The sequence below is a fragment of the Streptomyces sp. NPDC021012 genome (assembly GCF_044333355.1).
Taxonomy (GTDB): domain Bacteria; phylum Actinomycetota; class Actinomycetes; order Streptomycetales; family Streptomycetaceae; genus Streptomyces.
The window spans coordinates 501,447-556,976 of the sequence record NZ_JBIRQU010000004.1; the positions used below are offsets into that span (position 1 = coordinate 501,447).

The 55,530-nt window shown below is 72.5% G+C and carries 51 protein-coding genes (2 of these 51 running past the window's edge); 28 read left to right on the plus strand and 23 right to left on the minus strand.

Annotation, left to right across the window (positions count from 1 at the left end; all coding sequences use genetic code 11):
• The 3 genes from ACH4TP_RS16520 to ACH4TP_RS16530 all read left to right on the plus strand — a co-directional run.
• Positions 1-367: the 3' portion of a VOC family protein gene (locus ACH4TP_RS16520; protein ID WP_398438306.1), read on the plus strand. It extends 95 nt beyond the left edge of the window; 367 of the gene's 462 nt are visible here — the last part of the coding sequence; its start codon lies off the left edge, out of view; the stop codon is at positions 365-367.
• Between the two features lie 148 nt (positions 368-515).
• A complete protein-coding gene (locus ACH4TP_RS16525; RefSeq protein ID WP_398438307.1) occupies positions 516-1,511 on the plus strand; it encodes an excalibur calcium-binding domain-containing protein in 996 nt (331 codons plus the stop codon).
• A gap of 68 nt (positions 1,512-1,579) precedes the next feature.
• Positions 1,580-1,903 carry a nuclear transport factor 2 family protein gene (locus ACH4TP_RS16530; protein ID WP_398177953.1) on the plus strand — a complete coding sequence of 108 codons (324 nt, stop codon included), beginning with the start codon at positions 1,580-1,582 and terminating at the stop codon, positions 1,901-1,903.
• Positions 1,904-1,928: 25 nt separating this feature from the next.
• Here ACH4TP_RS16530 and ACH4TP_RS16535 read toward each other — a convergent pair whose 3' ends face one another.
• Entirely contained in the window at positions 1,929-2,672 is a 744-nt protein-coding gene (locus ACH4TP_RS16535) for an SDR family oxidoreductase (RefSeq protein WP_398438309.1), read from the minus strand.
• A 135-nt stretch (positions 2,673-2,807) separates the two neighbouring features.
• Here ACH4TP_RS16535 and ACH4TP_RS16540 point away from each other — a divergent pair, with 135 nt between their 5' ends.
• The gene (locus ACH4TP_RS16540; RefSeq protein WP_398438310.1) at positions 2,808-4,439 is read left to right on the plus strand and encodes an alkaline phosphatase D family protein; all 1,632 of its coding nucleotides are present in this window, start codon (positions 2,808-2,810) and stop codon (positions 4,437-4,439) included.
• Here the strand turns inward: ACH4TP_RS16540 and ACH4TP_RS16545 are convergent.
• Positions 4,426-5,421: a Gfo/Idh/MocA family protein gene (locus tag ACH4TP_RS16545; protein WP_398438312.1), complete on the minus strand. Its 996-nt coding sequence runs from the start codon at positions 5,419-5,421 to the stop codon at positions 4,426-4,428. The two genes, ACH4TP_RS16540 and ACH4TP_RS16545, sit on opposite strands and share 14 nt — an antisense overlap.
• A 92-nt stretch (positions 5,422-5,513) precedes the next feature.
• Here ACH4TP_RS16545 and ACH4TP_RS16550 point away from each other — a divergent pair, with 92 nt between their 5' ends.
• Together ACH4TP_RS16550 and ACH4TP_RS16555 are read left to right on the plus strand one after the other, a co-directional pair.
• Positions 5,514-6,797, plus strand: a complete 1,284-nt coding sequence (locus tag ACH4TP_RS16550) for a Bcr/CflA family multidrug efflux MFS transporter (protein WP_398438456.1) — start codon at positions 5,514-5,516, stop codon at positions 6,795-6,797.
• Positions 6,798-6,806: 9 nt separating this feature from the next.
• Positions 6,807-7,832, plus strand: a complete 1,026-nt coding sequence (locus ACH4TP_RS16555; RefSeq protein ID WP_398177940.1) for a small ribosomal subunit Rsm22 family protein — start codon at positions 6,807-6,809, stop codon at positions 7,830-7,832.
• Between the two features lie 7 nt (positions 7,833-7,839).
• On the opposite strand, the gene ddaH is transcribed toward ACH4TP_RS16555, so the two are convergent.
• Complete coding sequence (gene ddaH, locus ACH4TP_RS16560) at positions 7,840-8,670, minus strand: dimethylargininase (RefSeq protein ID WP_398438314.1); 831 nt, start codon at positions 8,668-8,670, stop codon at positions 7,840-7,842.
• A gap of 142 nt (positions 8,671-8,812) precedes the next feature.
• Here ddaH and ACH4TP_RS16565 point away from each other — a divergent pair, with 142 nt between their 5' ends.
• Both ACH4TP_RS16565 and ACH4TP_RS16570 read left to right on the plus strand, forming a co-directional pair.
• Positions 8,813-9,445 (plus strand): TetR/AcrR family transcriptional regulator, encoded by a 633-nt coding sequence (locus tag ACH4TP_RS16565; RefSeq protein WP_398438316.1) that lies wholly within the window; start codon positions 8,813-8,815, stop codon positions 9,443-9,445.
• Between the two features lie 115 nt (positions 9,446-9,560).
• On the plus strand, positions 9,561-10,328 hold the full coding sequence (locus ACH4TP_RS16570; protein ID WP_389230017.1) for a bifunctional DNA primase/polymerase: 768 nt from the start codon (positions 9,561-9,563) through the stop codon (positions 10,326-10,328).
• A 17-nt stretch (positions 10,329-10,345) separates the two neighbouring features.
• Here ACH4TP_RS16570 and ACH4TP_RS16575 read toward each other — a convergent pair whose 3' ends face one another.
• Genes ACH4TP_RS16575 through efeO form a run of 4 tightly spaced genes read right to left on the minus strand, consistent with a single transcriptional unit; the run spans position 10,346 to position 14,665 of the window.
• Positions 10,346-11,371, minus strand: a complete 1,026-nt coding sequence (locus ACH4TP_RS16575; protein ID WP_398438317.1) for a hypothetical protein — start codon at positions 11,369-11,371, stop codon at positions 10,346-10,348.
• Entirely contained in the window at positions 11,340-12,209 is an 870-nt protein-coding gene (gene efeU, locus ACH4TP_RS16580; RefSeq protein ID WP_398177932.1) for an iron uptake transporter permease EfeU, read from the minus strand. Before efeU ends, ACH4TP_RS16575 begins: the two co-directional genes overlap by 32 nt.
• Before the next feature lie 18 nt (positions 12,210-12,227).
• A complete protein-coding gene (gene efeB, locus ACH4TP_RS16585; protein ID WP_398438319.1) occupies positions 12,228-13,490 on the minus strand; it encodes an iron uptake transporter deferrochelatase/peroxidase subunit in 1,263 nt (420 codons plus the stop codon).
• A 20-nt stretch (positions 13,491-13,510) separates the two neighbouring features.
• Positions 13,511-14,665 (minus strand): iron uptake system protein EfeO, encoded by a 1,155-nt coding sequence (gene efeO, locus ACH4TP_RS16590; RefSeq protein ID WP_398438321.1) that lies wholly within the window; start codon positions 14,663-14,665, stop codon positions 13,511-13,513.
• Positions 14,666-14,959: 294 nt separating this feature from the next.
• On the opposite strand from efeO, the gene ACH4TP_RS16595 reads away from it, so the two are divergent.
• Positions 14,960-15,628 carry a PhzF family phenazine biosynthesis protein gene (locus ACH4TP_RS16595; RefSeq protein WP_398177925.1) on the plus strand — a complete coding sequence of 223 codons (669 nt, stop codon included), beginning with the start codon at positions 14,960-14,962 and terminating at the stop codon, positions 15,626-15,628.
• 24 nt (positions 15,629-15,652) lie between these two features.
• Here the strand turns inward: ACH4TP_RS16595 and ACH4TP_RS16600 are convergent, their stop codons facing one another.
• Complete coding sequence (locus ACH4TP_RS16600) at positions 15,653-16,303, minus strand: heme oxygenase (biliverdin-producing) (RefSeq protein WP_389230000.1); 651 nt, start codon at positions 16,301-16,303, stop codon at positions 15,653-15,655.
• Positions 16,304-16,417: 114 nt separating this feature from the next.
• Positions 16,418-17,275 (minus strand): type I methionyl aminopeptidase, encoded by an 858-nt coding sequence (map, locus tag ACH4TP_RS16605; protein WP_389229997.1) that lies wholly within the window; start codon positions 17,273-17,275, stop codon positions 16,418-16,420.
• Positions 17,276-17,336: 61 nt separating this feature from the next.
• Between map and ACH4TP_RS16610 the strand changes: the two genes are divergently transcribed.
• Positions 17,337-17,570, plus strand: a complete 234-nt coding sequence (locus tag ACH4TP_RS16610) for a hypothetical protein (RefSeq protein WP_389229994.1) — start codon at positions 17,337-17,339, stop codon at positions 17,568-17,570.
• A gap of 109 nt (positions 17,571-17,679) precedes the next feature.
• Here the strand turns inward: ACH4TP_RS16610 and ACH4TP_RS16615 are convergent, their stop codons facing one another.
• The gene (locus ACH4TP_RS16615) at positions 17,680-18,984 is read right to left on the minus strand and encodes an MFS transporter (RefSeq protein WP_398438324.1); all 1,305 of its coding nucleotides are present in this window, start codon (positions 18,982-18,984) and stop codon (positions 17,680-17,682) included.
• Between the two features lie 128 nt (positions 18,985-19,112).
• Between ACH4TP_RS16615 and ACH4TP_RS16620 the strand changes: the two genes are divergently transcribed.
• The 3 genes from ACH4TP_RS16620 (at position 19,113) to ACH4TP_RS16630 (ending at position 20,734) form a co-directional block, all read left to right on the plus strand.
• Positions 19,113-19,715 (plus strand): hypothetical protein, encoded by a 603-nt coding sequence (locus ACH4TP_RS16620; RefSeq protein ID WP_389229988.1) that lies wholly within the window; start codon positions 19,113-19,115, stop codon positions 19,713-19,715.
• A gap of 46 nt (positions 19,716-19,761) precedes the next feature.
• On the plus strand, positions 19,762-20,460 hold the full coding sequence (npdG, locus tag ACH4TP_RS16625) for an NADPH-dependent F420 reductase (protein ID WP_389229985.1): 699 nt from the start codon (positions 19,762-19,764) through the stop codon (positions 20,458-20,460).
• Between the two features lie 91 nt (positions 20,461-20,551).
• Positions 20,552-20,734, plus strand: a complete 183-nt coding sequence (locus tag ACH4TP_RS16630) for a hypothetical protein (protein ID WP_398177917.1) — start codon at positions 20,552-20,554, stop codon at positions 20,732-20,734.
• Here ACH4TP_RS16630 and ACH4TP_RS16635 read toward each other — a convergent pair.
• Complete coding sequence (locus ACH4TP_RS16635) at positions 20,731-21,525, minus strand: site-2 protease family protein (RefSeq protein ID WP_389229979.1); 795 nt, start codon at positions 21,523-21,525, stop codon at positions 20,731-20,733. The two genes, ACH4TP_RS16630 and ACH4TP_RS16635, sit on opposite strands and share 4 nt — an antisense overlap.
• 475 nt (positions 21,526-22,000) lie before the next feature.
• Between ACH4TP_RS16635 and ACH4TP_RS16640 the strand changes: the two genes are divergently transcribed.
• Positions 22,001-25,285 (plus strand): BTAD domain-containing putative transcriptional regulator, encoded by a 3,285-nt coding sequence (locus ACH4TP_RS16640; protein WP_398438326.1) that lies wholly within the window; start codon positions 22,001-22,003, stop codon positions 25,283-25,285.
• A 15-nt stretch (positions 25,286-25,300) separates the two neighbouring features.
• On the opposite strand, the gene ACH4TP_RS16645 is transcribed toward ACH4TP_RS16640, so the two are convergent.
• From ACH4TP_RS16645 to panB, 3 genes are all read right to left on the minus strand, one after another.
• On the minus strand, positions 25,301-26,161 hold the full coding sequence (locus ACH4TP_RS16645) for an ABC transporter permease (protein ID WP_398438328.1): 861 nt from the start codon (positions 26,159-26,161) through the stop codon (positions 25,301-25,303).
• Positions 26,158-27,168: an ATP-binding cassette domain-containing protein gene (locus ACH4TP_RS16650; protein ID WP_389229970.1), complete on the minus strand. Its 1,011-nt coding sequence runs from the start codon at positions 27,166-27,168 to the stop codon at positions 26,158-26,160. The genes ACH4TP_RS16645 and ACH4TP_RS16650 overlap by 4 nt, the downstream gene beginning before the upstream one ends.
• Positions 27,169-27,267: 99 nt before the next feature.
• Positions 27,268-28,131, minus strand: coding sequence for a 3-methyl-2-oxobutanoate hydroxymethyltransferase (gene panB, locus ACH4TP_RS16655; RefSeq protein ID WP_388860999.1), 864 nt, complete (start codon positions 28,129-28,131; stop codon positions 27,268-27,270).
• 232 nt (positions 28,132-28,363) lie between these two features.
• Between panB and ACH4TP_RS16660 the strand changes: the two genes are divergently transcribed.
• From ACH4TP_RS16660 to ACH4TP_RS16670, 3 genes are all read left to right on the plus strand, one after another.
• Positions 28,364-29,941, plus strand: a complete 1,578-nt coding sequence (locus ACH4TP_RS16660; protein ID WP_398438330.1) for an MFS transporter — start codon at positions 28,364-28,366, stop codon at positions 29,939-29,941.
• 507 nt (positions 29,942-30,448) lie between these two features.
• Entirely contained in the window at positions 30,449-31,084 is a 636-nt protein-coding gene (locus tag ACH4TP_RS16665; protein WP_389230531.1) for a TetR/AcrR family transcriptional regulator, read from the plus strand.
• 229 nt (positions 31,085-31,313) lie between these two features.
• Positions 31,314-32,321: an endonuclease/exonuclease/phosphatase family protein gene (locus ACH4TP_RS16670; protein ID WP_389229965.1), complete on the plus strand. Its 1,008-nt coding sequence runs from the start codon at positions 31,314-31,316 to the stop codon at positions 32,319-32,321.
• A 9-nt stretch (positions 32,322-32,330) separates the two neighbouring features.
• Here ACH4TP_RS16670 and ACH4TP_RS16675 read toward each other — a convergent pair whose 3' ends face one another.
• On the minus strand, positions 32,331-34,085 hold the full coding sequence (locus ACH4TP_RS16675) for an NAD+ synthase (RefSeq protein WP_398438332.1): 1,755 nt from the start codon (positions 34,083-34,085) through the stop codon (positions 32,331-32,333).
• A 103-nt stretch (positions 34,086-34,188) separates the two neighbouring features.
• Here ACH4TP_RS16675 and ACH4TP_RS16680 point away from each other — a divergent pair, with 103 nt between their 5' ends.
• On the plus strand, positions 34,189-35,667 hold the full coding sequence (locus ACH4TP_RS16680; protein ID WP_398438334.1) for an APC family permease: 1,479 nt from the start codon (positions 34,189-34,191) through the stop codon (positions 35,665-35,667).
• Positions 35,668-35,723: 56 nt separating this feature from the next.
• On the opposite strand, the gene ACH4TP_RS16685 is transcribed toward ACH4TP_RS16680, so the two are convergent.
• From ACH4TP_RS16685 to ACH4TP_RS16700, 4 genes are all read right to left on the minus strand, one after another.
• Positions 35,724-36,143, minus strand: a complete 420-nt coding sequence (locus ACH4TP_RS16685) for a CBS domain-containing protein (RefSeq protein ID WP_398177900.1) — start codon at positions 36,141-36,143, stop codon at positions 35,724-35,726.
• Between the two features lie 115 nt (positions 36,144-36,258).
• A complete protein-coding gene (locus ACH4TP_RS16690) occupies positions 36,259-36,882 on the minus strand; it encodes a DUF305 domain-containing protein (protein WP_398438457.1) in 624 nt (207 codons plus the stop codon).
• Between the two features lie 2 nt (positions 36,883-36,884).
• Complete coding sequence (locus ACH4TP_RS16695) at positions 36,885-37,562, minus strand: DUF3105 domain-containing protein (protein ID WP_389229950.1); 678 nt, start codon at positions 37,560-37,562, stop codon at positions 36,885-36,887.
• Between the two features lie 68 nt (positions 37,563-37,630).
• On the minus strand, positions 37,631-37,993 hold the full coding sequence (locus tag ACH4TP_RS16700; RefSeq protein ID WP_389229947.1) for a hypothetical protein: 363 nt from the start codon (positions 37,991-37,993) through the stop codon (positions 37,631-37,633).
• Positions 37,994-38,298: 305 nt separating this feature from the next.
• On the opposite strand from ACH4TP_RS16700, the gene ACH4TP_RS16705 reads away from it, so the two are divergent.
• Together ACH4TP_RS16705 and ACH4TP_RS16710 are read left to right on the plus strand one after the other, a co-directional pair.
• Positions 38,299-39,660, plus strand: coding sequence for a glutamine synthetase family protein (locus ACH4TP_RS16705; protein WP_015033133.1), 1,362 nt, complete (start codon positions 38,299-38,301; stop codon positions 39,658-39,660).
• A gap of 130 nt (positions 39,661-39,790) precedes the next feature.
• Complete coding sequence (locus ACH4TP_RS16710; RefSeq protein ID WP_398438337.1) at positions 39,791-40,279, plus strand: GNAT family N-acetyltransferase; 489 nt, start codon at positions 39,791-39,793, stop codon at positions 40,277-40,279.
• Between the two features lie 25 nt (positions 40,280-40,304).
• Here ACH4TP_RS16710 and ACH4TP_RS16715 read toward each other — a convergent pair whose 3' ends face one another.
• A complete protein-coding gene (locus ACH4TP_RS16715; protein ID WP_398438339.1) occupies positions 40,305-42,395 on the minus strand; it encodes a PIG-L family deacetylase in 2,091 nt (696 codons plus the stop codon).
• Positions 42,396-42,657: 262 nt separating this feature from the next.
• Between ACH4TP_RS16715 and ACH4TP_RS16720 the strand changes: the two genes are divergently transcribed.
• Complete coding sequence (locus ACH4TP_RS16720; RefSeq protein WP_398438341.1) at positions 42,658-45,645, plus strand: bifunctional [glutamine synthetase] adenylyltransferase/[glutamine synthetase]-adenylyl-L-tyrosine phosphorylase; 2,988 nt, start codon at positions 42,658-42,660, stop codon at positions 45,643-45,645.
• 115 nt (positions 45,646-45,760) lie between these two features.
• Positions 45,761-46,171, plus strand: coding sequence for a VOC family protein (locus tag ACH4TP_RS16725; protein WP_398438343.1), 411 nt, complete (start codon positions 45,761-45,763; stop codon positions 46,169-46,171).
• Here ACH4TP_RS16725 and ACH4TP_RS16730 read toward each other — a convergent pair.
• Positions 46,162-46,779: a TetR/AcrR family transcriptional regulator gene (locus tag ACH4TP_RS16730; protein WP_389229932.1), complete on the minus strand. Its 618-nt coding sequence runs from the start codon at positions 46,777-46,779 to the stop codon at positions 46,162-46,164. The two genes, ACH4TP_RS16725 and ACH4TP_RS16730, sit on opposite strands and share 10 nt — an antisense overlap.
• A gap of 117 nt (positions 46,780-46,896) precedes the next feature.
• Between ACH4TP_RS16730 and ACH4TP_RS16735 the strand changes: the two genes are divergently transcribed.
• Both ACH4TP_RS16735 and ACH4TP_RS16740 read left to right on the plus strand, forming a co-directional pair.
• Positions 46,897-48,444: an APC family permease gene (locus ACH4TP_RS16735; RefSeq protein ID WP_398438345.1), complete on the plus strand. Its 1,548-nt coding sequence runs from the start codon at positions 46,897-46,899 to the stop codon at positions 48,442-48,444.
• A complete protein-coding gene (locus ACH4TP_RS16740) occupies positions 48,354-49,922 on the plus strand; it encodes an amidohydrolase (RefSeq protein WP_398438347.1) in 1,569 nt (522 codons plus the stop codon). The genes ACH4TP_RS16735 and ACH4TP_RS16740 overlap by 91 nt, the downstream gene beginning before the upstream one ends.
• Here ACH4TP_RS16740 and ACH4TP_RS16745 read toward each other — a convergent pair.
• Positions 49,906-50,820, minus strand: coding sequence for a phosphatase PAP2 family protein (locus ACH4TP_RS16745; RefSeq protein WP_398438348.1), 915 nt, complete (start codon positions 50,818-50,820; stop codon positions 49,906-49,908). The two genes, ACH4TP_RS16740 and ACH4TP_RS16745, sit on opposite strands and share 17 nt — an antisense overlap.
• Positions 50,821-50,894: 74 nt before the next feature.
• A complete protein-coding gene (locus tag ACH4TP_RS16750; RefSeq protein WP_389229920.1) occupies positions 50,895-51,929 on the minus strand; it encodes a LacI family DNA-binding transcriptional regulator in 1,035 nt (344 codons plus the stop codon).
• 336 nt (positions 51,930-52,265) lie between these two features.
• Here ACH4TP_RS16750 and ACH4TP_RS16755 point away from each other — a divergent pair, with 336 nt between their 5' ends.
• The 4 genes in view from ACH4TP_RS16755 to ACH4TP_RS16770 are tightly spaced (at most 50 nt apart) and all read left to right on the plus strand, a layout consistent with a single transcriptional unit that may run on beyond the window.
• Positions 52,266-53,543, plus strand: a complete 1,278-nt coding sequence (locus tag ACH4TP_RS16755) for an extracellular solute-binding protein (protein ID WP_398177875.1) — start codon at positions 52,266-52,268, stop codon at positions 53,541-53,543.
• Positions 53,544-53,563: 20 nt separating this feature from the next.
• Positions 53,564-54,577 carry a carbohydrate ABC transporter permease gene (locus ACH4TP_RS16760; protein WP_389229914.1) on the plus strand — a complete coding sequence of 338 codons (1,014 nt, stop codon included), beginning with the start codon at positions 53,564-53,566 and terminating at the stop codon, positions 54,575-54,577.
• 29 nt (positions 54,578-54,606) lie between these two features.
• Complete coding sequence (locus ACH4TP_RS16765; RefSeq protein ID WP_389230528.1) at positions 54,607-55,446, plus strand: sugar ABC transporter permease; 840 nt, start codon at positions 54,607-54,609, stop codon at positions 55,444-55,446.
• A gap of 50 nt (positions 55,447-55,496) precedes the next feature.
• Positions 55,497-55,530 carry the 5' portion of a glycoside hydrolase family 13 protein gene (locus tag ACH4TP_RS16770; protein ID WP_398438351.1) on the plus strand. It continues 1,640 nt past the right edge of the window, so the window shows 34 of its 1,674 coding nt (coding positions 1-34); its start codon is at positions 55,497-55,499; the stop codon falls past the right edge of the window.

Below are 55,530 nucleotides of genomic sequence, written 5' to 3' on the forward strand. Positions count from 1 at the left end.
GCCCGGGGTCGAACTGCCCGAGGGCGCCGACCCGCTGGCCGCCTGGGACGAGTTCCTCGCGCGGATCGGCGTGCCGGAGGAGCAGCGCAACACGCGGTCGGCCATCGAGGACCCGGAGGGGCAGGGGCCCCGGGTGTTCTTCCAGCGGGTCCCCGAGGACAAGGTCGCCAAGAACCGCGTCCACCTCGACGTCCGGGCCGCCCCCGGGCTCCAGGGGGACGAGCGGATGGCGGCCCTGGAGGCCGAGTGCGACCGGCTCGTGGGACTCGGGGCGAAGCGGGTGCGCCGCTTCGAGCCCGCTCCGCCGATGAGCGGCGGCCACATCGTGATGACCGACCCCGAAGGCAACGAATTCTGCCTCGACTGACCGGGCCCACCCTGGCGACGTCCGGCGAAAGCGCAGGTCATACCCTGTGTGGCGCTGAGATGTCGTCAGGGAGGGGCGGGGCCGGGTGGGCGTGTCGCTGGACAAGGGACAGACGCGGGGACAGGGGCGAGATCCGGGACGAGAGCCCGTGCGGGAGTCGCGGTGGCGGCGACCCGGGGTCGTCGTCCTCTGCCTGGTCCTCCTGCCGCCCCTGGGCATCGTCCTCGCCTGGCGGAGCCGCTGGTCGCCGGGGCGGAAGGTGCTCGCGACCGTGCTGTCCGCCGTCTGGTTCGTGGCCGTGGGCACGAGCGAACCGCCGGCGGACGAGCCGGCGGTGGCCGATGCCGAGCCGCGGATCGGCACGTTCCCGTCCTCCACCCCGTACACCCCGTACAGCCCCACGCCGACCCCCCTCGTGCGCCGGGTCGTCGCCGACTACACCGGCCGGAACCTGGAGGCCGCCTCGCGCGCCGCGTACGAGGCCGGGTTCCGGGCGCGGTCGCACGACGCGACCGAGGGCGACAGGGCGCAGCTCGTCGACGGCAACTGGAAGGTCTGCTTCCAGGAGCCGGCCGCCGGGGAGACCGCCACGACCGAGGAAGGGCGGCGGAGCCGGATCGAGTTCGCCGTCGTCGAGAAGACCAGCCCCTGCCCCGCGCGGGACGGCGAGGCCGTCGTCTTCCCGAAGGTCCCGAACGTCGTCGGCAAGACCTTCACGGCCGGCTCCGCGGTGCTCCGGAAGGCGGGCCTGACCGACATCCGGGGCGCGAGCGCGTACACGGACGTCGACCTGTCGGCCCGTCACGACGACTGGCGGATCTGCTTCCAGGACCCCGGAGCCGGCAAGGACGTCGAGCGCCCGCGGTACATGTCCGTACGCCTCTCCCTCACCCGCCCCGGCCTCCCCTGCCCCTCCGAGGACTACTCCCGACTGAACCCGGATCCGCACCCCGACCCGGACCGCCACGGCAGCGGCAGCGGAGGCTCCGGGTCCGACGGTTCCAGCGGTGGTGGCGGCTCCGCCTACTACAAGAACTGCGACGCCGTCCGCGCCGCCGGCAGGGCCCCCATCTACGCCGGCCAGCCCGGCTACCGCTCCGGCCTCGACCGCGACGGCGACGGCAAGGCCTGCGACTGGTCCTGACCGCTGTCAGGGGGACCCCACGGCCGGGGCATACCGGCCCAGCGGTCCCGGCCATGTACGGGTGGGACATGACCATCCCCGTGAACCAGCTCAGCGACCCGGCCGTGCGTGCCTTCGTCACGGCCCTCAACGCCAACGACAAGTCGGCCCTCTTCGAGGTCATGACGCCCGGTGTGACCATGTCCGACGACGGTTCCGACCGTGACGTGCGGGACTGGCTCGACCGGGAGGTGTTCTCCTCGAACGGGCACATGGACGTCGAGAGCGAGGCGGACGGGGGGCGCGAGCTCGTCGCCGACTACCGCAATGACACCTGGGGCGCGATGCGTACCAAGTGGGCCTTCACCGTCGACGGGGGGAAGGTGTCGCGGTTCGAGACCGGGCAGGCCTGACGTCCGGGCCGTCGGCCGGGGGGGGCTAGCCCCGGCCGATGTACGGCATCGTCGTCGCCATCACCGTCGCGAACTGGACGTTCGCCTCCAGGGGGAGTCCCGCCATGTGCACCACGGTGGCCGCCACGTCCGAGGCGGCCATCACCGGCTCCACGGCGGTCTCGCCGTTGGCCTGGAGGATGCCGGTCTGCATGCGGGCGGTCATGTCCGTGGCGGCGTTGCCGATGTCGAGCTGGCCGCAGGCGATCCGGTAGGGGCGGCCGTCCAGGGAGAGGGACTTCGTCAGGCCCGTCATCGCGTGCTTCGTGGCGGTGTACGCGATGGAGTGGGGGCGCGGTACGTGTGCCGAGATGGAGCCGTTGTTGATGATCCGGCCGCCCTGCGGGTCCTGCTCCTTCATGGTCCGGAACGCCGCCTGGGCGCAGAGGAAGGCACCCGTCAGGTTGACGTCGACGACCGAGCGCCAGACGGCCGGGGCGAGGTCCTCGACGGGGACGCCGCCGCCCGCGAACGTGCCGGCGTTGTTGAAGAGCAGGTCGACGCGGCCCCAGTGGTCCCGTACCGCGGTGAAGAGGGCCGTGACCGCGTCCTCGGAGGTGACGTCCGTCGGGACGCACAGGAAGTCGCCGGCCGGGAGGGCCGCGGCCGTCTCCTCCAGGGCCTCGGCCCTGCGGCCCGCCAGGGCCACCGACCAGCCGACCGCCGCGAGGGCCAGCGCCACGCTCCGGCCGATGCCCGAACCGGCTCCCGTCACCACTGCGATGCTCATGGGCGCGCAGCGTACGCGAGACGCGTGCCCCGTGAACTCATCCGTCCGACACGTGGATGTTCTGTACTCGACAAGGAGGAGTCGTCCCGCCCCCCTCGAATGAGGGACGGACAGCATCCGTCTGGGGAGGGGCACATGAACCACGTACAGGACCACTCCGAGGAACTCCGCGCCGCCGCACGCCGCTTGGGACGCCGCAGGTTCCTGACCGTCACCGGCGCGGCCGCCGCGCTCGCCTTCGCCACCCAGCTGCCCGCGGCCGGCGCCGCGGCCGCCGCCGAGCTCGACGCCCGGCGTGTCACCGAGGACCCGTTCACCCTGGGCGTCGCCTCGGGCGACCCCCTGCCCGGCTCCGTACTGCTCTGGACGCGGCTCGCGCCCCGCCCCTTCGAGCCCGGGGGCGGGCTGCCGGCCGCGCGGGTCCCCGTGCACTGGGAGCTCGCCCGCGACGAGCGGTTCACCCGGTCCGTCCGGCGCGGCCTGGCCGTCGCGCACCCGGAGTTCCGGCACACCGTCCACGTCGAGGTCGGGCACCTCGATCCCGACCGGGTGTTCTTCTACCGCTTCCGGGTCGGCGGCTGGATCAGCCCGGTGGGGCGGACCCGCACCGCCCCCGCGCCCGGCGCGCACAACAGTCGGCTCAAACTCGCCGCCGTGTCCTGCCAGGCCTACCAGGACGGGTACTTCACGGCCTACCGCCACCTCGCGGACGAGGACCTCGACGTCGTCTTCCACCTCGGCGACTACCTGTACGAGTACGCCGTCGACGCCACCGGCGGCGCCCGCGCCTACACCGACCGGACCCTCCCGGACGTCTTCGACCGGGAGACCCTGACCCTGGAGGACTACCGGCTCCGCTACGCGCTCTACAAGTCCGACCCCGACCTGCGCGCCGCGCACGCCGCCCACCCCTTCGTCGTCACCTGGGACGACCACGAGACCGAGAACAACTACGCGGGCGACACCTCCGAGGACGACGTCCCGCCGGAGGAGTTCCTGCTCCGCCGCGCCGCCGCCTACCGCGCCTACTGGGAGCACCAGCCGCTGCGCCGCCCCCAGCTGCCCGAGGGCCCGGACATGAAGCTGTACCGGCGGCTGCGCTTCGGGCGGCTCGCCCAGTTCGACATCCTCGACACCCGCCAGTACCGCTCCGACCAGGCGTACGGGGACGGCTGGCAGGTCCCCGGGCCCGAGTCCGAGGACCCGGCGCGCACCCTGACCGGCGCCGCCCAGGAGCGCTGGCTGCTCGACGGCTGGCGGGCCTCCGGCGCCCGCTGGAACGTGCTGCCGCAGCAGGTCGTCTTCTCCGAGCGCCGTGACCGCGCCACCGCCGGCTTCAAGCTCTCCATGGACTCCTGGGACGGCTATCCGGCCTCCCGGCAGCGGATCCTGGCGGGGGCGGAGGCCGCCGGCGTCGAGAACCTGCTGGTGCTCACGGGGGACGTCCACGTCGGCTACGGCCTGGACGTCAAGGCCGACTTCCGCGACCCGGCCTCCCGGACCGTCGGCACCGAGATCGTCGCCACCTCGATCTCCAGCGGCAAGGACGGCGCCGACCGGCCCTCGAACCACGACAAGCTCATGCGGGCCAACCCGCACCTGCGGTTCCTCAACGGGCGGCGCGGCTATGTGACGGTCGCCCTCGGCGAGGAGAGCGCCCGCGCCGACTTCCGTACGGTGCCGTACGTGACGCGGCCGGGCGCTCCCGTCGCCACCGCCGCCTCCTACGTGACGGAGGCGGGCGACCCGGGGCTCAAGCCGGTGTGACCTCCTGCGGGTAGCGGACGCCGACGCGGTCCCGGACCGCGTCGAGCGTCCGCATCACCGCGAGCGAGCCGTCGAGGGGGACGAGCGGGGACTCCGTCTCGCCCGCGCGGAGGGCGCGCATGACCTCGGCGGCCTCGTGCCGGAAGGAGAGCGGGTCGTCCGTCGACACGTACTCCTCCGGCTCGTGGCCGTGGCGGTGCAGGGTGAACCGCTCGGGGAAGAAGAAGCCGCGCGGGACGTCGATCCGGCCGAGCGAACCCGTCACCGAGGCCGTCAGGGGCGTGTCCCCGTCCAGGGAGCAGGACAGCAGCGCCGAGGCGCCCGAGTCCCAGCCCAGCAGCACCCCCGTGTTCAGGTCGACGCCCTCGGGCGAGAGCAGCGCGTGCGCGTGGACCGAGGACGGTTCGCCGAGCAGCAGGTGCGCGAACGACACCGGGTAGACGCCCAGGTCGAGCAGTGCCCCGCCGCCCACGGCCGGGTCCCTCAGCCGGTGGCCGGCGTCGAAGGGGCCTTGGAGCCCGAAGTCCGCCTGGACCGTCCGGACCTCGCCGATCGCCCCGTCGCGGACCAGTTCCGCGATCCGGCGGATCAGCGGATGGCAGTACATCCACATGGCCTCCATGAGGAAGAGGCCCCGGTCCCGGGCGAGGGCGACCAGTTCCTCCGCCTCGCGGGCGTTCAGTGTGAGAGCCTTCTCGCAGAGCACCGCCTTGCCCGCCTCCAGGGCGAGGCCGGCCGCCGCGCGGTGCGCGTGGTGCGGAGTCGCCACGTACACCACGTCGACGTCCTCGTCGGCGAAGAGCCCGGCCCACTCCCCGTACGCTCGGGGGATCCCGAACCGGTCCGCGAAGGCGCTCGCCGACGCCTCCGTACGGGACGCCACCGCGACGACCTCGGCGCCGTCCAGCGTCAGCAGATCCGTGGTGAACCGCTGTGCGATGCCGCCCGTCGCCAGGATTCCCCAGCGCACCTTGTCACTCATCTTCCCGCCCGCCCCCATCCGTCCCGCAGAGGTCTCGACCACGCCGGTCGAACTGAGAGCATAGGTAAAGATTCAACGAAATGGAGCAGTCGATGCCGGAGAGCGGCCAGAAGACGATTCAAGGACGGACGGCCGAACCCGTCCCGGCCGCCGCCACCCGGCGGGCGGGACTCCTCGTCACCCTCGTCCTGGGCGGGCTCACCGCCCTCCCCCCGCTCTCCATGGACATGTACCTCCCGGCCCTCCCGGAGGTCACCGGCGCCCTGCGGGCCCCCGCCGCCACCGTGCAGCTCACCCTCACCGCCTGCCTCGCCGGCATGGCCCTCGGCCAGCTCGTCGTCGGCCCCATGAGCGACAAGTGGGGACGCCGGCGCCCGCTCCTCGTCGGCATGGTCGTGTACGTCCTCGCCACCGCCGTCTGCGCCCTCGCCCCCACCGCCGGGCTCCTCATCGGCTTCCGGCTGCTCCAGGGCCTCGCCGGCGCCGCCGGCATCGTCATCGCCCGCGCCGTCGTCCGCGACCTGTACGACGGCGTCGAGATGGCCCGCTTCTTCTCCACCCTGATGCTGATCTCCGGGGCCGCCCCGATCATCGCCCCCCTCATCGGCGGCCAGATCCTGCGGCTCACCGACTGGCGGGGCGTCTTCCACGTCCTCACCGCGATCGGCCTCCTGCTCACCCTCGTCGTCTGGCGCTTCCTCGACGAGACGCTGCCCCCCGAGCGCCGCCACGAGGGCGGCGTCGGCCAGGCCCTGCGCACCATGCGGGGGCTCCTCGCCGACCGGGTCTTCACCGGCTACATGCTGACCGGCGGGCTCGCCTTCGCCGCCCTCTTCGCGTACATATCGGCCTCCCCGTTCGTGATCCAGGAGATCTACGGCGCCTCCCCGCAGACCTTCAGCCTGCTCTTCGGCCTCAACTCCGTCGGCCTCGTCGCCGTCGGCCAGATCAACGGCAAGCTCCTCGTCGGCCGCGTCAGCCTCGACAAGGCGCTCGGGTTCGGCCTCGGCCTCCTCCTGCTCGCCGCGCTCGCGCTCACCCTCATGACCACCGGCGTCCTCGGCGACGTCGGGCTCGTCCCCGTCGCCGCCGGACTCTTCGTCCTCATGTCCGCGATGGGCCTGGCCACGCCCAACACCAACGCCCAGGCCCTCATGCGCACCCCGCACGCCGCCGGCTCCGCCTCCGCCCTCCTCGGCACCTCCTCCTTCCTCATCGGCGCCGTCGCCTCCCCGCTCGTCGGCATCGCGGGCGAGCACACCGCCGTCCCCATGGCGGTCGTCCAGCTCGGCTGCGCCGTCCTCGCCGTCGCCTGCTTCCTGCTCCTGTGCCGCCCCGGCACACGCGGGAAGCCCGGGTCCGGCGCGCCCGCCTAGACTGTCTCGGTGAACGCCCTCTCCTCCGCCTCCGCCGACTCCCTGCGCGCCGCGCTCGCCGCGGTCCTCGACGGGCTGCCGCCCAACCGGGCGGCGCAGGCCGTCGAGCGGCTGATCGCCAACTACCGGGGCACCACCCCGACCGACGCCCCCGTGCTGCGCGACCGCTCCGACGTCGCCGCGTACGCCGCGTACCGGATGCCGGCGACCTTCGAGGCGGTACGGGGCGCCCTGTACGCCCTGCGGGAGGCGGCGCCCGACTGGGAGCCGCGCGGCCACACCGACGTCGGCGGCGGCACGGGCGCGGCGGGCTGGGCCGTCGCCGAGGCCTGGGCCGAGGAGCCGCCCCGCACCACCGTCCTGGACTGGGCGGAGCCCGCCCTCGCGCTCGGCCGCGAGCTGGCCGCCGGGGTCTTCGACGCCGAGTGGCGGCGCGAGCGGATCGGCGCCGCGCTGCGCCTCGACGACAGCGACCTCGTCACCGTCTCGTACGTCCTCAAGGAGCTGACCGAGGCGGACAGGACCGCGCTCGTCGCCGAGGCGGCCCGCGCCGCGCAGGCCGTCGTGATCGTCGAGCCCGGCACCCCCGACGGCTACGAGCGGATCATCGCGGCCCGCACCCAGCTGATCGACGCCGGGTTCACGGTCGCCGCGCCCTGCCCGCACAGCGGGGCCTGCCCGATCGTGCCCGGCACGGACTGGTGCCACTTCTCCGCCCGGGTCAGCCGCTCCTCGCTGCACCGGAAGGTGAAGGGCGGCTCGCTGCCGTACGAGGACGAGAAGTACGCGTACGTCGTCGCCGTCCTCCCCCAAGCTCTCGGCTTCGCTCGAGCAGGGGGGACCCCCCTCCCGGTGACCCCGGCGGTCTCCCGCATCACCCGCAGGCCGCAGATCCGCAAGGGCCTGGTCCAGCTGGAGCTCTGCGGGCCCGACGGGCTCGCCCGCGACACGGTCACCAAGCGGCACGGGCCCCTGTACAAGCAGGCCCGTGACGCGGAGTGGGGCGACGCCTGGCCGCCGGAGGAGGACCTCTAGCGGGTTCTCAGGGCCGCAGCTCCTGGGTGCAGCACTTCACGCTGCCGCCGCCCTTGAGGAGCTCGCCCAGGTCCATGCCGACCGGCTCGAAGCCGCGGGCGCGGAGGGGGCCGAAGAGGCCCACCGCGGCCTGCGGGAGCAGGACGTGCCGGCCGTCGCTGACCGCGTTGAGGCCGAGGGCCGCCGCGTCCTCGCCGGTCGCGATCAGGGCGTCGGGGAAGAGCCGGGCGAGCACCGCGCGGCTGCCGGGGGAGAAGGCGTCCGGGTAGTACATGACCTCGTCCCGGGCGTCGTCCAGGACGCACAGCGCCGTGTCCAGGTGGTAGTAGCGCGGGTCCACCAGCTCCAGGCCGATCACCGGGCGGCCGAAGAACTCCTGCGCCTCGCCGTGGGAGAGCGGGCTGGAGCGGAAGCCGCGTCCGGCGAGGATCCAGGAGGCGGTGACGGCGAAGTCGCCCTCGCCCTCGTTCACGTGCTCCGGGACCCGCACGGCGTCGTCCGGCCAACCGTTCCCGCGGAACCAGGACAGATGGGCCTCGGCCTCGTCGGCGCGCTCCGGGTGGGCGAACTTCGCGCCGAGGACCCGGCCCTCGACGACCGTCGCGCCGTTCGCCGCGAAGACCATGTCCGGCAGCGCCGGGTCGGGCTCCAGGAGCTCCACGGTGTGGCCGAGCGAGCGGTAGCGGTCGCGCAGGTCCTCCCACTGGGCGAGGGCGAGCGGCAGGTCGACCGGTTTCGCGGGGTCCATCCAGGGGTTGATGGAGTACGTCACCGTGAAGTGCGTGGGTGGGCACATCAGATAACGGCGGGGCGAGGACGTGCGCGGAGTGGGGCGCAATGGAGGCTCCTCACGAAGAAGCGGTGGCGATGGGTGGACCCATGGTCCGCTCTCGGCGCCCTTCGCGCTGTGGACCGTTCGGGTGGTTCGGGCCCGTTCGAGTGGCGAGACGCCCCGTCTCGCCCGCTGCTAGATTGGGGCCATGTCCGAGCCCAGGCCCGCCAAGGCCGCCCCCGACGCCTCCCGCCGCAGCGAGCGCTCCCGCCGTGCCATCTTCGACGCCGCCCTCGCCCTCGTCTCCGAGACCGGCTACGCGAAGACCACCATCGAGGGCATCGCCGCCCGCGCCGGCGTCGGCAAGCAGACCATCTACCGCTGGTGGCCCTCCAAGGCGGCCGTCCTCCTCGACGCCTTCCTCGACCTCGCCGCCCGCGCCAACGAGGCGGTCGGCGGCGACGCCCACAGTGAGATCCCCGACACCGGAGACCTCGCCGCCGACCTCAAGGCCGTCCTGCGCGCCACCGTCGACGAGCTGACCGACCCCGCCTTCGACGGCCCCACCCGCGCCCTCGCCGCCGAGGGCATCGTCGACCCCGAGCTCGGCGCCCGCTTCACCGAGGCCCTGCTCGAACCCCAGCTCCAGTACTACGTCCGCCGCGTCGAGGCCGCCCGGGCCAAGGGCGACATCGACCCGGACGTCGACCCCCGCGTCGCCGTCGAACTGATCGTCGGACCGCTCCACCACCGGTGGATCCACCGCACCCTGCCGCTCACCCACGCCTACGCCGACACCCTCGTCGACCTCGTCCTGCGCGGCCTCGCCCCCCGTCCCTGACTCCCGTCCCCGACCCCTCGCGCGCACCCCGGTTCCGCACTCCGGTCACCCGGGGCGCAGGATGGTGGGACCATGGGCAGAGCCGAACGGGCGAGCATGAGGTGTGAGGGGATAGATGGGCGACGGCATCGGCCGCTACCGCGGCACGGAGAGCAGACTCGCACAGTGGCTGCGCAGGCGCCCCAAACGCACCGCGGCCGACGACGAGAACGACCGCGAGAAGCTGCTCCTGGCCACCGCCGCCGCCGGGCTGCCCCTGGCCCCCGCCGCGTACCCCGTCGGCTACAGCTGTTCCTGTGAGCGGATCGGCTGTCCCACCCCCGCCCGGCACCCCGTCTCCTTCGCCTGGCAGACGCAGTCGACCACCGACCGCGCCCAGATCGAGCGCTGGGCCCGCAACGAGCCCGAGGCGAACTTCGTCACCGCCACCGGCATGGTCCACGACGTCCTCGACGTCCCGCTGGCCGCCGGCCGCGCAGCCCTGGAGCGGCTCCTCGCCGAGGGCGTCGAGGTCGGCCCGGTCGCCGAGGCCGCCGACGCCATCGGCGACGGCGGCCGGATGCTCTTCTTCACCGCCACCCGCGGCACCCCCGAGGACGAGGACGAGTGGTGGCCGTGCGAGCTGGACTGCCACCCCGAGACGATGGACGAGCACCCGGGGCTGCGCTGGCACTGCCGCGGCAGCTACGTCCTGGTCCCCCCGGCCCGCCTCCCCGGTGACGAGGACGCCCACCCGGTCGTCGCCTGGCTCCGCGGCCCCGAGCACCCGCTGCCCGACCCGCTCAACCTCCTGGAGGCCCTCCAGGACGCCTGCGCCCGCCACGCGGCCGACCGCGACGGCGAGCACCCGGCCCACGAGATCGCCTGGCCGCTGACCCGCTAGGGCCGCCGGACGGGGCGCTACGAGCCCTCCGCGCCCACCACGCCCTGGAGGCGGCTCGCGACCGTGACGCCGTTCCGGGCCGTGCCCGTCGGTTTCACCAGGGCGGCCTGGCTGGAGACCCATTCGCGGGTGACCGTGTTCTTGATCTCGCCGGTGAGCAGGGCCTTGGTGTCGGGGCCCACCTTCGGGCGGTAGCCCTTGGCCGCCGTCTGGCGCTCGAAGTACCGGGTGGCGAAGAAGACGAGCGCGCCGCCGTCCCGGGTCCGCAGCCCGAGGGGCGCGAAGTCCCCCTGGTCCGTGACCCGGTCGAGGTACTGGGTGGCCATGCCCAGGCGCTTGGCGGCCTTCTCCCGCTGCGCCCGCCACTCCGTGGTGTGCGGGCCCGGAGCGAACGGCCCCGGCCGCCCGTCCTTCAGGTACGCGACGTACTGGGCGCCGAGGTCCTCGGGCGCGACGGCGAGCGCGCCGCTGTCCGCGGCGACCGGCACCGCGTACCCCTCCTCCTCGGCGAACTCGGGGACGTCGCCCCGGGGGAGGATCGTGAGGTACGCGGCCTCCCACAGCTGCTCGGGGCCGTTGCGCACGAAGACCAGGAGCCAGCGCTGGTCGCCGGAGCTCCGGTTGGAGGCGGTGTCGGCGACGAACCAGCGCGGCCAGCCCGCCTTCCGGGGCAGCACGAACCGCGCGTCGGTGAGGGCGAGGGGCTTGTGGTTCGGGTTCCCGCCGGGCGTGTTGATCGACCGGGCCCGCAGCCCCGCCTGGTTGATGGCCCCGAGCGGACCGGTGACCCGGTCCTCGTCGAGGGCCGGGTCATAGGCCTTGTCGGCCCGGTTGTAGGCGTTCGTGAAGTCGGCGAGGGCCTGCGCCGCCTCGGCCTTCGAGGCCGGCGGCAGCAGCGCCAGCTCGCCGTGCACGGTCACGCAGCCGCTCGCCGTCAGCGACAGGACGGTCGCCGCCGCCGTCGCCGCGAGGAGCCTCGCCGGTCGGCGGTCCCCGGAGGGCGACCACCGCTCAAGCGCTCGCCTCAGCCTCAGCCTTCTCATCGGTCGCCTTCTGCTTCTTCACCCGCGCGGACGGACCCGACCCTATCGGGGCCAGGAACAGCGCGAGCGTCGGGACCAGATACAGCGCCCACACCGTGACCTGAAGGACCGTCGGATCCGGCTGGAAGTTGAAGACGCCCTTGAGGAGCGTGCCGTACCAGCTGTCCGGCGGGATCGTCGCCGAGATGTCGAAGGCCTTGTCCGCGAGGCCGCCGAGGAAGTTCGCCTCCTGGAGGTCGTGCACGCCGTACGCGAGCACGCCCGCCGCCACCACGACCAGCATCCCGCCGGTCCAGGTGAAGAACTTCGCCAGGTTGATCTTGAGCGCGCCCCGGTAGAACAGCCAGCCGAGCAGGACCGCGGTGAGCAGGCCGAGGACGACGCCGACCAGCGGCCCGTACGAGCCGTCGGAGGAGGCGCGGACCGACGCCCACACGAAGAGCGCCGTCTCCAGGCCCTCGCGGCCCACCGCCAGGAAGGCGGTGGCGACCAGCGCGCCCGTGCCCATCTGCAGGGCCGCGTCCAGCTTGCCGTGCAGCTCCGCCTTGAGGTGCCGGGCCGTGCGGCGCATCCAGAAGACCATCCAGGTCACCAGGCCCACGGCGAGGACCGACAGCGAGCCGCCGAGCGCCTCCTGCGCCTCGAAGGTCAGCTCCTGGGAGCCGAACTCCAGGCCGGCGCCGAAGGCCAGGGCCACGCCGACGGCCACGCCGATGCCGATCCAGATCGGCTTCAGCGCGTCCTTGCGCCCGGTCTTCACCAGGTACGCGATGAGGATGCAGACGACCAGACTGGCTTCCAGGCCCTCACGCAGGCCGATCAGATAGTTTCCGAACACGTCGGTTCTCCTCCTCGGTTACGCGAACAGCGTCCGGCCCCACCAGTCGTCCTTGTCGCGGACGCCCGGCGGGACGGCGAACAGTGCCGAACCCACGTGCTGTGTGTACTCGTTGAGCGCGTCGTTCTTGGCCAGCTGGGTCTGCACCGGGATGAAGCCCGTGCGGACGTCCTTCATGTACGCCAGGAAGAACAGGCCCGCGTCGAGCCGGCCGAGGCCGTCCGTGCCGTCCGTGAAGGAGTAGCCGCGGCGCAGGATGGTGGCCCCGTTGTTGCTGTCGGGGTGGGCGAGCCGGACGTGCGAGGTCGGCTTCATGGCCTTCAGGAACGGCTCGTCGTGCTCCTTGGCCTTGCCGACCGGGGCGCCTTCCTTCTTGTCCCGGCCGAAGATGTCCTCCTGCTCGGAGAGCGGAGTGCGGTCCCAGGTCTCGATGTTCATGCGGATGCGGCGGGCGACGAGGTACGAGCCGCCGTCCATCCAGGCCGCGGCGCCCTCGGCGTCCTTGCCGGAGACCCACACGTGCTTCGCGAGCCGGTCGGTCTCGGTGCCCGCGATGTTCCGCGTGCCGTCCTTGAAGCCGAAGAGGTTGCGCGGGGTCTGGGCGTCCGGGGTCGTCGAGGACGTCTTGCCGAAGCCCAGCTGCGACCAGCGCACCGCGACCTTGCCGAAGCCGATCCGGGCGAGGTTGCGGATGGCGTGCACGGCGACCTGCGGGTCGTCCGCGCAGGCCTGCACGCACAGGTCGCCGCCGCTGCGCGCCGGATCCAGGTTGTCGCCCGGGAACTTGGGCAGCTCCACCAGGGCCCCGGGCCGCTTGTCCTTCAGCCCGAAGCGCCCGTCGAAGAGCGAGGGGCCGAAGCCGATGGTGAGGGTGAGGCGGGAGGGCTTGAGGCCGAGGGCCTCGCCCGTGTCGTCCGGCGGCGCCTGCGGCAGGCCGCCGTACGCGCCCTCGCCGACCTCGGCGCCGGCCGTCATCCGCTCGGCGGCCCGCGTCCACTCCTTGAGGAGCTCGATCAGCTCCGCGCGGTCCGTGGTCTTCACGTCGAAGGACGCGAAGTGCAGGCGGTCCTGCACGGCGGTGGCGATGCCGGCCTGGTGCGCGCCGTGGAAGGGCACGGCCCCGCCGGTGTCGGCGACCGGGGCGGTGGTGTCGCCGTCGCGGGTCAGCGCGACGGCGCCGCCGGCCACGGCGGCACCGAGCGCGAGCCCGGCACCGCCCCAGCCCATGACCTTGCGGCGGGAGGGCGCGGCGCCCTGCTCCTCGGTGGTGTTCTCGGACATCCGGTGCAGCTCCCTTCCGATTACTTGACGACCGCGGCGGCGAGCTTGGAGAGCGGCTCGGCCAGGGCGTTGACGCCGTCGGACAGTTCCTTGCGCTGGGTCTGGCCGACCTTCTCGTACGAGGTGAAGGCGTAGCCGCTCTTGTCCGCGCGGTACTTGTCGAGCAGCGTGTTCAGCGCGGCGAACTGCTTGTCGAGGTCGGCGACCAGCTTCGGGTCGTTCTTCACGGCGACCGGCTTGAGCAGCTCGAAGGACTTCTGCGCGCCCTCGACGTTCGCCTTGAAGTCGACGAGGTCGGTGTGCGAGTAGCGCTCCTCCTCACCGGTGACCTTGCCCTTGGCGACCTCGTCCAGGAGCTCCTTGGCGCCGTTGGCCATGGAGGTCGGGGTGATCTCGGCCTTGCCGACCCGCTTCTGCCAGTCCGCGAGGTCCTTGTCGAGGAGGTCGGCGAGCTGCTTCTCGCGGTCGCCGATCTTCTTGTCCTGCCAGAGCGCCTTCTCCAGGCGGTGCCAGCCGGTCCAGTCCTTCGCCGGGTCCTGGCCGTCCTCCAGGCCGTCCTCGCGGACGTCGACCTTGGGGTCGATGTCGCCGAAGGACTCGGCGACCGGCTCGGTGCGCTCCCAGCCGATGCGGGAGGCGGCGTAGGCCTTCTTCGCGGCCTCGACGTTCCCGGCGCGGACGGCGTCGGTGAAGACCTTCACCTTGGGGAGGGTCTCGTCGGCCTGCGCCTGGACGTACTGGCGGTAGGCGGCGACGGCGGCGTCCATCTCGGGGGAGCGCTTGGCGACGGCCTTGCCGCCGGTGGCCTTGACGGCCTGGCGGATGCCGTCGCCCTTCATGCCGGGCTTGCAGGCGATGAAGTAGTCGCCGGACTTGAACTCGGCGGTGATGGTGGCCTTGGTGCCGGGGCCGATGTTCTCGCGCTCGGTGACGATCCGGTCGTCCGGGAACAGGACGTAGACCTCGGTGATCTTGGAGCCGCGGTTCTCGACGGCCAGCTTCACGTGCCCGGCCGGGAACTCCTTCTTCGACACCTCGCAGGAGTCGTCCTTCGCGATGACGGTGACCGCGTCGGCGTCCGCCTTGGAGTCGCTTTTCTCGGCGCAGCCCGTGACGGCGGTCAGAGCGGCCGCGGTCGCGGCGGCGGTGACGACGGAGAGGCGGACGGCTCGCATGGGGGACTCCAGGAACACGGGGGGACGGTGCTGAGGCGGACCTAACTTAACTGAGGCTCACCTCAGCAATACCCACTGGTCCAGTGATTCAGCTCTCAAGCCGGGCGCCGGGGACACGGTGGGATCACAAGCTCTCCATGTAGTCCTCATGAATTGGTCAAGGGAGAGTCAAGCAGGGTGGATTGTCCCGATTGGCACTACTCGCCGGTACGGAGCCGACGCGGGGCCGGTGTCGGGTCGGTGCGAGGAAGCGAGTCCTCCGCGGCCGCCCTTCCCGAGTGGTTGAATTCCGCCATGAACACGACCGTCACTGACATCGACGTCCTCCGGGTCTTCTGCGCGGGCGACGGCCGGTACGGAAACCGGCTCGGGGTCGTACGGGACGCCCGTACCCACCCCGACGAGTCCTCCCGGCAGGCGCTCGCCAAGGAGCTCGGCTTCAGCGAGACGGTGTTCGTCGACGACCCCGAGCGCGGGATCGTCGACATCTACACGCCCGGTCTGCGGCTGCCGTTCGCCGGACACCCGCTCGTCGGCACCGCCTGGCTGCTCGACCTGGAGGTCGTCCACCCGCCCGCCGGTGAGGTGTGGGTGCGCGGCGACGGGGAGTTCACCTGGATCGAGGCGCGCGCCGAGTGGGCGCCGCCCCGCACCCTGCGCCGGTACGCCTCCGTCGCCGAGGTGGAGGCCCTCGACGTGCCCGAGCCGGGGGAGTGGATCTACGCCTGGGCCTGGGAGGAGGAGGCCGCGGGCCGCGTCCGGGCGCGGGGCTTCCCGGGGCGCGGCGACGGCATCGACGAGGACGAGGCGACCGGCGCGGCGGCCCTGCTCCTCACGGCGGAGCTGGGACGGGCCCTGAACATCACGCAGGGCCGGGGCTCGCAGCTGCTCACCGCCCCCGGCCCCGACGGCATCGTGGAGCTGGGCGGACGGGTCCGCCTGGAGGGGACGATGACCCTCTGAGCGCTCGGGCGCCGATCGGGGCGCTCAGGCGCTGAGGGGGAACTCCCCGCCCAGCTCCCGGAAGACCGCGCTGTTGAAGTCGAAGGCGCGCTTGCACTCGTCGACGATCCGCTGCTTCTCCAGGTCGTCGGCGTTCACCCCGTCGAGCAGCTCCCGGTACGCCCGCTTGAAGGCGGCCGGGTTGCCGATCTCCTCGAACACGTAGAAGCGGACGCCGTCGCCCTTGCGGTCGAAGCCCCAGGTCCGCTCCGCCTTGTCGCGGATGATCTGACCGCCCGACAGGTCGCCCAGGTAGCGCGTGTAGTGGTGGGCCACATAGCCGGCCGGCCAGTCGCGGGCGCACTCGGCGACCCGCTCGGCGTACGCGAGGGTGGCCGGCAGCGGGGAGGCCCCGGCGCGCCAGTCCGGGCCGCGCAGGTGTGCGAGGTCCCGCTCCAGGGCGGCCGTGCGGAACAGCTCGGGCCGTATGAACGGTCCCGCGACCGGGTCCTCGCGCAGCGCCTCCGCGCCCTCCTCCAGGGCCCGGTACACGAACCAGAGCTGCTCCGTGTACCGCGCGTACGCGTCGACGGCCAGCCGTCCGCCCAGCAGGTCGCCCATGAACGACGAGGTCTCCGCCTCCGTGTGCTGCGCGTGCGAGGCCGTGCGGATCAGGGTGGAGAAGGGCGTGTCCAAGGCGTGCCTCCGAGACCGATGGGACGGGAACCAGTGGCGATCCTGCCTACTTAGGCTTACCTAAGTCAACTGGTTCCCGACGTCCTGTCGGTAAAACGGTACCCACTTCGGGGGTCAGGGCAACGTAAGGATCTCCGCCCCGTTCTCGGTCACCACGAGCGTGTGCTCGAACTGCGCGGTCCGCTTCCGGTCCTTGGTCACCACGGTCCAGCCGTCGTCCCACATGTCGTAGTCGTGCGTGCCGAGCGTCAGCATCGGCTCGATCGTGAACGTCATGCCGGTCTTGATCTCGGTGGTGTGGTGGGGCGAGTCGTAGTGCGGGACGATCAGGCCGGAGTGGAACGACGAGTTGATGCCGTGTCCGGTGAAGTCCCGCACGACGCCGTAGCCGAAGCGCTTGGCGTACGACTCGATGACCCGCCCGATGATGTTGATCTGGCGGCCCGGCTTGACCGCCTTGATCGCCCGGTTGAGGGACTCCCGGGTGCGCTCCACGAGCAGCCGCGACTCCTCGTCGACGTCGCCGCAGAGGTAGGTGGCGTTGTTGTCCCCGTGGACGCCGTTGATGTACGCGGTGACGTCCAGGTTCACGATGTCGCCGTCCCGCAGGACGGTGGAGTCCGGGATGCCGTGGCAGATGACCTCGTTGATCGAGGCGCACAGCGACTTCGGGAAGCCGCGGTAGCCCAGCGTGGACGGGTAGGCGCCGTGGTCGCACATGTACTCGTGCGCGACCCGGTCGAGCTCGTCGGTGGTGACACCCGGAGCGATGTGCTTGGCGGCCTCCTCCATCGCCTGCGCGGCGATGCGGCCGGCGATCCGCATCCGTTCGATGGTGTCGGAATCCTGCACCTCGGGCCCCGTGTACGGGGTCGGTGCGGGCTTCCCGACGTACTCGGGGCGGCGGATGGAGCCCGGAACGGAGCGGTGGGGGGAGAGCTCCCCCGGTACGAGAAGCGACTGGCCAGACATGCCAGCGAGTCTAACGACCGGGTCTGGGGCAGCATGGTCCCGAAGGAAGGAGCCGAAGACGATGGCCCTGTTCAAGAAGCGCCCCACGGGCAAACCGGGCGAGTGGTACTACTGCCTGGAGCACAAGAAGGTCGAGGAGGGCCCCGAGTGCCCCGCCAAGAACCGCTTCGGCCCGTACGCCAGCCGTGAGGAGGCCTCCCACGCCATGGAGACCGCCCGCGAGCGGAACCTGGAGTGGGAGACCGACCCCAAGTGGCACGACGCCGCCGGGAAGGACCGGACGCCGGAGGACTAGGACCCCTCGGGGCCGGGGCCCCGTAGGCCCGGCGCCCCTGGGCGGGCTCGGGCTCCGCGGGGACCCGGTTTCGCGGAGTACAGGACCCCTCGGGGGTCGTCGGGGCCGTTCAGGCGGCCTCGGCGGCCTCCCGCCGGGTCGCCTCCTGCTGGGCCTTGCGGCGCAGCGAGTCCTCGTCCGTCTCGGAGTCGTACGAGAGCAGCTTCGGCAGCGCCAGGCAGAGCAGCCCCACCGAGGCCACGCACGCCACGCCACCCGTCCAGACGGCCGCCCGGGTGCCGGTCCAGCCGGCCATCGCGCCCGCACGGACCTGGCCCAGCTGCGGGCCGATGCTCCAGGAGAGGACCTCGATGCCGGCGAGCCGGCCGCGCAGCTCCTCCGGGATCGTCTGGTTCCAGATCGTGGCGCGGCCGAGCCCGCTCAGCATGTCGCCCGCGCCCGCGAAGGCCAGGCACAGCAGCACCAGCCACACGTTCCCGAACCAGCCGGCCGCCGCGATCGCCAGGCCCCAGCCCGCCGCGCCCCCGGCCACGAGCAGCCCGTGCCGCCGGATCTTCGAGGTCCAGCCGCTGGTCAGACCGAGGACGAGCGAGCCGACCGAGCCCGCCGCGTACATCAGCCCGAGCGACCAGTCCGCGTCCAGCTCGTCCGCGAGGAACGGGAAGATCGTGTTCGGGAAGGCGAAGAACATCGCCGCCATGTCGATCGCGTACGTGCCGAGCAGCACCGGCCGCGACCAGGCGTACCGCGCGCCCTCCGCGATGCCCCGCAGCGAGGGCTTCTCCGCGTCGTGCGCGGGCGGCGCGGGGGAGAGCCGGCGGCACATCAGGACCGAGACCGCGAAACAGACGACCGTCACCCCGTACGCGGGCGCGTGACCCGCGTACGCCACCACCAGGCCCGCGACCGCCGGGCCCGCGATCGAGCCGATCTGCCAGCGCAGCGAGTTCAGCGCGGCCGCCGCCGTCTGCTGCTCGTGCGGCACGATCCGGGCGAGCAGCGAGTCGAGCGCCGGACGCTGGAGCCCCGCCAGCGCCGACACCCCGGCCGCCACCACGTACAGCGGCCACAGCATCGGCTCCGGGAGCAGCGCGTTGCCCAGCAGGAGCACGGCGAGCAGCCCGAGCCCCGCCTCCGTCCAGAGGATCACCTTCCGCCGGTCGGCCGCGTCCGCGAGCGCCCCGCCGTACAGGCCGAACACCACGAGCGGCACCAGCTCGACCGCGCCCATCGCGCCGACCGCGAGGGGCGAACCCGTCAGCTCCTTGATCTGGAGCGGCAGGGCGATCATCGCCATCGCGCTGCCGAAGTACGTGACGAGCCCCTGCACCCACAGGAGCCGGAAGTCGCCGGACGAACGCCACGGCGCGAGATCGGGCAGCAGGGCGGAGAGCTTGGAAAGGGGGGAGGACACGAGAGGCCATGCTCCGACCGCCGGGCGCGGGGGGCAACCGAATTACGGGCGCCGCGCCCGCTCCCGTACGGGTGGAAGCTCCCCGATCGCCCGCGCGCCGGGCCCCGGCTCGGGCAGGATGCGGGCCCATGGATGCCGTACGGGTCGCGTTGCTGCGGGAAGTGCTCGCCGGGACGGAGTGGCCGGGGGCGGCCCGCCGGTTCGCGGGCGCGCTCCGGTCCTCCGTCGTACCGCACCGGGGCGGCCTGCTCCTGGTCGGCACGGAGGAGTACGAGCCCTGGCACCTGGCGGCGCACCTCGTCGACGAGTCCGCCTGGTCCGGGCTGCCGGAGCTGGCGCCGACCCTCGTACGGCACCGGGTGCGGCCCGGCGACCCGGCGCACCTCGCGGTCGGCCTCGGCCGCCTCGAAGCCGCCGGGCGCGGGGCGACCCTGCTCATGGTGGCGCCGCAGCGGCCGGACGCGGGGCTGCTCCAGCGGGTCCACGACGCCCGGCGCGCGGGGGCGACCGTCCTCACGCTCGACGGGGGCGACGCGGAGGTCCGGGGCCTGGCGCACGAGACGCTCAGCGTGGCGGAGGACGCCGGGGTCGACCTGGACACGGTGCAGCACCTGGTGAGCGCGGCGGCCGGCGAGAACAGCCTGCCCTCCCCGCGAGGGAGCCGCCGCTTCCGCGACCGGCTCTCGGGCCTGGCGGACCGCCTGACGGCCCCGCCGCCGGCGCGGTGGTAGCGCGCGGCCGTCCCCGCCGCCCCGACCGGTCGGTAATGTCGGGGCCATGACTACGACTGACAGCAAGCCCACCCCCAAGGACCCCTGGGACCTCCCCGACGTCTCCGGACTCGTCGTCGGCGTCCTCGGCGGCACCGGCGACCAGGGCCGCGGCCTCGCCTACCGGCTCGCCAAGGCCGGCCAGCAGGTGATCATCGGCTCCCGCGCCGCCGACCGCGCACGGGACGTCGCCGCGGAGATCGGCCACGGCGTCGAGGGCGCCGACAACGCCGAGACCGCCCGCCGCAGCGACGTCGTCATCGTCGCCGTCCCGTGGGAGGGCCACGCCAAGACCCTGGAGTCCCTGCGCGAGGAGCTCGCCGGGAAGCTCGTCGTGGACTGCGTCAACCCGCTCGGCTTCGACAAGAAGGGCGCCTACGCCCTCAAGCCCGAGGAGGGCTCCGCCGCCGAGCAGGCCGCCGCGCTCCTCCCCGACTCCCGGGTCGCCGCCGCCTTCCACCACCTCTCCGCGGTCCTCCTCAAGGACACCTCCATCGAGGAGATCGACACGGACGTCATGGTCCTCGGCGAGGAGCGCGCCGACGTCGAGATCGTCCAGGCCCTCGCCGGCCGCATCGCCGGCATGCGCGGCGTCTTCGCCGGGCGGCTGCGCAACGCCCACCAGGTCGAGTCGCTCGTCGCGAACCTGATCTCCGTGAACCGCCGCTACAAGGCCCACGCGGGCCTGCGGGTCACCGACATCTGAGCCGGCGTCCGAGCCGGTACCTTCGCGGATCGGGGCATGGGGGACACTGGACGGGCAGCATCAGCCGTACCGCCCGACAGGAGCCGACCCCATGCCCCGCCTCGCCCTCTACGCCCTCGTGGTCTGCGCCCTGGCCGTCGCCGCGGCGGTCGTCTCCTTCGTCCAGGGCAACTTCCTGGGCGTGATCTGGGTCCTCCTCGCGGGTCTCTCCTCCAACATGGCCTGGTACTACATCCGGCGCGCGAAGGCCGCGAAGACCGCCGCCCAGGGCTAGACCCGGCAGAACTCCGGGGCCTCCTCCCAGAACCGGAACAGCTGCGAACCGCAGTACCGGCTCAGCTCCGGCACCCCGAGGGTCCGCATCAGCGCGTCGATCGCGTCGAAGAAGGCGTTGTTGACCGCCGGTACGAACAGCAGCGCGATCACGATGAAGAAGCCGTACGGCGCGTACGGCTCGATCTGCCGCTTCACCCGGTACGACAGCCAGGGCTCCACCACCCCGTAGCCGTCGAGCCCCGGCACCGGCAGCAGGTTCAGGAGCGCGGCCGTCACCTGGAGGAACGCCAGGAACGCCAGCGCGAACCGGAAGGCGAGCGGCACCCCGTCGAGCGCGCCCAGCCAGAACGGCGCCGTGCACACGAGCGCGAACAGCACGTTGGCCAGCGGGCCCGCCGCCGAGATCAGGCTGTGCTTCCAGCGGCCCCTGACCCGCCCCTGCTCGATGAAGACCGCCCCGCCCGGCAGACCGATCCCGCCCATGATCACGAACAGCACCGGCAGGACGATGCTCAGCACCGCGTGCGTGTACGCCAGCGGGTTCAGCGTCAGATAACCCTTGGCCCCCACGGTGACGTCCCCGCCGTACAGCGCCGTCCTCGCATGCGCGTACTCGTGCAGACACAGCGACACCACCCACGCCGACGTCACGAACAGGAACACCGCCAGCCCCGGCGACGCGGCGAAGTCCGTCCACACCGCCCACCCCGTGACGGCCATGACGGCGACGATCGCCAGAAAGACGGGGCTGATCCGCCGCTCGTGGCGCCGGGTGGTGGCCGTGGTCATCTCGGGGTCTCCCAGGGGACGCAGAACTGATGCCCGGGAAACGTACCGCCCCCTCACCGGAGTTCCACCCCGCCCCCGCCCCCGCCCCCGTCGCAGGCGCCCGCCGGCCCGCGCCCCGCCGCCGTTGTGGGCAATCGTTCCGCTGGGGCGGAACGGGTGGGCACAACGGACCCGCGCCCTGCCGGCGCCAGAGGCTTCCGAGCCCGGACCCGCACCACGTTGTGCGCCGTGCATGGGGTGCGGGTTCAGGCCCGGAACGCGGAGGCGCCGCTAGAGGGCGCCGTCCCGTGTGCCCACCCGTCCCGCCCAGCGGGACGATTGCCCACACGGGTGGGGGCGAAGCGCAACGCCGCGCAGGGCGCGAGCCCGCACGGGCAGCTGGCAACGCCCCGCACGGGGGGCAGCGGGGCGAAGCCCCGGCGAAGGGGGGCCGCCCGGCGTGGGGGTTCGGGGTGGGGTCGCGGAGAATGGGGGCGTGCGTTATTCCGTGCTCGGACCGACCCTCGCCCACACCCCCGACGGCACCGACCTGCCCGTCGGCGGCCCCCGGCTCCGCGCGCTGCTCACCGTGCTCGCGCTGAGGGCCGGGAGGACCGTCCCCGTGGCGGACCTCGTGGAGGAGGTGTGGCACGGCGACGAGCCGCCCGCCGACGCGCCCGCGGCGCTCCAGGCGCTGGTGGGGCGGCTGCGCAGGGTCCTCGGGCGGGAGAGGGTGGTCTCCGTGGAGGGGGGCTACCGGCTCGACGCCCGGGCCGAGGACGTGGACGCCCGCCGGTTCGAGCGGCTCGCCGTCGAGGGGGTGGCCGCGCTCGGTGCCGGGGACCCGGGCCGCGCCGCCGCCCTGCTCGACGAGGCCCTCGGGCTCTGGCGCGGTCCCGCCCTCGCCGACCTGCCGGACCGGGACGCGGAGGCCGCCCGCTGGGAGGCCCGGCGGCTCGACGCCCGCCGGGCCAGGCTCGACGCGGCCCTCGCGCTCGGCGACGCGCCCGCCGCCCTTCCCGAGCTCACCGCGCTCTGCGCCGACCATCCGCTGGACGAGCCGCTCCAGGCGCTCCGGATCCGCGCCCTGCGGGACACCGGCCGGGCGGCCGAGGCGCTCGACGCGTACGAGTCGGTGCGCCGCGCCCTCGCCACCGGTCTGGGCACCGATCCGTCACCCGCCCTGCGCGCCCTCCACGCGGAGCTCCTCGCCCCGAAACCCGCCGCCCCCGTCCGCGGCAACCTGCGCGCGCGGCTCACCAGCTTCGTCGGGCGCGACGAGGAGATCGCCCTCGTACGGGACGACCTGCGCCGGGCGCGGCTCGTGACGCTGCTCGGGCCCGGCGGGGCCGGGAAGACCCGGCTGTCGCAGGAGGCGGCCGAGCGGGGCACCGAGGACTGGCCGGACGGCGCCTGGGTGGCGGAACTCGCGCCCGTACGGGACCCGGAGGCCGTCCCCGAGGCGGTCCTCGCGGCCGTCGGCGCCCGCGAGACCGTGCTGCGCGGCGCCGGGGCCGAGGAGCTGCGCGGTGGCGGCGACCCCGTCGCCCGGCTCGTCGAGCACTGCGCCGGGCGCCGGATGCTCCTCCTGCTCGACAACTGCGAGCACCTCGTCGCCGCGGCCGCCGAACTCGCCGAGACCCTCCTCGCCCGCTGCCCGGAGCTCCGGGTGCTCGCCACGAGCCGCGAGCCCCTCGGCGTCCCCGGCGAGGCGATCCGGCCGCTGGGCCCGCTGCCCGACGGGATGGCGCTGCGGCTGCTCGGGGAGCGGGGCGCGGCGGTCCGCCCGGGCTTCCGCGTCGAGGACGACCCGGTGGCCGCGGGCGAGGTCGTGCGGCGCCTCGACGGCCTGCCGCTCGCGATCGAGCTGGCGGCCGCCCGGCTGCGGATGCTGACCCTGCGCCAGATCGCGGACCGCCTCGACGACCGCTTCCGGCTCCTGACCTCCGGCGCCCGCACCGTACTGCCCCGCCAGCAGACCCTGCGCGCGGTCGTCGACTGGTCCTGGGACCTCCTCGACGAGCCCGAGCGCGCCGTACTCCGCCGCCTCTCCGTCTTCACGGGCGGCTGCGACCTGGAGGCGGCGGAAGCCGTCTGCGCGGGGAAGGCGATCCCCGTCCTCGACGTGCTCGGGGCGCTCGTCGACAAGTCGCTCGTCGTCGCGGTCCCCGGGGAGACCGGGATGCGCTACCGGCTCCTGGAGACCGTCGCCGAGTACGCCGCCGAGCGGCTCGACGAGGCCGGGGAGAGGGCCGTCGTCGAGCGCAGGCACCTCACGTACTACCGCGAACTCGCCCGCCGGACCGACCCCGAGCTGCGCGGTTCGGGGCAGGCCGCGGCCATCGCGCGGTTCGGCACCGAGTACGGGAACATCCGTACCGCCCTGCGCCGGGCCGTCGACGCCCGGGAGGAGGACGAGGCGCTGGTCCTCGTCCACTCCCTGCTCTGGTACTGGCAGATGCGCGACCTGCGCGCCGACGCGCTGTACTGGGCGGAGGCCGTCGCCGCGCTCGGACCCGACCCGTTCGGGACGCCCGCCGCCCCCGTCGTACCGCTGTACGAGCCGTGCACCGCCGCGCCGCTGCCGCTCTCCGAGGAGCAGCGCTGGGAGGCCCGGCGCGGGGTGCGGCTGATCGAGCTGCTCAACATGGACTACGAGACGGGCCGTTGGATGACCCCCGCCGGCGTCGAGCGGCTGCGGCGGATCCACGCGATCTATCCGCCGGGACTCCCGCAGACCTGTCGGCTGCCCGGCTCCTTCACGGTCTTCGCGGTCCTCCTCATGGGCGAGCCGGGCCTCATGGGCGAGGCCCTGGAGGCGCACGTCGGCGCCTGCCGCCGCCACGGCGACGAGTGGGAGCTCGCCCACGCCCTCCAGCTGCGCGCCAACATGCTGGCCAACCGGGGCGACCTGGCCGAGCGGGCCAGCGCCGACGCGGAGGAGAGCCTGGAGATCTTCGTCCGCCTCGGGGACGCCTGGGGCGCGGCCGAGGCGCTGTCCTCGCGCGCGGAGGCCCGCGAGCGGCGGCTCGAATTCGAGGGCGCCGCCCAGGACTTCGCCGACGCCATCGCGTACGCGGAGCGGATCGGCGCCCAGTCGCAGATGGCGCTGCTGCGCGCCCGCTACGCCGACATGCTGATCGAGACCGGGCGGGGCGAGGAGGCGGAGCGGATCCTGCGCCAGGTGGTGGAGGGCGAGCACGGGCGTGGCCACGAGCCGATGCTGGCGGGGCGGATCTTCCTGGGGCTGCTGCTGGGCCGGACCGGACGGACGGCCGAGGCCCGTGAGCAACTGGAGCGGCTGCTCGAGGAGTTCCGCGCCGACAGCCTCTTCGGCTCCGAGACGTTCTCCATCTTCGAGGGCTTCGCGCTCGGCAGCCTGGCCTGGGTGTACAACCTGGAGGAGCGGTACGGCACGGCGTTCGAGCTGTCCCGGCGGGCGTACGAGCGCTCCCTGGGCGGCCTGTCGCTGATGGTCGCCCCGCAGATGCCGGCGATCCATCTGCTCACCGCGGCCTGGGCCCTCGCCGGTTTCGGCGGCCCCCTCGGCCGTACCGCCGCCGTCCTGCTCGGCGGGTACGAGGGGCTGCTGCCGCCGGGGCACCTGGCGCCGCCGATGGAGCGGGAGAACCTGGCGCGGGCCACGGAGCTGTGCCGGTCCGCCCTCGCGGACGGGGAGTTCGAGGCCGCATACGCGGAGGGCGGCGGCCTCTCCAAGGAAGAGGCCGCCGCCCTGCTCGGTCGCGCCGCCGACGCGATCAGTGAGCGCGCCGAGTCATGATCCCCCGGTCGGGACTCAGGTCTTCTTGCGGAACTTGGCGACCGCGAGCGGTGCCGTGACCACCGTGATGACGACCGACCAGCCGAGGGTCATCCACACCGAGTGGGCGACCGGGCCGCCGTTGATGAGGTGACGGGCGGCGTCGGCGAGGTTGGACAGCGGGTTGTAGTCGGTGAAGGTCTGCAGCCAGCCGGGCATCGTCGTCGGCGGGGCGAAGATCGAGGAGCCGAACTGGAGCGGCATCAGGACGAGCATGGCCACGCCCTGGACGGCCTGGGCCGTCTTCATGGTGAGGCCGAGCAGGATGAAGATCCACATCAGGGCGGCGCCGAAGACCATCGACAGGCCGATCGCGGCGAAGAGGTGCAGGACCGAGGTGTGGATCGTCAGGCCGAGCAGGAAGCCCATGCCGAGCAGGATCGCGGTGGCGATGAGCATCCGGCCCACCTCGACGACGATCTTCGCGATGAGGACCGAGGAACGGGCGATCGGCATGGTCCGGAACCGGTCCATGACGCCCTTCTTGAAGTCGTCGTTGATGCCGGTGCCGACGCCCATCGCGATGTTCATGCCCATCATGGCCATCAGGCCGGGCGTCACGTAGTTGACGTAGACGTCGTTGTTGCCCTTGCCGGCGATGGCGCCGCCGAAGACGTACACGAACAGCAGGATGAAGATGATCGGCATCAGGACGGCGTCGAACATCGACTCCGGGTCCTGCTTGATCTGGAGGGCGTTGCGCCGGGCCAGGGCGCCGATGTGGCGCAGGTTGGCCCGCAGGCCGATCCGGCCCTCCGCGGCGGGCGCGGTGCGGCTCGCGGCCGGGCGGGAACCGCCGGTCCGCGCGGGGGACTTGGTGACAGTGGTCGTGCTCATGCGGCGACCTCCTCGGTGATCGCGCCGGAAACCTCGGCGTCGGCGGTCTTCTGGCCGGTGATCGCGAGGAACACCTCGTCCAGGCTGGGCAGGTGGGTGCCGATGTGGGCGATGCCGAAGCCGCGCGCGCCGAGCAGGCCCACGACGGCCGTCAGCTGCTCGTCGGTGAGGATCGGCACGTACAGCACGCCCTCGTCGGGCACGACGGTCGAGCCGGCGACCCCGTCGAGGCCGGTCTCGCGGAGCGCGGCGGCCATCGCGGGCAGCTGCGCCGGGTCCACGGGGCGGACCTTCAGGGTGCGGCCGCCGACCTTCGCCTTGAGCTCGTCGACCCCGCCCTTGGCGATGACCTTGCCCTTGTCGATGACGGTCAGCTCGCTGGCGAGCTGCTCCGCCTCCTCCATGTACTGGGTGGTGAGCAGGACGGTCGCGCCCTCGGAGACCATCCGCTGCACCTCGTCCCACACCTCGTTGCGGGTGCGGGGGTCGAGGCCGGTGGTCGGCTCGTCCAGGTAGAGGACGGCGGGCTGCCCGATCATCGAGGCGGCGAGGTCGAGGCGGCGCCGCATGCCGCCGGAGTAGTTCATCGCCGGGCGCTTGGCGGCCTCGGTGAGGGAGAAGCGCTCCAGCATCTCGTCGGCACGGGCCCGGGAGTCCTTGCGGGAGAGGTCGAGCAGCCGCCCGATCATGTACAGGTTCTCCCAGCCGGACAGCTTCTCGTCGACCGAGGCGTACTGGCCGGTGAGGCCGATGGTGCGGCGCAGCTGGCGGGGGTGCCTCACCACGTCGTAGCCGGCGACGGTGGCGGTCCCGGCGTCCGGGACGAGGAGGGTGGACAGGCAGCGGACGAGGGTGGTCTTGCCGGCGCCGTTGGGCCCGAGGACCCCGAGGACGGTGCCCTCCCGGACGTCCAGGTCGACCCCGTCGAGGGCCTTCGTCGCGCCGAAGTGCTTCACGAGGCCCCGGACCTCGACGGCGTTGGTGTGTGATCGCGTCATGTCCACCATGGAACAGGGCGCCACCGACAATCCCCCTACAGACGACCGACAGCCCGCCGATGGGGGATGTCGGCGGGCTGTCGGAGGTGCCGCAGTGGCTTTGCGGAGCTAGTGGAAGGTGTGCTCCTCGGCGGGGAACGCCCCGCCGCTGACGTCCTCGGCGAAGGCGCGGGCGGCGTCGCCGAGCGTCTCGCGGAGGTTGGCGTACTGCTTGGTGAAGCGCGGCACCTTGCCGCCGGTCAGGCCGGCCATGTCGGTCCAGACGAGGACCTGCGCGTCGGTGCCGGCGCCGGCACCGATGCCGATGGTGGGGATGTGCAGGGAGCGGGTGACCTCGGCGGCCAGTTCGGCCGGGACGAGCTCCAGGACGACGGCGAAGGCGCCCGCGTCCTGCGCCGCCTTGGCGTCGCTGAGCAGCCGGTGGGCGGCCTCGTCGGAGCGGCCCTGGACCCGGTAGCCCATGGTGTTGACGGACTGCGGGGTGAGCCCCAGGTGGGACATGACGGGGATGCCGGCCTGGACGAGGAGCTCGGTCTGCGGCAGCGAGCGCTCGCCGCCCTCCAGCTTGATCGCGCCGACGCCCGCGTCCTTGACGAGCCGGGTGGCGTTGCGCAGGGCCTGGACGGGCCCCTCCTGGTACGAGCCGAACGGCAGGTCGCCGACGACGAGGGCGCGCTTGGTGCCCCGGACGACGGCGGCGGAGAGCAGGGTCATCTCGTCCATCGTGACGGGCACGGTGGTGTCGTAGCCGAGGTGACAGTTGCCCATCGAGTCGCCGACGAGGATCACCGGGATGCCGGCCTCGTCGAAGACGGAGGCGGTCATCGCGTCGTAGGCGGTGAGCATGGGCCACTTCTCGCCGCGGACCTTGGCGGCGGCGATGTCGTGGACGGTGATGCGGCGGGTGCCCTTCCCCCCGTACAGCGCCTTGCTGCTGTCGGCGGGCGTCTTCTGGGCAGCCTGAAGCGTCATGGTGAACGGCTCCTCTGTTGTGTCATCTCGAGGCGCCCTGTGGCGTCCCCGGACCACATCCATGGTGGCACTTCGCCGGGCGGGCGGGGAAGTGGGCCGGAGTGGCGCTGTTCACACCGCCTGTTCGCACTGCCCGTTCACACCGCCTGTTCGCGCTGCCGCAACGTAAAGACTTCCTCAGTGTTTTCGATACGAGACGGTCTCGTATCGAAATGGCTCTAGTCTGATGGTCATGTCACAGCAGTCCACCGCACCCGCCCCACCCGTCGGGCTCCGCGTCCCCGAAGCCGTCCACCGGCGTCGCTGGGCCGTCCTCGGCGTCCTCATGCTCAGCCTGTTGATCGTCGTCCTCGACAACTCGATCCTGAACGTCGCGGTCAAGACGATCGCCGCACCCGCGCCCACCGGCATCGGCGCCACCCAGAGCGAGCTGGAGTGGTCCATCAACTCCTACACGCTCGTCTTCGCCGGGCTCCTCTTCACCTCCGGCCTGCTCGGCGACCGCCTCGGCCGCAAGAAGGTCCTGCTCTTCGGCATCACCGTCTTCGGCATCGGCTCCGCCCTCGCCGCGTTCTCCGGCTCCCCGGGCGAGCTCATCGGCTACCGGGCCGTCATGGGCCTCGGCGCCGCCTTCGTCATGCCCTCGACGCTCGCCGTCCTCATGAACGTCTTCGAGCGCGACGAGCAGCCCAAGGCCATCGGCATCTGGGCCGGCAGCGTCGGCCTCGCCATCGCCATCGGCCCCATCACCGGAGGCATCCTCCTGGAGCACTTCTGGTGGGGATCGATCTTCCTCGTCAACGTGCCCGTGGTGCTGCTCGCCCTCGCCCTGATGCTGTGGCTCGTGCCCGACTCCCGGGACCCCCACCCCGGCCGCGTCGACATACCCGGCGTGCTGCTCTCCGTCGTCGGACTGGTCCTCCTCGTGTACGGGATCATCCGCGGCGGCGAACTGGCCTCCTTCACCGACGTGACCGTCCTCGCTCCCGTCCTCGGCGGCCTCGCGGTCCTCGTCGGCTTCGTCCTCCACGAGCGGCGCAGCGACCACCCGGCCATCGACATGGCGCTCTTCAGGAAGCCGGCGTTCGCGGCGGCCGTCGCCGCGATCGCGCTCGTCTTCTTCGCCCTCATGGGCGTCACGTTCTTCTCCGCCTTCTACCTGCAGAGCGTCCGCGGCTACACCGCGCTGGAGTCCGGGCTGCTCATCCTGCCGCTCGCCGTCGCGCAGATGGTCTTCGCGCCCCGGGCCCGGCTCGTCGTCGAACGCTTCGGCGCGCGGGCGGTCTGCACCGCCGGCATGCTCCTTGTCGCCGCGGGCCTCGCGGCCTTCGCCACCTTCGAGGCCGACACCCCCGTCTGGGTCCTGGAGGTCGTCTTCTTCGCCCAGGGCGCGGGCATGGCGCACATCATGCCGCCGGTCACCGTCTCGATCATGCAGGCGCTGCCCCGCGAGAAGGCGGGCTCCGGCTCCGCGGTCAACAACACCTTCCGGCAGGTCGGCGGCGCGCTGGGCGTGGCCGTCCTCGGCTCGGTGCTCTCCTCCACGTACCGGGGCGAGATCGAGGGGCACCTCGGCGGCGTCCCGGCGGCCCTGCGCGACACGGCCGGCGAGTCCGTCGAGGCGACGCTCGCGGTCGCCGCGAAGCTCGGGCCGGCGGGCAAGGACCTGATCGCTCCCGCGTACACGGCCTTCCTCGACGCCATGCACGTCACGGCGCTCGCGTCGACGGCGATCGCGGTGGTGGGCGCGGGGGTCGTCGCGGCCTTCCTCCCGGGCCGGCCGGCCCGGGACGGGGCCTCACCGAGCTAGCCCACACCCACCTGGGGCTTCGCCCCCGCCCCCCGTGCGGGGCCCGCACCCGCCTGGGGCTTCGCCCCCGCCCCGTGCGGGGCCCGCACCCGCCTGGGGCTTCGCCCCCGCCCCGTGCGGGGCCCGCACCCGCCTGGGGCTTCGCCCCCGCCCGTGTGGGCAATCGTCCCGCTGGGGCGGGACGGGTGGGCACACGGGACGGCGCCCTCAGCGGCGCCTCCGCGTTCCGCGCCTGGACCCGCACCACCAGGGAGCTGTGCACGGGGTGCGGGCTCAGGCGCGTAAGCCTCTGGCGCCGGCAGGGCGCGGGTCCGTTGTGCCCACCCGTTCCGCCCTGCGGAACGATTGCCCACAACGGGCGGGGCGCGGCCCGCAACGGGGGCGGGTGCGGCCCGCAACGGGGGCGGGTGCGGCCCGCCACGGGGGGCGCGCGCCCGCAACGGGGGCGGCGGGGAGGACGCGAGAGAATCGGGGGTAGGGATGGAGCGGAGGAGAGAGGGAGTGCGCGTGTCGTTGGAGGGCAGCGGGGAGTCCGGACCCCAGGACGCCGAGCCGGTGGCGCCCCGCCGGGGGCGGCCGCGGTCCGAGGCGGTGGAGCAGGCGATCTTCGAGGCGGTCGTCGGCCTCCTGGAGGAGGGCGTGCCGCTCACCGAGCTGTCCATCGAGCGGATCGCCCGTACCGCAGGCGTCGGCAAGGCCACCATCTACCGCCGCTGGCCCGGCAAGGAGGAGCTCTTCGTGGAGCTGCTCCGCTCCCTCGAACCCCCGGACCCGGTGCTCACCGGCACCTCCGTCCGGGACGACCTCGTGATGCTCCTGGAGATGCTGCGGCAGCGCGGCCTCGCCAAGCGGTCCTCCGCCCTGCTCCACAACGTGTTCTCGCAGATGCAGGCCTATCCGAAGCTGTGGGAGGCCTACCAGAACACCGTCATCGAACCGCGCCGCCGCCTCGGCCTCGACACCGTGCGGCGCGGCATGGAGCTGGGGGAGATCCGCGACGACCTCGACGTCGAGTTCGTCCACGACCTCTTCACCGGCCCCCTGCTCCTCCGTACCGTCATCCGGCCCGGCGCCGACCTGGACCCCGGCCTCGCCGAGCGGGTCGTCGACGCCGTCATGGAGGGCATGCGCCCCCGGCCCTGAACCCGCCCCTGAACCCGCCCCTGAACCCGCCCCTGAACCGTACGAATGTGCGCGTTCTGTCACAGCCTGCCCGCCCGCGCCACCAGCAGGAACCCGCCACGCGCCCGTGTCGTCCCTCGGGGAGTACGACGGACCCGTCATCGCCTAGTGTCGACGTCGGGTCACGGAGCGGGACAGCGGTACGGCAAGACGGCAAGGCAGTGAGGACAGTGCGATGGCGCGGGTGGACATGACGGATACCGACCCCTACGGCGCGGGGAACGAGCGTCCCCGGTCCCGGTTCCAGGCCGCTCTCCGCGGGCTCCGCCACGACCGGGGGATCTGGCGCAGAGGCATCCTGCTCGCCGTGGTCGCCGTGGCGCTGACCCTGCTCATGGTGTTCCACTCCGACATCCCCAACCGGATCGGCAACCTGGGCAGCCTCACCGAGACCTTCCTGCCCTGGCTCGGCCTCTTCGTGCCGCTCCTGTTCGTGCTCGCCCTCCTGCGCCGCTCGGCCACCGCGCTGATCGCCCTGCTGCTGCCGGCCGTGGTGTGGCTGAACCTCTTCGGCGGTCTCGTCGCCGACAAGTCGGCCCCGGGCGGCGACCTGACGGTCGCCACGCACAACGTGAACGCCGACAACCCCGACCCCGAGGGCACGGCCCGCGCGCTCGCCGCCTCCGGCGCCGACGTGCTCGCCCTGGAGGAGCTGAAGGGCGACATGGTCCCGGTCTACGAGAAGGGCCTCGCCGAGACCTACCCGTACCACTCCGTCCAGGGCACCGTCGGGCTGTGGAGCAAGCTGCCGCTGCGCGCCGCGCAGCCCGTCGACATCCACATGGGCTGGACCCGCGCCATGCGCGCCTCGGTCGTCACCCCGAAGGGCGAGGTGGCGGTGTACGTCGCCCACCTCCCCTCCGTACGGGTCAAGCTGAACGCCGGCTTCACCGCCACCCAGCGCGACACCAGCGCCAACGCCCTCGGCGAGGCCATCGCCGACGACCGGCACGAGCGGATCGTCCTCCTCGGCGACCTCAACGGCACCATGAACGACCGCGCCCTCAACGCCGTCACCTCGCAGCTGCGTTCCACCCAGGGCGCGGCGGGCGACGGCTTCGGCTTCAGCTGGCCGGCCTCGTTCCCGATGGCCCGCATCGACCAGATCATGGTCAAGGGCGTGGAGCCGGTGTCCTCCTGGGCGCTGCCGGAGACGAACAGCGACCACCTGCCGGTCGCGGCCCGCGTGAAGCTCTGAGACCCGTCCCTACGTCGCCTCCCGCCAGCGGTTCGTGATCGGGAGGCGGCGGTCCTTGCCGAAGCCCTTCGCCGAGATCTTGGTGCCCGGCGGGTACTGGCGCCGCTTGTACTCCGCCGTGTCCACCATCCGCAGCGTCCGCGTCACCAGCTCCTCGTCGAAGCCGGCGGCCACGATGGCGTCCCGGCCCTGGTCGCGGTCCACGTACAGCGCGAGGACCGCGTCCAGGACCTCGTAGTCCGGCAGCGAGTCCGTGTCGACCTGGCCGGGGCGCAGCTCGGCGCTGGGCGGCTTGGTGATCGAGCTCTCCGGGATCGGCGGGGTCTGGCCGCGCTCCTCGGCCGCCCGGTTGCGCCAGCGCGCGAGGCGGAAGACGTCCGACTTGTAGACGTCCTTGATGGGGCCGAACGCGCCGACGGAGTCGCCGTACAGCGTCGAGTAGCCCACCGCCAGCTCCGACTTGTTGCCGGGCGCGAGGACGATGTGGCCCTCCTGGTTGGAGAGCGCCATCAGCGTCGTGCCGCGCAGCCGCGACTGGAGGTTCTCCTCGGCGAGACCGGTGAGCCCGAGCGCCCCCATGTACGCGTCGAACATCGGCTCGATCGACACGGTGCGGAAGTGCAGCCCGGTCCGGCGGGCCAGTTCGGCCGCGTCGCCGCGCGAGTGGTCGGAGGAGTACTTCGAGGGCATCGACACGCCGTACACCTGGTCCGCGCCGAGCGCGTCGCAGGCGATGGCCGCGACCAGCGCCGAGTCGATGCCGCCGGACAGGCCGACGAGGACCGAGCGGAAGCCGTTCTTCGCGACGTACGCCCGCAGTCCGATCACCAGCGCCGAGTACACCTCCTCGTCGTCGTCGAGCCGGTGCGCGTAACCGCCCGTCAGCTCCGGCTCGTACGCGGGCAGCGGCTCCTCGGAGAGCACCACCCGGTCGATCCGCAGCCCGTCGTCGACCACGCCCTCGGGCGCGTCCGCCGAGGCCGCCGGAAGCTCCAGGTCGAGGATCACGCTGCCCTCCACGAACTGCGGGGCGCGCGCGATCACTTCGCCGGCCGCGTCCACGACGATCGAGTCGCCGTCGAAGACCAGCTCGTCCTGACCGCCCGTCATCGCCAGGTACGCGGTGACGCACCCGGCCTCCTGCGCCCGCTTGCGGACCAGTTCGAGGCGCGTGTCGTCCTTGTTCCGCTCGTACGGCGAGGCGTTGACCGAGAGCAGCAGCCCGGCCCCGGCGCTGCGCGCCGCCGGCACCCTGCCGCCCTCCTGCCAGAGGTCCTCGCAGATCGCCAGGGCCACGTCGACGCCGTGGACGCGGACCACCGGCAGGGTGTCGCCCTGCACGAAGTAGCGGTACTCGTCGAAGACGCCGTAGTTCGGCAGGTGGTGCTTGGCGAAGCGCAGGGCCACCTCGCCGCCGTACAGCACGGCGGCGGCGTTCTCCGGGGACCCGGCGGGCCGGCCGAGGCGCGGCTCGGCCCGCTCGGAGCGGTCGAGGTAGCCGACGACGACCGGCAGCTCCCCGAAGCCCTCGTCCGCGAGGCGCCGGGCGAGCCCGCGCAGGGCCGTCCGGGAGGCCTCGACGAAGGAGGAGCGCAGTGCGAGGTCCTCGACGGGATATCCGGTCAGCGCCATCTCGGGGAACGCGACGAGATGCGCGCCCTGCCCGGCGGCATGCCGGGTCCAGTGCACGATCGCCTCGGCGTTCCCGGCGATGTCTCCGACGGTCGAGTCGATCTGATTCAGTGCGAGGCGTAGTTGAGGCACCCGCCCAGTGTAATCGTCAGACCGACGCTATGTCCTGGGATACGACCGGTCCGTGTCCCGCCGCCGACGTGCGGGGCGGCCGCACCCCGCTGATCATGGCCCCATGACGACCACTGACGAACCGGCGGAGTCGGCACGGCCCACCGCGACCGACACCGCGGCCCCGCCGGACGACGGCACCAAGAGACAGTTCATCAGCTGGCTGACGCTCGCCTTCATGACCACCGCGTCCGTCGCCAGCCTGCGGCCCTCGCCGTCCATGGCCATCTACGGACTCGCCGCGATCTTCCTCTACCTGCTCCCCGCCCTCGTCTTCCTGCTCCCCACCGCCCTCGTCGGCGCCGAGCTCGCCTCCGGCTGGTCCGGCGGCATCTACCGCTGGGTCAGCGAGGCCCTCGGCAAGCCCCTCGGCTTCCTCGCCGTCTGGTGCCAGTTCGCCATGACCATCGCGTACTACCCGAGCCTCCTCGCGTACGTCGCCTCGACCTTCGCGTACGTCATCGACCCCTCCCTCGCGGAGAACGGGCTCTACGTCGCCATCGTCATCATCGTCATCTACTGGTCCGGGGTCTGGATCTCCTCGCGCGGCACGAAGACGATCGCCGGCCTCTCCTCCTTCGGCCTGATCGTCGGCACCCTGATCCCCGGCGTGCTGCTCGTCGCCCTCGGCATCGTCTTCCTCGGCCAGGGCAACCCCTCCGCCCAGCCCATGAGCGCCGACCACTGGCTCCCGCCGTGGACCGGCCTCGCCAGCCTGGTCCTCATCGTCAACAACTTCCTGTCCTACGCGGGCATGGAGATGAACGGCGTCCACGTCTCCTCGCTGCGCGAGCCCAAGCGCGAGTACCCGAAGTCGATGTTCCTGGCGACCGGCCTCGTCCTGCTGATCTTCATCCTTCCGGCCCTCGCCATCGCCTGGGTCATGCCCTCGGAGCAGCTCAGCCTCACCGCCGGTCTGATGCAGGCCTTCCAGGCCTTCTTCGACCACTTCTCCATCGGCTGGATGACCAAGGTCGTCGGCATCATGCTGGTCTGCGCCGCCCTCGGAGGGATGCTCACCTGGCTCGCCGGCCCCGCCAAGGGCCTCGTCCTGCTCTCCCGGCAGGAGGGCTATCTGCCGCCCTCCCTGCAGAAGTTCAACAAGGACGGCGCCCCGCAGAACATCATGATCGCGCAGGGCGTCGTCACCACCCTGATCGGCGTCCTCTACGCCTTCAGCGACGACGTCTCCAGCGCGTACTGGATGTTCTCCGTCATCACCGTGCAGATCTACCTCATCGCCTACCTGCTGATGTTCGTCGCGGTCGTGAAGCTCCGCAGGTCCCAGCCGGAGGTCGACCGGGGCTTCCGCGTCCCCGCCGTCGAGTGGGTCGCCGGCATCGGCTTCGTCGCCTCCGTCGCCGCGCTCGTCATCGGCTTCGTCCCGCCCGACCAGTTCGGCGACCAGCCGCTCTGGCGCTACCTGCTGATCGTCGGCGGCGGCCTGCTGCTCCTCGGCCTCGTCATCCCGGCCGCCCTCCTCAAGTACCGCAAGCCCGGCTGGGTCCACCCCGACCACCGGGAACCCACCGCGGCGCCCTGACGGACGCGCCACGGCCCGGCCGCCCCGCGAAGGGCGCGACCGGGCCGCACGGGTGGTCAGGAAGCGGCGTAGACGCTCGCGCAGAACGCCTTGAGCTGCTCGTCCGTCAGGTGCTGGGCGAGGTCGGCCTCGCTGATCATGCCGACGAGCCGCTTGTCCTCGATGACGGGCAGCCGGCGGATCTGGTGGCTCTCCATCTCCTCCAGGACGGCGCCCACGTCCGCGTCCGCCTCGATCCAGCGCGGGGTGCCCTTCGCCATGTCGCCGCAGGTGATCTTCGACGGGTCGTGGCCCATGGCCACACAGCCGACGACGATGTCGCGGTCCGTGATGATGCCGGTCAGCCGTTCGTTCTGGTCGGCGATGGGCAGTGCGCCCACGTTCAGGTCGCGCATCATCTGTGCGGCGCGGTCGAGCGTCTCGTGTGCCGGGATCCACTGGGCCCCGGGATGCATGATGTCCTTCGCCGTGGTCATGGGGTGCGTACCTTTCGTCGAACGTGTCGTACGAACTCCCCGAGCCCACCCATTGTCGGCGCGCGGCCCGGCCCCCGCGACCGCAGCGGTCGCGGGGGCCGGGCCGTCCCGCGGATCAGGCCCCGCGCTCCTTCAGCATGTCCGCCATCAGCGCCATCTCGGACCTCTGCGCGTCGACCATGCCCTGCGCCAGGTTCCGCTCGATGTCCACCGAGCACTTCTGGACGCAGCCCTCGGCCATGTGGACCCCGCCCCTGTGGTGCGCGGTCATCAGCTTCAGGTACAGCACCTCGGCCTCCCGGCCGCTGGCCCTGCGCAGCTCGTCGAGCTGTGCGTTGGTCGCCATGCCCGGCATCACGGCCCCGTCCGGGTCGCCCGTGCCGCCCATGTCGCCCATGCCCATCCAGGCCATCGGCTCGACCCCGGACTGGTTCTTCGGCAGCCCCCACAGGTCGAGCCAGCCGAGCATCATGCCCCGCTGGTTGGCCTGCGTGTTCGCGATGTCGTACGCGAGGCGCCGGACCTCCTCGTCCTTCGTCCGGTCCCGGACGATGAACGACATCTCGACGGCCTGCTGGTGGTGGACGGCCATGTCCCGGGCGAAACCGGCGTCCGCCGAGGAGGAGACCGGGGTGGCCGGGGCCTCGTCGCGGTCGGCGGAGGCGACGGTGACCGCGCCCCCGGCGAACAGCACCGCCAGGGCGACGGCGCTGACCGCCGCCAGCCGCGTACGGTCGATCCTCACTGGCCCATCCCCGTACCGCCCTGACCGCTGGCGTCCAGGCCGCCGGTGCAGGCCGCGCCCGGCTCCGGGGTCTGCGGACCCTGGACGTACTTGGTGAAGAACGCGTCGACGCGCGGGTCCTTCGCCCCGTCCACGGTCACCTGCTTGCCCCAGGCGGACAGCATGATCGCCCCGGCCTGGTCGTCCACGGGGCTCATCAGCGAGTACTTGGTCTTGCCGACCTTGGCGGCCAGCTCCTTCACGTCGGCCGGGGAGGCCTTCTTGTTGTACGTCACCCAGACGGCGCCGTGCTCCAGGGAGTGCACGGCGTTCACATTGGCGATCTTCTTGTCGTAGACCACGCCGTCGCAGTTCATCCAGACCGGGTTGTGGTCACCGCCGACCGGCGGCTCCATCTCGTACTTCACGGCCGTCTGGACGTGGTTGCGGCCGAGCTTCTTCGGGTCCCAGGACTTCTCGCCCGCGATGGGGGCCTTCGCGGCGGCGTCCTTCGCGTCCTGCTGGTCGGACTTCTTCATCAGCACGAAGGTGCCGAAGCCGACGAGGCCCAGCACGACGACGGTCGAGATGCCGATGGTGAGCACGCGGTTGCGGCGCTCACGGGCCTGCTCGGCGCGGCGCATCTCCTCTATTCGGGCGCGGCGGTCGGCGGTGGCGGAAGTGCGGGAAGCCATGGTGATGTCGTCCTTCTTCAGGAGTGGGGTGGAGTTCGGGGGTGGACACGCGCGGGCGGGGCGCCCGGCTATGTCCGGAGAACTTGAAGGACGTGCAGGTCCGGCGCGCGCGGCCGGGCGTCCGAGCGGCGCGTCGGCCCCTCACCGGAGGGCGGCGCGGGACGCGGCGCCCCGCCCTCCGCGTGGAGCGGGGGGTCGAGCGGGGGCGCGCTGAGCACCGCGGGGGAGAGCGAGGGGAAGAGGGAGCAGCCGCCGCGGTCGTACGGGCAGGTGTACTCACCGGTTGCGGCGGCGGTGGCGGCAGCGACGGCGGTGACCGCCGTGGCCTTCGCCGGGCCCTCCGGATGGTGGGCCCGTCCCCCGTCCGGCCCCGTCCCCAGACAGAGGAAGAGCGCGGCGAGGAGCGTCGCCACGGCACTCGCCAGTGCCATGGGACGCGCGTGTCGGGACAGGCGTACGAGCCGTGAGGCCCCCATGGGCGCAGATCGTAGTGGGAGAGAGCCCCCGATGGGCCGAACGGGGTACCACTCGGTAGCGAAGAGCGCGTGGACACGACACCTTCCGTCCCCCGGACCGTCACCCGGATCGGAACGTTCCCCCGTTACCTGAGTCACACCCGAGCAGGCACTATGGGTGTGCAACGTGCGCGAAATCATGTGGTGGGATGCTCAGGTGCCCCCCGATGCACCGGAGGCGGTGGGAGCAGGCGGCCTGACCAGCGAGGATGGGTGTGGAAATGGACAAGCAGCAGGAATTCGTGCTCCGTACGCTCGAGGAGCGCGACATCCGCTTCGTACGTCTGTGGTTCACCGACGTGCTCGGCTTCCTGAAGTCGGTGGCCGTGGCCCCCGCCGAACTGGAGCAGGCCTTCGACGAGGGCATCGGCTTCGACGGCTCCGCGATCGAGGGCTTCGCCCGGGTGTACGAGTCCGACATGATCGCCAAGCCGGACCCGGGCACCTTCCAGATCCTGCCGTGGCGCGCCGAGGCCCCGGGCACGGCCCGGATGTTCTGCGACATCCTCATGCCCGACGGCTCGCCGTCCTTCGCCGACCCGCGCTACGTCCTCAAGCGGGCCCTCGCCAAGACATCCGACCTCGGCTTCACCTTCTACACCCACCCCGAGATCGAGTTCTTCCTCCTGAAGGACAAGCCGCTCGACGGCACCCGGCCCACCCCGGCCGACAACTCGGGCTACTTCGACCACACCCCGCAGAACGTCGGCATGGACTTCCGCCGCCAGGCCATCACCATGCTCGAATCGATGGGCATCTCGGTGGAGTTCTCCCACCACGAGGGCGCGCCCGGCCAGCAGGAGATCGACCTCCGCTACGCCGACGCCCTCTCCACCGCCGACAACATCATGACCTTCCGCCTGGTCATGAAGCAGGTGGCGCTCGAACAGGGCGTGCAGGCCACGTTCATGCCGAAGCCGTTCTCGGACTACCCGGGCTCCGGCATGCACACCCACCTCTCCCTCTTCGAGGGCGACCGGAACGCCTTCTACGAGTCGGGCGCCGAGTACCAGCTGTCGAAGGTGGGCCGCTCCTTCATCGCGGGCCTCCTCAAGCACGCGGGCGAGATCTCCGCCGTCACCAACCAGTGGGTCAACTCGTACAAGCGCATCTGGGGCGGCTCCTCCCGCACCGCCGGCTCCGGCGGCGAGGCCCCCTCGTACATCTGCTGGGGCCACAACAACCGCTCCGCCCTCATCCGCGTCCCCATGTACAAGCCGGGCAAGACGGGCTCCTCCCGCGTCGAGGTCCGCTCCATCGACTCGGGCGCCAACCCCTACCTGACCTACGCGGTCCTCCTCGCCGCCGGCCTCAAGGGCATCGAGGAGGGCTACGAACTCCCGGCCGGCGCCGACGACGACGTCTGGGCCCTCTCCGACGCGGAGCGCCGCGCGATGGGCATCGAGCCGCTCCCGCAGAACCTGGGAGAGGCGATCGCCCTGATGGAGAAGAGCGAGCTGGTCGCGGAGACGCTCGGCGAGCACGTCTTCGACTTCTTCCTCCGCAACAAGAAGCAGGAGTGGGAGGAGTACCGCTCCGAGGTCACGGCCTTCGAGCTGCGTAAGAACCTGCCGGTCCTCTAAGGGCGCCGAGGGAGCCCTGCCCACGCGCGCCGACCGGGCGGGCCCGTGAGGGCACCGCCCGGCCGCGGCGCCGGGCGGCCCGGGGGTAAACCCGTTGCCCGGGGCCCCGGGGGCGGTTCAGACTGCCGCGGTGAAGATCGAACCAGTCGCCACCGCGCGGCTCGTGCTGCACCCGATGACCGTCGCCCACGCCGAGCGCATCGTCGCCCGGCAGCCCGGGGACGGGGACCTCTGGGGAGAGGGCTATCCCGGTGACGGGGACGTCCGGGCGAACACCGGTTTCCTGCGGGGCGTCGCCGAGCGCGGCGACCCGGGGGTGTTCCGGACGTACGAGATACGGCTCGACGGCGTGGCCGTCGGCGGCATCGGCTTCCACGGGCCGCCGGACGAGATCGGCGTCGCGACCATCGGATACGGACTGGTCCCGGGGGTACGGGGGAACGGGTACGCCTCCGAGGCGCTGCGGGCGCTCCTGGAGGTCGCCCGGACGGCCGACGCCACCGGCGTGAAGGGCGATGCCGACCGGGACAACCCGGACTCGCACCGGGTGATGGAGGCGGCCGGGATGCGGTGCGTCGCGGAGGACGACAAGCTCCGCCACTTCTACCTGGGCTTCTAGCGCCTCACGCCCGCGCGGGGGGCGGTCAGCGGGGCGCAGGTGTCCAGTGGAGGCGGCCGTCCAGGCCGATCGCCGCCACCCCGTCCGTGCCCGCGTCCGGGGCGCCGGAGAAGAGGAACCTGTCGAGGGTCCAGACGGGACGGGTGCCGGCGCGGCCGTGGGGGGCCGTGGCGAGGAAGCCGGTGCGGGAGCGGACCGCGAGGAGCGTGGAGCCGCCGCTGACGGGGCCGAAGCCGGCGACGCCGGTGCCGGGGAGCTCGGTGACGGGGGAGACGGGGTCCGTACCGGAGAAGTCGGCGCTGCGGAGGTCGCCGGAGGCGGGCTTGCGGAACCAGAGGCGTACGCCGTCGCCGTCGGGGGCCGGGCTCGCGCTGAGGGCGAGGGTCGTGGCCGGCAGACCGGTCCGTACCGGACCCGCGAGCAGCCCGCCGGGGGCCTGTGCGGCCCAGGCGAGGACGGTGGTCGGGGTGCTGGCGAAGACGTACCCGCGGCCGGTCGCGTCCGTCGCCGCCACCGGGTCGCCGTACACCTCCGCGCCGCCGAGGGACCGCCACGGCCCCCAGTCGCCGTCGGCCCGCTGCTCACGGGCGGTCAGCCGGTGCAGGCTGTCGCGCAGGACCAGGACCGCCCGGCCGTCGGGAGCCACGGTCACGGCGGGCGCGCTGATGTCCGAGGAGCCGGAGGCGTCGTCCCGCTCGGGGGTGCCGAGCGAGCGCCAGGGGCCGAAGGCGCCGCCGGGGGCCGACTGGACGGTGGTGACCACCTCGCGCCGGTAGTCGGCCGCGGCCGCGCCGAGGGTCGTGCGGGTGCCGTAGACGGCCGTCCGGCCGTCGGGCAGGGTCACGGAGGTGACGCCGCTGTCGAGGCCGCCGCCGGGCAGCAGCTCGGGGCCCTGCCAGAGCACGGAGTCGGCGGGCTTCCGCCAGGTCGCGAGGCGCCCGTCGAGGACGGAGAAGGCATGCAGCCCGCCCTCCGGGTCGCGCTGGACCCAGGAGGTGGAGGTGCCCCGGGCGTACCGGACGGTCTTCGTCCAGCCCCGCCCGGTGGGCCGCACGGACACCTTCAGGTCGCCGCAGCCCGCGTCGGCCTCGCAGTCGTGGACGCCGTCCAGCCAGGAGTACGTCTTGAGGGACTCCAGCTTCGTCTCGGCGGCCGCCGGGTCGAGGGTGTGCGGCAGGGCGGAGGTCGGGTAGCCCAGGTAGTTCTGCACGCTCACGTGCGGGTGCCCGGGCAGCTCCGCGTACCGGGCGAGCGCCGCCTGCGCGAACCGCGCCCCGTACAGGTGGTCCTGGTGGTCCCGGAACGCCCCGCTCTTCGGGTACGTGCCGGGGCTCGGGTCCTGCATCCGGACGAAGGTCGGCCGGAACCGCTCCAGGATCCCCGTCAGCGTGGCGACGACCTGTTCCTTCGTATAGGCGAAGTCGGCGGCGACCGGGGTGCCGGCGGAGCGCTGGGACTCCAGCGCGGTGATCCGGCCGTCCCAGAGGCCGTGGAGGCTGTGCGGCCGGTCGCCGTTGATGGCACCGGCCTCGCGTATCTGCAGCCACATCAGCTTGATCTGCGGCCGGGCGCGCAGGGTGTCCAGCTCGGCCCACCCGCCGCCGGCCGTGGGTATCGCCTCCCGGTCCCAGGCGCTGGTCCTGCTGCCCGTCGCCATCTCGGCGTACGCGGCGCGTATGCCGTTCTGCCGGGCCTCGGCGTACCCCGCCTTGTCGGGGGCGACCAGGCCGCGGTCGCGGGGGCGCGAGTTGATCCCGTCGGACTCGCCGGCGGTGAGGTAGACGCCGGTGAGGGGGCTGCCGGAGCGCAGGGACTGGGAGACGTCCGGGTTCATGAAGAACAGGTCGTCGTCCGGGTGGGCCACGATCTGCACCACGGAGACCGGGGAGCCGCCGCCCGCCGCGGGCTTCCCGTGCGCCTCGACCGGCAGGGCCTTCACCGGCGGGTGCGCCCCCGGGGCCTTCGCCGAGGACCCCGCCGCCGCGTCCGGCGTCCCCGACACCGTGAGGAGCCCGACGCAGGCGCCGCCCACCAGGGCGGCCGTCACCACCGTCGCGGCGGTCCTGCGGCGGGACGGGAGGGCGGGGCGGCGCATGGGGCGGAGGGGGCGGAGCATCTTCGGTGGCGTGCTTTCACAAGGGGGCGGACGGGCGGGGAGGTCCCGCGGAAGACAAGACGGACTTTCGGATGATGCGGTTCATCGGACCGAAAGGCGACCGATGTGCGAGATGTCACGGGCGGCCCGCCGCGATCCGCGGGCCCGGCGCCCGTCCTCCGGCCGAGGGGGACGGGCCCTGGGCGCCCGGGCCCCCGCTGCGGATAGGCTCGACTTCCGGGGTTCGTCCCGGGTCTTGGACCTGCTCGGAGGGAGCGGCGGAATGACGGTGCCGGGACGCAGGAGCAGTACTTTCTCACGTCTGCTGCGGCACGGGTTCACCGACCCCTCGGGGGCCGAAGCGCTCCTCGACGGGCCCGAGCTGTCCGCGCTGCGCGGGGACTCCGTCCTCCTCGACGCCCTCGGCGCCACCGCCGACCCCGATCTCGCCCTGCGGGGACTGGTCCGCCTGGTGGAGGCGCAGCCCGAGACGGAGCGGCAGACCCTCATCGCCACGCTGCTCTCCGCGAAGCCGTTCCGGGACCGGCTCCTCGGGGTGCTCGGCGCCTCCGAGGCGCTCGGGGACCACCTGGCCCGGCACCCCCGCGACTGGGAGTCCCTCGTCACCTATGAGGCGGCCGACCTGCATCCGGGGGTCGCCGAGTTCGAGCGGGGGCTCGCCGAGGCCACCGACGCGTTGTCGCTGCGGGTCGCCTACCGCCGCTGCCTCCTGGCCATAGCGGCCCGTGACGTGTGCGGCACCACCGACGTCGCCCAGGCCGCCGCCGAGCTCGCCGACCTGGCGACGGCGACGCTGCGCGCGGCGCTCGCCATCGCCCGTACGGCCGCACCCGCCGACGCCGCCATGTGCCGGCTCGCGGTGATCGCGATGGGCAAGTGCGGCGGCCACGAGCTGAACTACGTCTCCGACGTCGACGTGATCTTCGTCGGGGAGCCCGCGGAGGGCGCCGACGAGCCCAAGGCGATCCAGGCCGCGACCCGGCTCGCCTCGCACCTGATGCGGATCTGCTCGGAGACCACCGTCGAGGGCACCATCTGGCCGGTCGACGCCAATCTGCGCCCCGAGGGACGCAACGGGCCGCTCGTCCGCACCCTCTCCTCCCACCTCGCCTACTACCAGCGGTGGGCGAAGACCTGGGAGTTCCAGGCCCTCCTGAAGGCCCGCGCGGTCGCCGGGGACCTGGAGCTCGGCGCCCAGTACATCGACGCCGTCTCCCCGCTCGTCTGGCAGGCCGCCGAGCGGGAGAACTTCGTCCCCGACGTGCAGAAGATGCGCCGCCGCGTCGTCGACAACATCCCCGCCGCCCAGGTCGAGCGCGAGCTCAAGCTCGGCCCCGGCGGCCTCAGGGACGTCGAGTTCGCCGTCCAGCTCCTCCAGCTGGTCCACGGCCGCAGCGACGCCACCCTGCACAGCGGCACCACCCTCGACGCGCTCGCCGCCCTCGCCGCCGGCGGCTACGTCGGCCGCGCCGACGCCTCCCAGCTCGACGAGGCCTACCGCTTCCTGCGGGCCATGGAGCACCGCATCCAGCTCTACCGGCTGCGCCGCACCCACCTCGTCCCCGAGGACGAGGACGACCTGCGCCGCCTCGGCCGCTCCCTGGGCCTGCGCACCGATCCGGTCGCCGCGCTCAACAAGGAGTGGAAGCGGCATGCGGCCGTCGTCCGCCGGCTGCACGAGAAGCTCTTCTACCGGCCGCTGCTCGACGCCGTCGCCCAGCTCGCCCCCGGCGAGATCCGGCTCAGCCCCAAGGCCGCCGGACAGCGCCTCGAAGCCCTCGGGTACGCCGATCCCGCCGCCGCCCTGCGCCACCTGGAGGCCCTGGCCTCCGGGGTCAGCCGCAAGGCCGCGATCCAGCGGACCCTGCTCCCCGTCCTCCTCGGCTGGTTCGCCGACTCGGCCGACCCGGACGCCGGGCTCCTCGGCTTCCGCAAGGTCTCCGACGCCCTCGGCAAGACCCCCTGGTACCTGCGGCTGCTCCGCGACGAGGGCGCCGCCGCCGAGAACCTCGCCCGGGTCCTCTCCGCCGGCCGCCTCGCCCCCGACCTGCTGCTCCGCGCCCCCGAGGCCGTCGCGATCCTCGGCGACCCCGAGGGCCTGAAGCCGCGCGGCCGGGACCACCTGGAGCAGGAGGTGCTGGCCGCGGTGGGCCGCGCGGACGACGCCGAGCAGGCCGTCGCGGCGGCCCGCGGGGTGCGCCGCAGGGAGCTGTTCCGTACCACCGCCGCCGATCTCATCGGCTCGTACGGCACCGAGGACAACCCCCGCGAGCAGGATCCCGGCGCGCTCGTCGACCGGGTCGGGGAGGCCGTCACCGACCTCAACGCGGCGACGATCGCCGGCGCCCTGCGGGCCGCCGTGCGCGCCGAGTGGGGAGACGAGCTGCCGACCCGGTTCGCGGTCATCGGCATGGGCCGCTTCGGCGGCCACGAGCTGGGGTACGGCTCCGACGCCGACGTGCTGTTCGTGCACGAGCCGCGCGAGGGCGTCGACGAGCAGGAGGCGGCCAGGGCCGCGAACCGGGTGGTCACCGAGATGCGGCGGCTCCTCCAGCTCCCCACGGCCGACCCGCCGTTGCTGATCGACGCGGACCTGCGCCCGGAGGGCAAGAACGGCCCCCTGGTGCGCACCCTGAAGTCGTACGAGGCCTACTACCGCCGCTGGTCGCTCGTCTGGGAGAGCCAGGCGCTGCTGCGCGCCGCGCCGATGGCGGGGGACCGGGAGCTGGCGGACCGGTTCATCGAGCTCGTCGACCCGCTGCGGTATCCGATGGAGGGCCTCGGCGAGGACGCGGTCCGCGAGATCCGACGCCTCAAGGCCCGGATGGAGTCCGAGCGGCTGCCGCGCGGCGCCGACCCGACCCTGCACGCCAAGCTCGGGCGCGGCGGCCTCAGCGACGTCGAGTGGACGGTCCAGCTGCTCCAGATGCGGCACGGCTGGGTCGAACCGGGCCTGCGGACCACCCGTACCCGCGAGGCCCTGGCCGCCGCCCACGCGGCGGGCCTGATCCCGACGGAGGAGGCCCAGACCCTCGACGAGGCCTGGGTCCTCGCCACCCGCGTGCGCAACGCGGTGATGCTGGTCCGCGGCCGCCCCGGCGACACCTTCCCCTCGGATCCGCGCGAACTCGCGGCGGTGGCCCGGTACTTGGGGTACGAGCCGGGCCACGTCGGCGAGATGGTCGACGACTACCGCCGCATCACCCGCCGGGCCAGGGCCGTCGTCGAGGAGCTGTTCTACGGGGCGTAGCATCCCTGGTGCCCCCGGACAACAGGCCCTGGAGCGGCGCCCGTTGCTCCGGGGAGCCGGGGGTGGGGGCGGCTCGTCCGCCTCCTCGTAGCCCCGACCATCCGAGGAGCCCGCCGTGGACGTCCCGTACCCCCGTCTGCTCGTCAGCCGCTTCGCCGACTGCTTCCGCTTCTACGCGGCGGTCCTGCCGCCGCTGACCGGCGCGGTCCTCGACAAGGGCGGGCCGGACGGGCCGTACGCCAACTGGGAGGCGGACGGCCGGGCCGTCCTGGTGCTCTTCGACCGTGCCGCGATGGCCTCCGTCCTCGGCACCGGGGAGCTGCCGGCCCGGCCGGAGCCCGCCCAGGACGCCTCGATGCTCGTCCTGCGGGTGGCCGACGTGGACAAGGCCCTCGCCCGCTGCCTGGAGTCCGGCGGGGCCTCCGTGCTCGGCGCGACCGACCGCCCGGAGTGGGGGCCCGGCCTGCGGACCGCCCATCTCCGCGACCCCGAGGGGTACTTGATCGAGCTCCAGTCCTACAGCTGATCCGAGTCGAGCAGCCCCCTGACATGGGCCAGATAGCCCGTCAGGGCCAGCTCGAAGGCCTGCTCGGTGCGGCCCTCCGGGGCCGCGCCGAGGGCACGGGCCAGTTGCGGGGTGGCCGTCTCGTCGGCCAGCTCCCACATCGCCTCGGGGGCGGCCATGTCGAGGGCCGAGCCGAGGACGATGTTCTCCAGGGCGATGATCACCGGCATGACGTCCGGCAGCGCGAAACCCGCGTCGAGCAGGCGGCCGACGGCCCGCTCGTACTGGCCGAGGACCTTCGGCGCGCGCACCGGTGAGGTGGTGAGCAGCGGGATCGCGCGCGGGTGGGCGGCGAAGGCGGCCCGGTAGGAGCGCGCCCAGGCGGCCATGGCGGCGTCCCAGGACTCCTCCCGGTCGAGGGCCGAGCCGTCGATCGCGGCGGCCACCCGCTCGCGCAGCAGCTCGACGATGCCGTCCCGCCCGTCCACGTGGTGGTAGACGGAGGCCGTCTGCACCCCGAGCCGTCTCGCGATCTGCGGGACGCTGAACTCCCCCTGCTCGTCGACGATCTCCAGCGCCGTGGTGGTGATCCGCTCCCGGTCGAGGAGGGGTCTGCGCGGCCGGCCCATGAGTCGTCACTCCCTGTTCAGGTCTTCGTCCAGGTCTTCCCGAATCGATGAACGCGAGGCTACATTGCGCAAACCGAAAGCCTTTAGGTTTCCTGTCGCGGAAAGGCTTCCCCCGCCATGTCCTCACCCACCTCCGACGAGCCCCCAGGACTGAGAACCGGCACCCTCACCACCGCCGACATCTCCTTCTTCGTCGTCTCCGCCGCCGCCCCGCTCACCGTCATGGCCGGCGTCGCCCCCGTCGCCATCCTGCTCGGCGGCATCGGCGCCCCCGTCGGCTACCTCCTCGCCGGCCTCACCCTCGCCGTCTTCGCCGTCGGCTTCACCACCATGAGCCGCCACGTCCGCAGCGCCGGCGCCTTCTACGCGTACATCACCCGCGGCCTCGGCAAGCCCGTCGGCATCGCCGCCGCCCTCGTCGCCATGCTCGGCTACAACGGCATGGAGATCGGCGTCTACGGACTCCTCGGCTCCGCCACCTCCGACACCGCCGCCGCCCTCGGCCACCCCGTACCCTGGCTGCCCGTCTCCCTCGCCGGGCTCCTCCTCATCTGGTACGGCGGCTACCGCTCCATCGACTTCGGCGCCAAGGTCCTCGGCGTCCTCCTCGTCGCCGAGACCGGCATCCTCGTCCTCCTCGCCGGCGCCGTCCTGATCGACGGCGGAGCCCACGGCCTCTCGATCGGCGGCCTCGCCCCCGCCCACGTCCTCACCGGCGGCACCGCCGCCGTCCTCGCCTTCGCCTTCGCCGCCTTCACCGGCTTCGAGTCCACCGTCATCTACCGGCGCGAGGCCAGGAACCCCGAGCGCACCATCCCCCGCGCCACCTACATCGCGGTCGCCTTCCTCGGCCTCTTCTACGCCTTCGTCGTCTGGACCGTCATCCAGGCCTTCGGCGAGGACAAGGTCGTCCAGGCCGCCGCCGAGGACCCCGGCGGCCTCTTCTTCGCCGCCATCACCACGTACGTCGGAGCCTGGGCCGCCGACCTGATGCACCTGCTGATCATCACCAGCGTCCTCGCCTCCCTCCTCGCCTTCCACAACGCCATCAACCGCTACGCCCTCTCCCTCTCCGAGGAGGGCGTCCTGCCGAAGGCCCTCGGCAGAATCCACCCCCGCCACCGCTCCCCGTACGTGGCCGGAGCCGCCCAGACCGCGCTCGGCGCCCTCGTGGTCCTCGCCTTCGCGCTCGCCGGAGCCGACCCGTACCAGCAGCTCCTGCTCTGGGTGAACACGCCCGGGATGATCGGCCTGATGCTGCTCCAGCTGCTCGCCGCGCTCGCCGTGCCCTGCTTCTTCCGGAAGACCGACCACCGCGAGGGCGCGCTCCGCACGGTCGTCGCCCCCGCCGCCGCCTTCGTCCTGCTCGCCGGGGCGATCGGCCTGGTCACCGCGCACGTCGACCTCTTCACCGGCGCCTCCACCACCGTCAACACGGTGCTGGTCTCCCTCGCCCCCGCCGTCTTCCTCCTCGGGCTCCTCCTCGCGCACCGGCTCCGCCGCACCCGCCCCGAGACCTACGCCCGCTTCGCCGCCGAACCGACCGACCCCTCCGTCGAAGGAACAGACCCCGCATGTCCGCACCCGACCTCGTCCTCGTCAACGCCCGCGTCCGCGACCCCGAGCTCACCGGTCACACCGCCGTCGCCGTCCATGGCGGACTGATCACCGCCCTCGGCACCGACGCCGAGGCCCGCGCCTGGGCCGGACCCGGCACCGAGACCGTCGACCTCGCCGGAGCCACCCTCACCCCCGGCCTCACCGACGCCCACAGCCACCCCGTCTGGGGCCTGGAGATGTTCACCGGCACCGACCTCTCGGCCGTCACCGACCTCGAAGGACTCCGCGCCGCCCTCCGCACCGCCGAACGCCGCGACGGCTGGATCCTCGGCCACGGCCTCGACCACAACGCCTTCGGCGGCCGCCCCGTCCACCACGACCTGATCGAGGACGTCCTCGACGGCGCCCCCGCCCACCTGCGCCTCTACGACGGACACTCCGTCCTCGTCAGCGCCACCGCCCTCAAGGCCGCCGGCATCGAAGGCCCCCGCACCTTCGCCCAGCACTCCGAGATCGTCTGCGACGCCGCCGGCCGCCCCACCGGACACCTCGTCGAGCACGCCGCCATGGACCTGATGGCCCCGGTCCTGCCCGCCCAGCCGTACGCCGAGCGCCGCGACCGGCTCGTCGAGCTGCTCTCCGCCATGGCCGCCACCGGCCTCACCGCCGCCCACGTCATGGACCTCGGCGGCCCCGACGTCCCCGGCCTGCTCGCCGGCATCGAGGAGGACGGCGAGCTGCCGGTCCGCCTCCGCCTCGCCCCCTGGTGCATGCCCGGCGCCACCGCCGAGGAGCTCGACGGACTCGTACGGCTCCAGGAGCGGGCCGGACGCCTGTGGGCGATCGGCGGCGTGAAGTTCTTCATGGACGGCACCGTCGAGGGCGGCACCGCCTGGCTGGAGCACGCCGACTGCCACGGCCAGGGCACCGACGCCTTCTGGCCCGACCCGGCCGCCTACTCCGCCGCCGTGCGCCGGCTCCACCGCGCCGGTGTCGGCACCGCCACCCACGCCATCGGCGACGCCGCCGTACGCCACGTCCTCGACACCGTCGAAGCCCTCGGTACGGGTGGTCCCCGCCACCGGATCGAGCACATCGAGACCGTCCCCGACGACCAGCTCGCCCGCTTCGCCGCCCTCGGAGTCGTCGCCTCCATGCAGCCCCCGCACACCGCGTACACCCGCGCCGACCACACCGACGAATGGTCCAGGCGGCTCGGCGAGGAGCGGGCCTCCCGCGCCTGGCGCTGCCGCGACCTCCGCGACGCCGGGGCGCACCTCGCCCTCGGCTCCGACTGGCCCATCGCCCACTACGACGCCCGGCAGGTCCTCGCCACCGCCCGGGCCCCGCGCGGCGCCGCCTCGGCCCACCACGGGCTCACCGGCCTGATGGCCCTGGAGGGCATGACCACGCATGCGGCGCTCGCCGCGGGGGAGGAGACGCTCACGGGCCGGATCGCCCCGGGCTTCCGGGCCGACCTCACCGCCTTCGCCGTGGACCCGGTCCAGGCCCCGGCGGACGAGACGGCCGAGGCCCCGGTCCGGCTGACGGTGGCCGGAGGCCGGATCACTTACTGGAGCTGATCGGCTCCGCGTCGTCCTTCGCACGGTCCGTCCCCGCGTCCGCCGGGGGCGGACCGCTCCGCTGCGGCGTCGACGCCGCGGGTTCCACCAGCTGCGGCAGCCGGTGCGGGCGGGAGCCGTACCAGAAGTAGGAGACGGAGAAGCCGAAGGCCAGGCAGACCATGCCGCCGACCGCGTCCATCCAGAAGTGGTTGGCGGTGGAGACGATGACGACGAGGGTCGCCGCCGGGTAGAGCAGGCCGAGGATCCTCGCCCAGGGCGCCCGGGCGAGCAGGAAGACGGTGACGCCGCACCACAGCGACCAGCCGATGTGCATCGACGGCATCGCCGCGTACTGGTTGGACACGTGCTTGAGGTTGCCCGAGGCCATCGAGCCCCAGGTGTGGTGGACCAGCACGGTGTCGACGAAGTTCTGGCCGTCCATGAGCCGGGGCGGCGCGAGCGGGTACAGGTAGTAGCCGACCAGGGCGACGGCGGTGGTGGCGAACAGGACCGTGCGGAACGCCGCGTAACGGCCCGGATGCCATCGGTACAGCCACACCAGCACACCGATGGTCACGATGAAGTGCAGCGTGGCGTAGTAGTAGTTCATCGAGACGATCAGCCAGGTCACCGAGTTCACGGCGTGGTTGACGGCGTGCTCGAAGGCGAGGCCGAGGGACTGCTCGGTCTTCCAGATCCAGTCGGCGTTCCTGAGCGCCTCGGCCTTCTGCTCCGGCACCGCGTTGCGCGTGAGCGAGTACACCCAGTAGCTCACCGCGATGAGCGCGATCTCGAACCAGATCGTGGGACGCCGGGGCGTGTGCGCGCGGAGGCGCGCGAACCTTCCCTCGCCCGCCACGATGGGTGACGACGGGGTCGTCCGGCTGTCCAAGCTCTTCACGGTCGTTTCACCCATAGCGAGAGAGTCTGCCAGATCCCGTCCCCCGACCGATCATCCCTCCGTCGGGTTCCGGGTGCATCCCCTCCCCCTCAGGAAGGAGGGCGCACGGACGCCGGAGCCGAGGCGGTGGAACCACGAACGACCAGCTCAGGCATGAAGACGAACTCGGAGTGCGGGGCCGGGGTGCCCCCCACCTCCTCCAGGAGCGCGCGGACCGCGGCCTGTCCCATCGCCTGCACCGGCTGCCGGATCGTGGTCAGCGGCGGATCGGTGAACGCTATGAGCGGAGAGTCGTCGAAACCGACGACCGAGACGTCCCGGGGGACGTCCAGGCCCTGCTGCCGGGCCGCCCGGATCGCGCCGAGCGCCATCATGTCGCTCGCGCAGACGACGGCCGTGCAGCCGCGGGAGATCAGCGCCCCCGCCGCGGCCTGACCGCCCTCCAGGGTGTAGAGGGAGTGCTGGATCAGCGCCTCGGACTCCTCGGGGGACAGGCCGAGACGCTCCCGCATGCCCTGCTGGAAGCCCTCTATCTTGCGCAGCACCGGCACGAAGCGCTTCGGGCCGACGGCGAGACCGATCCGGGTGTGCCCGAGCGCGGCGAGGTGCGTCACGGCCAGCTTCATCGCCGCCCGGTCGTCGGGCGAGACGAAGGGCGCCTGGACCTTGGGGGAGAAGCCGTTGAGGAGGACGTACGGGACGCCCTTGCCGCGCAGCTGGTCGTAGCGCGTCATGTCGGCGGTGGTGTCGGCGTGCAGTCCGGAGACGAAGATGATGCCGGCGACGCCGCGCTCCACCAGCATGTCGGTGAGCTCGTCCTCGGTGGACCCGCCAGGGGTCTGGGTGGCGAGGACCGGGGTGTACCCCTGCCGGGTCAGGGCCTGCCCGATGACCTGGGCGAGGGCGGGGAAGATGGGGTTGTCCAGCTCGGGGGTGATGAGGCCGACGAGCCCCGCGCTGCGCTGGCGCAGGCGTACGGGCCGCTCGTAGCCGAGCACGTCGAGCGCGGCAAGGACGGACTCGCGGGTGGCGGCGGCCACGCCCGGCTTGCCGTTGAGCACGCGGCTGACTGTGGCCTCACTGACCCCCGCCTGGGCTGCGATGTCTGAGAGCCGCGCGGTCATGAAGGTGGACTGTACCGGTCACGGGACGTATTGCCCACCACTGCCCCACAGACGGTGACGACAGCCCGCTTGCGCAAGGTCTTGCAGGCTTTGCGGGCTCCTTGCGGGGGCATTCGGGCGGGAAAGGGGGCTGTTCTCCCCTGTCAAGCGATCCTTCGGCAACCTTAGGGACACGTGAATGTAACGATCGCCGTTCCTTGCAGAAAGTTCTCGCAAGACCTTTCGGCGCGTTTTCATCCCTGTTACGTTCCTGCCAACCCGGAGCGCCGCGAGGGAGCGGTCGCAATGAGGAAGGTTCCAGCCCCTCGTCTCCCCGGGATCACTGAAGGAGTTCACATGCGGCGTGGCATAGCGGCCACCACGCTGGTCGCGGCCCTGGGCGTGACCCTGGCGGCGTGCGGCGGAAGCGACAGCGGTTCCAACGGCGGCTCGAAGAGCTCGGGCGAGCTCTCCGGCACCGTGACCTGGTGGGACACCTCCACGGTCGGCTCCGAGGACAAGGTCTTCAAGAAGGTCGCCGAGGAGTTCACCAAGCTGCACCCCAAGGTCACCGTCAAGTACGTGAACGTGCCGTTCGGCGAGGCGCAGAACAAGTTCAAGAACGCCGCGCAGTCCGGCTCCGGTGCTCCCGACGTCATCCGCTCCGAGGTCGCCTGGACCCCCGACTTCGCCAGCCTGGGCTACCTCGCCCCGCTGGACGGCACCCCCGCGCTCAAGGACTCCGGCGACTTCCTGAAGCAGGCCACCGCCTCGACGAAGTTCAACGGCAAGACCTACGCGGTCCCGCAGGTCATCGACTCCATGGGCATCTTCTACAACAAGAAGATCTTCAAGGAGGCCGGCGTCCAGGTCCCCAAGACCATCGACGAGCTCAAGTCCGTCTCCGCCAAGATCAAGCAGAAGACCGGCAAGACCGGCCTGTACCTGCGCGGCGACGACCCGTACTGGTTCCTCTCCTTCCTGTACGGCGAGGGCGGCGACATGGTCGACGCCGAGAAGAAGACCGTCACGATCGACAACGCCCAGGGCGTCAAGGCCCTCGCCACCGTGAAGGACCTGGTGGACTCCAAGGCGGCGATCACCGACGCCACCAACGGCTGGGACAACATGCAGGCGGCCTTCAAGGACGGCAAGGTCGCCATGATGATCAACGGCCCGTGGGCCGTCACCGACACCTACGCGGGCAAGGAGTTCGCCGACAAGGCGAACCTGGGCATCGCCCCGGTCCCGGCCGGCTCCGGCGGCCAGGGCGCCCCGCAGGGCGGCCACAACCTCGCGGTCTACGCGGGCTCCAAGAACCTGGACGCCTCGTACGCCTTCACCGAGTACATGACCTCGGTCGAGACCCAGACGCGGATCTCCAAGGAGCTCAGCCTGCTCCCGACCCGCGAGTCCGTCTACATCAAGCCGGACATCGCGACCAACGAGATGATCATGTTCTTCAAGCCGGTCGTCGACAAGGCGGTCGAGCGCCCCTGGATCCCGGAGGGCGGCAGCCTCTTCGAGCCCATCAAGGTCGAGTACACCAAGGTCCTCACCGGCCAGACCACCCCGGAGGCCGGCGCCAAGGCGATCGGTGACTCGTACCGCAAGCTCCTGAAGGACTGGAAGTAAGAAAGAAGGCAGGCCGGCTCATGGCTGTGGACAGTCCCAGCCAGTCGGTGGCGAAGGCCGCGGGCGACAGCGTCGCCCGCGGCCGGAGCCGCGGAACTGGTACGCCGCGCCGCGCGGCGAAGCGCTCCCTCTCCACCCACTGGTACGCCTGGGCGATGGTCGCCCCCGTGGTGATCGTCATCGGCGTGATCATCGGATATCCGCTGGTCCGCGGCATCTACCTCTCGTTCACCGACGCGAACGAGCGGAACGTCGCGCGGTCGATCGGCGTCAACGAGATCCCGGCCACCTACGAGTTCATCGGCCTGGACAACTACAAGGACGCCCTCACCGGGAGCCAGTTCCTCGGAACGCTCGGCTGGACCATCGTCTGGACCGTGTCCTGCGTGGCGCTGACCTTCGCCCTCGGCCTCGGCCTCGCCAACATCCTGAACCGCAGGATCGCCGGCCGCTCCGTCTACCGGATGCTGCTGATCCTGCCCTGGGCCGTCCCCGGCTTCGTCTCCGTCTTCGCCTGGCGCTTCCTCTACGACGAGCGCCGCGGCATCCTCAACCAGATCCTCGCGGGCGGCGGCATCGACGCCGTCCCGTGGCTCAACGACCCCACCTGGGCCAAGGTCTCGGTCATCGCGACCAACGTCTGGCTCGGCGTGCCGTTCATGATGATCGCCCTCCTCGGCGGACTCCAGTCCATCCCCGGCGAGCTGTACGAGGCCGCCGAGATGGACGGCGCGGGCGCCTGGCAGCGCTTCCGGCACATCACGATGCCCGGCCTCCGGTCCGTCAGCACCACCGTGATCCTGCTGAGCACCATCTGGACCTTCAACATGTTCCCGGTGATCTTCCTGCTCACCCGGGGCGGGCCCGGCGAGGCCACCCAGATCCTCGTCACCCAGGCCTACAAGTTCTCCTTCGAGGTCAGCCCGCGCGACTTCGCCCAGTCGTCCACGTGGGGCGTGCTGATCCTGGTCCTCCTGATGGTCTTCGCCGCGTTCTACCGGCGCGTCCTCCGCAAGCAGGGAGAAGTCTGGTGACCACCACGACCCCCACCACCACCCAGGTCATGAACACCCCGGTCCGCGGCCGCCGTTCGCCGCTCGCCTCGGTCGGCCTGCACGCCACGCTGGTCGCCGCCTCCGTGATCGCCGTCTTCCCGGTGCTCTGGGTGCTGCTGACCTCGCTGAAGCCCGCGAAGTACGCGACCAGCACGGACTTCTTCAAAGAGACGACGTTCGAGAACTACACGGGCCTGCTGAACGACACCCCGTTCCTCACCTGGTTCGGCAACTCGCTGCTCGTCGCGGGACTCACCACCGTCGTCGGCGTCTTCATCTCCGCCACCACCGGCTACGCCGTCAGCCGCTTCCGCTTCCCCGGCAAGCGCGGCCTGATGTGGACGCTGCTCGTCACCCAGATGTTCCCGGTCGCCGTCCTCATCGTGCCGATCTACAACATCATGGCGTCGATGGGCCTGCTCAACCAGCCGGCCGGCCTGGTCATCACGTACCTGACCATCGCCGTCCCGTTCTGCGCCTGGATGATGAAGGGCTTCTTCGACACCATCCCGCGCGAGATCGACGAGTCCGGCTACGTCGACGGCCTCACCCCCTTCGGCACCTTCTGGCGGCTCATCCTGCCCCTCGCCAAGCCGGGCATCGCCGTCACCGCCTTCTACTCCTTCATCACCGCCTGGGGCGAGGTCGCCTACGCCTCCGCCTTCATGGTCGGCGACGAGAACCTCACGCTCGCCGGCGGACTCCAGAAGTTCGTCAACCAGTACGGCGCCCAGTGGGGCCCGATGGCCGCGGCCTCCGTGCTCATCGCCGTCCCCGCCGCCCTGGTGTTCCTCTTCGCCCAGCGGCACCTGGTCACCGGCATGTCGGCCGGTGCCGTCAAGGGCTGACGGCCCTGAGCACCCCGCCCGAACGCACCTCCTTACCTCCCAGGGAAGACATGACCCAGCATCTCGCCACCCCGGCCGACGCCC

Excerpts from the sequence above, each read along its gene's own strand:
- panB (WP_388860999.1), bottom strand. The coding sequence starts at position 28,131 with ATGACGCTTCAGGCTGCCCAGAAGACGCCCGCCGACAGCAGCAAGGCG.
- ACH4TP_RS16750 (WP_389229920.1), bottom strand. The coding sequence starts at position 51,929 with ATGACCGCGCGGCTCTCAGACATCGCAGCCCAGGCGGGGGTCAGTGAG.
- ACH4TP_RS16630 (WP_398177917.1), top strand. The coding sequence starts at position 20,552 with ATGCCCCGCCTCGCCCTCTACGCCCTCGTGGTCTGCGCCCTGGCCGTC.
- ACH4TP_RS16575 (WP_398438317.1), bottom strand. The coding sequence starts at position 11,371 with ATGAGAAGGCTGAGGCTGAGGCGAGCGCTTGAGCGGTGGTCGCCCTCC.
- ACH4TP_RS16535 (WP_398438309.1), bottom strand. The coding sequence starts at position 2,672 with ATGAGCATCGCAGTGGTGACGGGAGCCGGTTCGGGCATCGGCCGGAGC.
- ACH4TP_RS16660 (WP_398438330.1), top strand. The coding sequence starts at position 28,364 with ATGTCACAGCAGTCCACCGCACCCGCCCCACCCGTCGGGCTCCGCGTC.
- ACH4TP_RS16720 (WP_398438341.1), top strand. The coding sequence starts at position 42,658 with ATGACGGTGCCGGGACGCAGGAGCAGTACTTTCTCACGTCTGCTGCGG.
- ACH4TP_RS16650 (WP_389229970.1), bottom strand. The coding sequence starts at position 27,168 with ATGGTGGACATGACGCGATCACACACCAACGCCGTCGAGGTCCGGGGC.
- ACH4TP_RS16700 (WP_389229947.1), bottom strand. The coding sequence starts at position 37,993 with ATGGCACTGGCGAGTGCCGTGGCGACGCTCCTCGCCGCGCTCTTCCTC.
- ACH4TP_RS16545 (WP_398438312.1), bottom strand. The coding sequence starts at position 5,421 with ATGAGTGACAAGGTGCGCTGGGGAATCCTGGCGACGGGCGGCATCGCA.
- ACH4TP_RS16550 (WP_398438456.1), top strand. The coding sequence starts at position 5,514 with ATGCCGGAGAGCGGCCAGAAGACGATTCAAGGACGGACGGCCGAACCC.
- ACH4TP_RS16565 (WP_398438316.1), top strand. The coding sequence starts at position 8,813 with ATGTCCGAGCCCAGGCCCGCCAAGGCCGCCCCCGACGCCTCCCGCCGC.
- ACH4TP_RS16610 (WP_389229994.1), top strand. The coding sequence starts at position 17,337 with ATGGCCCTGTTCAAGAAGCGCCCCACGGGCAAACCGGGCGAGTGGTAC.
- efeB (WP_398438319.1), bottom strand. The coding sequence starts at position 13,490 with ATGTCCGAGAACACCACCGAGGAGCAGGGCGCCGCGCCCTCCCGCCGC.
- ACH4TP_RS16685 (WP_398177900.1), bottom strand. The coding sequence starts at position 36,143 with ATGACCACGGCGAAGGACATCATGCATCCCGGGGCCCAGTGGATCCCG.
- map (WP_389229997.1), bottom strand. The coding sequence starts at position 17,275 with ATGTCTGGCCAGTCGCTTCTCGTACCGGGGGAGCTCTCCCCCCACCGC.
- ACH4TP_RS16670 (WP_389229965.1), top strand. The coding sequence starts at position 31,314 with ATGACGGATACCGACCCCTACGGCGCGGGGAACGAGCGTCCCCGGTCC.
- ACH4TP_RS16730 (WP_389229932.1), bottom strand. The coding sequence starts at position 46,779 with ATGGGCCGGCCGCGCAGACCCCTCCTCGACCGGGAGCGGATCACCACC.
- efeO (WP_398438321.1), bottom strand. The coding sequence starts at position 14,665 with ATGCGAGCCGTCCGCCTCTCCGTCGTCACCGCCGCCGCGACCGCGGCC.
- npdG (WP_389229985.1), top strand. The coding sequence starts at position 19,762 with ATGACTACGACTGACAGCAAGCCCACCCCCAAGGACCCCTGGGACCTC.
- ACH4TP_RS16695 (WP_389229950.1), bottom strand. The coding sequence starts at position 37,562 with ATGGCTTCCCGCACTTCCGCCACCGCCGACCGCCGCGCCCGAATAGAG.
- ACH4TP_RS16635 (WP_389229979.1), bottom strand. The coding sequence starts at position 21,525 with ATGACCACGGCCACCACCCGGCGCCACGAGCGGCGGATCAGCCCCGTC.
- ACH4TP_RS16765 (WP_389230528.1), top strand. The coding sequence starts at position 54,607 with ATGAACACCCCGGTCCGCGGCCGCCGTTCGCCGCTCGCCTCGGTCGGC.
- ACH4TP_RS16740 (WP_398438347.1), top strand. The coding sequence starts at position 48,354 with ATGTCCGCACCCGACCTCGTCCTCGTCAACGCCCGCGTCCGCGACCCC.
- ACH4TP_RS16620 (WP_389229988.1), top strand. The coding sequence starts at position 19,113 with ATGGATGCCGTACGGGTCGCGTTGCTGCGGGAAGTGCTCGCCGGGACG.
- ACH4TP_RS16680 (WP_398438334.1), top strand. The coding sequence starts at position 34,189 with ATGACGACCACTGACGAACCGGCGGAGTCGGCACGGCCCACCGCGACC.
- ACH4TP_RS16530 (WP_398177953.1), top strand. The coding sequence starts at position 1,580 with ATGACCATCCCCGTGAACCAGCTCAGCGACCCGGCCGTGCGTGCCTTC.
- ACH4TP_RS16540 (WP_398438310.1), top strand. The coding sequence starts at position 2,808 with ATGAACCACGTACAGGACCACTCCGAGGAACTCCGCGCCGCCGCACGC.
- ACH4TP_RS16570 (WP_389230017.1), top strand. The coding sequence starts at position 9,561 with ATGGGCGACGGCATCGGCCGCTACCGCGGCACGGAGAGCAGACTCGCA.
- ACH4TP_RS16755 (WP_398177875.1), top strand. The coding sequence starts at position 52,266 with ATGCGGCGTGGCATAGCGGCCACCACGCTGGTCGCGGCCCTGGGCGTG.
- ACH4TP_RS16705 (WP_015033133.1), top strand. The coding sequence starts at position 38,299 with ATGGACAAGCAGCAGGAATTCGTGCTCCGTACGCTCGAGGAGCGCGAC.
- ACH4TP_RS16760 (WP_389229914.1), top strand. The coding sequence starts at position 53,564 with ATGGCTGTGGACAGTCCCAGCCAGTCGGTGGCGAAGGCCGCGGGCGAC.
- ACH4TP_RS16645 (WP_398438328.1), bottom strand. The coding sequence starts at position 26,161 with ATGAGCACGACCACTGTCACCAAGTCCCCCGCGCGGACCGGCGGTTCC.
- ACH4TP_RS16745 (WP_398438348.1), bottom strand. The coding sequence starts at position 50,820 with ATGGGTGAAACGACCGTGAAGAGCTTGGACAGCCGGACGACCCCGTCG.
- ACH4TP_RS16735 (WP_398438345.1), top strand. The coding sequence starts at position 46,897 with ATGTCCTCACCCACCTCCGACGAGCCCCCAGGACTGAGAACCGGCACC.
- ACH4TP_RS16715 (WP_398438339.1), bottom strand. The coding sequence starts at position 42,395 with ATGCTCCGCCCCCTCCGCCCCATGCGCCGCCCCGCCCTCCCGTCCCGC.
- ACH4TP_RS16595 (WP_398177925.1), top strand. The coding sequence starts at position 14,960 with ATGAACACGACCGTCACTGACATCGACGTCCTCCGGGTCTTCTGCGCG.